Source organism: Pseudomonas sp. AIG (assembly GCF_977020205.1).
Genome location: NZ_CDROCK010000053.1, coordinates 1 through 53,162, shown reverse-complemented (window position 1 = coordinate 53,162; position 53,162 = coordinate 1). Strand labels below are relative to the sequence as shown.

Below are 53,162 nucleotides of genomic sequence, written 5' to 3'. Positions count from 1 at the left end.
ATGTGAGAGTAGGTCATCGTCAAGATTAAATTCCGAAACCCCAATTGCGAAAGCAGTTGGGGTTTTGTTTTGTCCGCAGAAAAGTTTTTTGTTCGCGACAGCGAACACATTCTCCAACGCATTACCTGCCCCAACCGTCGCAAGAGCTGCCATTGGGGAAATTCCTTCTGAAGTGACCCGGCAGTTTTTGGTATGGTGCAGCTCGTTTTTTCAAGGACTGATGTCATGCCCACGGATCGGCACTCATTTATGTCAAAGAGTTGCTGTAGAAATGCCTGAACCCATCCCGATCAAGGACCACGAAAAAGAGACGCGCCTGGTCAACAAGCGGTTGATCGCCTGTGCCTTATTCGTCTTCGCGGTCAGTTGCGCCCTGGTCGTGCGCCTATACATTCTGCAAGTGGTGGAATTCGACTACCACTCGACCATCTCTGAAAATAATCGCGTCCATGTTTTACCGATCCCGCCGACACGCGGCCTGATCTACGACCGTAATGGCGTGTTGCTCGCCGATAACCGCCCCAGTTTCAACCTGACCATCACCCGCGAACGCGCCACCGACGTCAATCAAGAACTGGACGAGGTCATCAATCTCCTGCACCTGCCTGCCGAGGATCGCACTGTCTTCGATAAAGCCATGAAGCAGTCCCGCCACCCGTTTACGCCGGTGACGCTGTTCTATGAGCTGACGGAAGAGCAGATCGCTGTACTGGCCGTCAACGAGTTCCGCCTCCCAGGCCTTGATGTCGAGCCGCAGTTTGTCCGTCATTACCCGCTCGGCGCACATTTCGCCCACTCGATCGGTTACGTCGGTCGGATCAACGAAAAAGAATCCAAAAGCCTCGACTCGGTTGAATACCGTGGCACCCAATCGATTGGCAAAACCGGTATCGAGCGTTTCTACGAAGCGCAGTTGCACGGCCACGTCGGTTATGAAGAGGTGGAAACCAACGCCCAGGGTCGCGTACTCCGAGTGCTCAAACACACCGACCCGGTGCCTGGTCAGAACATTGTCCTGAGCCTCGACGTCAAGCTGCAGGAAGCTGCCGAAGCCGCGCTGGGTGATCGTCGTGGTTCTGTGGTCGCGCTCGATCCGTCGACCGGCGAAGTGTTGGCCATGGTCAGTAATCCCAGCTTCGATCCGAATCTGTTCGTCACCGGCATCAGTTCCAAGGAATACTCGGCACTGCGAGATTCGATCGACCGACCGCTGTTCAACCGCGTGTTGCGCGGGCTCTACGCACCGGGCTCGACGATCAAGCCAGAAGTGGCCATCGCTGGCCTCGACGCCGGCGTGGTGACGCCGCAGACCCGCGTATTCGACCCCGGTTACTACCAGCTCCCGGACTTCGATCACAAATACCGCAACTGGAACCACAGCGGCGATGGCTGGGTGGACATGGATGCGGCGATCATGCGGTCCAACGACACCTATTTCTACGATCTGGCCCACAAGCTAGGCATCGATCGTCTGCACGATTACATGGCGATGTTTGGCCTTGGCGAGAAAGTCTCGCTGGACATGTTTGAAGAGTCGCCCGGGCTGATGCCATCGCAAGCCTGGAAACGCGCGACCCGCCGGCAAGCCTGGTTCCCGGGCGAAACTGTCATTCTCGGCATCGGCCAGGGCTATATGCAGGTCACACCGCTGCAACTGGCTCAAGCCACGGCGTTGATCGCCAATAAAGGCGTGTGGAATCGTCCGCACCTGGCCAAGACCGTCGATGGTGTCGCCCCGGTCGACGAGCATCCGATGCCGAACATCCTGCTCAAGGATCCGCGTGACTGGGAGCAGGTCAACCACGGCATGCAGATGGTGATGCACGATGCCCGAGGCATTGCGCGCGCGGCGGCGGCGGGGGCGCAATACCGCATCGCTGGCAAGAGTGGTACGGCGCAAGTGGTGGCGATCAAGCAAGGCGAACGCTACAACCGCGAAAAAACCCTCGAGCGCCACCGCGATAACGCCTTGTTCGTTGGCTTCGCGCCGGCCGAGCATCCGAAGATTGCGATTTCGGTGATGATCGAAAACGGCGAGGCCGGAGGTCGTGTTGCCGGCCCTGTGGTGCGGCAGATCATGGACGCCTGGTTACTCGATCAGGATGGCCATCTCAAGCCGCAATACGCGGCGCCGACTAAAGCGCCTGGTGACCCTCACGTTTAACGGTTCACAGCCTCGGTTCATGCCAGTTGAGCCGAGGCTGTGAGTTATCCTGCACAGCCTATTTGCAACGATAACCCTCGGGCATCGTCACGGTGTAGTTGCGCTGTACACGATCCTCGAAGTTCAAGTTCTGCAAGCCTTGCTCCACCAGAAAGGCTTCGACCTTGGCTGACTGGCAATCTTCGTTATAGGACGAAGCGCGAAGCAGGTAGACCGGCCGCTTACTGCCTTCATCGCGTGCGGTGGCAATAAAGGTACTGAGCGTGGTGTAACCGGTTCGCTCCGAAGTACCTATCGGGCCATAGGTGGTGTTGGGTGTACTCGTGCAGTTCAGTCGGTCGTCTTTCTTCTTGCTGTTCTTGCACACGGTAGAAGTGCTGGTCGGTACCTGACCATACTCGGTCGCGGTATAACGGTAAGTCACTTGCCGGCTGCCAATCTCGAGGCTGATGGTCATCTTTATCGGCGCATGGTTCTTTGGCAGACTGGCGTCGGTATAGACCTCCTGGTAGCCCCTGTCTTTAAGCGCATTAACCATGTCGCGAAGGTAGTAGCGGGCATTAAGTGCGTTCTCATCACTGCCATTGGCAGACGTCACAAGTACGGTCGCCTTGCGGTCAAAATGATAATCCGGATCAGGTGTGGCATTTAGCGCTACGTCCATTTGCGTGGCGCAGCCGCTGATCAACGCTGTCAGTAAAAACAGCGCGCAGAATAAAAACCGGGTCATGACAAAGCCGCCTTACAAACTAAGGATTGAATAAGAGTTAAACGCTGGGAACTGACGACAATTAACGTGCGCTCGCGCACAAGGCTCAGTCTTTCTGATATTCCAGCAGATCGCCAGGCTGGCAATCGAGTGCTGCGCAGAGCTTGTCCAGAGTGGCCATCTTCACGCCCTTGACCTTGCCATTTTTCAATAACGACAGGTTGGCCTCGGTAATGCCCAGCAGCGCAGCTAACTCTTTCGAGCGAATTTTTTGCGTGGCCATGACGACGTCAAGGCGGACGATAATGGTCATTGTCTTGTTCTATATGTATTGACTTTGCTCATCGCTGAGTACTTTTGCGTCACGCATGATAATTGAAAACAAACAGAGCAAAACCCCTTTGATGATCTCGTAGGCCGACGAGGAAGACAGGCCAATCGAGAACTGAAAAATGCGCTCCCCAGGGGGCAGATCGATAGACAGCGTCAAACCTTGCAAGGTCTCTACCAGCGGGTAGATTGCAGGAGAAATGATGCACAGAATCCCCACTCGCCAAAGAACCCTGATATTGCGCTCGGTCCAGGTTTCACCGCGGGACAAGCGCAGGAAAAACAGGCCTGTCAGCCAGAGCACGTAGGTCGAGAGCAGAACGGGCAGGAAATCCAAAGCGATGATCAGCGCGGTGACCAATGGTGAGAGCCATGTGTCGGGAGCAAGCAGCGCGCCTTCGACAAACGGGTCAAGCAATTGCGGTGAGTTTTCAGCAAAGGCGTAAAGCAGAGCCGCGAGCATTTCATCCGTTTTGAAGAACCAGATCGAAGCGTTGCCACCGACCTCGGTCACCCCTAAAACCCAGACAAGAATCGCTGCCAGTAATCCGACCCAATGCATGCGCTGCAGTGCCAATCCGTTGTTACGAGTACTCATGAAAAATCCTTGCGGTGCCATTGGGAATGACTAATTCTCGATGTTAAATTATCGAATGGCAATAATAAATTGTTCTTGTTTTGTTAAGCGCACAAACGGCATCGAATGCGGGGGTCACAGAGTGAACCTCTGTTCCATCGACCTGGGGGGATTTCAACGTCGATTTGCTCTCGAATTCAAAACAAGTCGAGCGCAGAGGAGGGAAGCGATCCACTCGGTGGCCGCTGGTATCGATGAGGGGGGGCAGGGATTGATTAGAGCGGGCACGCACGCTAGAGGCATGCTTCAGTCGCCCGCTCTTACCGGGGTTACTTGATCTCGGTCACGAAGTTATCCCGCGAGCGGCGAACCTTTTTCAAGTTGACCAACCAGTCTCCTTCACTGGCTCTATGCCCCAGCGGCAGAATCACCACGCTGCGCAAGTTGCGGGCCGCGAGTCCGAGGATTTCATCGATGGCTGCCGGGTCGAAACCTTCCATTGGTGTGGCATCGACTTCTTCAAACGCCGCGGCGATCAAAGCTGAGCCCAAACCGATATAAGCCTGGCGCGCAGCCGCTTGGTAATTGGCCTCTTTGCCACGTCCAGCGACAATGCCCAAGAGCATCTGACGGTAATTTTCCCATCCTTCGTTAACGGTCCCGCGTACTTCATTAGTCAGGTCGAACATCATGTTGACCCGCTCCGCCGTGATGTCGTCCCATGCGGCGAACACCAACAAGTGAGAGCAGTCGGTAACCTGTTCCTGGTTCCAGCTGACGGCTTTGATCTTTTCGCGAACCTCTGCATTGGTCACTACGAGCAGTTCAAAGGGCTGCAGTCCACTTGATGTCGGCGTTAACCGCACCGCTTCCAGAATGCGCTCGATTTTTTCATCGGACACAGTCCGGGAAGGGTCGTACTTTTTCGTTGCGTAGCGCCATTTCAGCAGGTCTGTCAGTGTGCTCATCATCAAATTCCATAAAGGTGAAAGATGTTCAGGCGGGTCAATAACGACTGGCTGTCGTGCTGAACCTGGGCTTATGCTAACGATTAAAGCCAACTTGAAGGTCAAGCAGTTTTTATGAAGATTGGAGAAGTTTCCAAGCGCACCGGTGTTGCCGCTTCGGCCATTCGCTATTACGAGGAGCAAGGTTTGCTGGAGCCTTCTACCCGTGACGCCAACGGGTATCGCCATTACGCCGAGGCAGCTGTTGCGCGATTGATACTGGTGCGCGATGCGCAACGGCTCGGATTTTCTCTCGACACCATTCGCGGACTGTTCTTGCAGGATGGCAGTTGTTCCAAATCCCTGACCATCGAGCAAATCGATATCCGTATGGGCGAGATAGGGCAGATCGAGGCCAATCTGGCGATGCAGCGTGAGGGATTGTTACGGTTGCGGCATGTACTTGAGGAAAGTTTGCGCAGTGGTGCGCCTGTTGTGTGCGCGAGTGCGCACCGGGCCGAGTCCTATCGGCCTGAGCAAAACATGCTCACGCGCAATGCATTGCAGGGGCGTTGACCCACATTTGAAATGCATTCCAATGTGGGAGCGAGCCTGCTCGCGAAAGATCCCTCAAAACCGCCGCAAAAAATCAGGCCCCCGGCACCGGGCAACTCATATCACCTTCCTCACACTTCAAATACTGCTTCAGCGCCTCGACCCGCACCTTGGTCACTCCGGTCAGGCAATTGCTGTAAACCCACGGATAGGCACTCCCGCCCGTCACCCCGGACGACGAGAATTTGCACTCGGCATCCCGAAAGCCGACCCACGCCCGCTGCGCACTGACCAACAGTTTCTTGCCGTCCGGGTTGTCCTTCAATCGCCCAGTGATCTGCTGATACACCGTGTTCAACGCCTTGTCAGCCGCTTTGAAATCCTGCCCCGCACACTGGTTCATCGTCGCCTGATCACTGGCGTTGGCGCAGTCGACGGCGGCGTGGGCGAACGGCATGAACAGCAGGGGCGTCAGGGCCAGGAGCGAACGTGGGGACATGGGGATTCTCGCTGTGTCGAAGTAAGTGCCAAGCAGTGTAGCGAATCAGCTGCGGCTATTCAGGGACACGCATTCTGGAGGCCTCAAGCAGACGATCTGCAGTCGCGGCAATTTCGGCGCCGTCATGCAACCTGTCCAGCCAGTGCCCGGGGATACCACGGACGCCGTAATAAGCACCGGCCAGTTGACCGGTGATCGCGGCGGTGGTGTCGGCGTCATCGCCCAGATTGGCGGCCAGCAGGATTGCGGCGGCGAAACTGTTGGTTTGCTGAAAGCACCACAGCGCCGCTTCCAGTGATTGCACGCTGTAACCACTGCCTTTGATGTCCGCCTCAGCCTTGCCGAGATAATCACCGTGAGCAATGGCCGCGACCTTGGGTTGTGAGAAGTTCGCAGAGGGCAATTGGCGCAATTGCGCCTTGGTTGCGCCTTCAAGCGCTCTGGCGATCAGCCCGGCCAGCAATTGGCAGCACTCGATGGCTTCAGGGGCCGCGTGGGTGGTTCGCGAACTGTCGGCGGCGAACTGGCGGATCTGACGGGCATCGGGAAAGTAGAACAAGACCACCGGCACCAGACGCATCAGCGAACCGTTGCCGGCGCTGTAGGGGTCGGTCGAGCCGGCGAAGGGCTCAGCGGTTTGTTGATATTGTGCGAGCGCCTGACTGACGGTCATGCCGATGTCGAAACACTCACCGGTCGAACTCAGATAACCCCACTGCCACCAGTTGAGGTAACGGCCCATCTGATCGACAGCATTGAAGCCGTTTTTGGTCAGCAGGCTTTCCGCCAGGCACAGCGCCATTGAGGTGTCATCGGTCCATTGCCCTGGCTTGAGGTGGAACGGGCCGCCACCGACCATATCGGTCAACGGTTGGAATGATCCCCGCGGCTTGAACTCTACTGTAGTACCGACCGCGTCACCGCAGGCCAGGCCGAGCAGGGCGCCGCGATAACGTTCGGCGAGGGAGGGCAGCATGGGTCGTCCTTGTCTGGTTCGATTTCGCTGGAAAAGGTAACAGTTTCGCTGCTTGAACGGTGGCTGAATCCGTTCATCCAGCGGCGCGCAAATGCAGCCGGATGTTTCTCTTATGCACCGGTTTGATACAACTTCACATTGGACATGTGGTCATACAGGCCTAGTGTTCAAAACAGGAGGTGACGTATGAAACCAGTACCCAATAGTTTCGAACGCAAGATCACGCTCAAGGCGTCGCGTTCCCATGTCTGGCGTGCATTGGTCGATGCCGAGGCGTTTGGCCAGTGGTTTGGGGTAGCGCTTGAGGGCCGGCGATTTATTGCCGGTGAATGGACGCAGGGGCAGGTCACGTATCCCGGTTATGAACACGTGTTGTGGAATGTGCTGATCGAGCGGGTCGAGCCGCAGCAGTTGTTTTCGTTTCGCTGGCATCCGTATGCGGTGAACCCGAAAATCGACTATTCCCAGGAGCCGACCACGCTGGTCAAGTTCGAGCTGCAGGATTACGAAGGTGGCACGTTGCTCAAGGTTTCCGAGTCGGGTTTTGCGCACATCCCCGATGTTCGTCAGAAAGAGGCTTATTTCATGGACAGCCGTGGCTGGGAGGAGCAGTTGAGCCGCCTCGAACAGTTTCTTGCCGAAAGCGCCAAGGCCCGTGAGCGTGACGGTGGCTGATATTTTCGGAGCCTGGATGAACCGCTGGTCACTGGTCCCGGACGGTGCGCCGATCATCACGCCCGGCAGCCGTTTGTTGCCGGTACGCCTGAACGACACGCCGACCATGCTCAAGGTTGCGCTGGATACCGACGAGAAATATGGCAACCGGTTGATGACCTGGTGGGACGGTGGCGGCGCTGCGCAAGTGTTGGCTCATCACGAGGATGGCCTGCTGATGGAGCGCGCCATGGGCAGGCGCTCGCTGATGCACATGGCGATACATGGCGAAGACGACGAGGCGAGCCGGATTCTGTGTTCGGCGCTGGCGCGACTGCATGTACCGCGCGCAACGCCACCGCCGCCGCTGGTTGAATTGGGGCCATGGTTTGCTCCGCTGCGCATTGCGGCTGCACAACATGGCGGCCTCTACGCCCTGAGCCTGCAAACTGCCGAAGCCTTGCTTGCCGATCCACAAGACGTGGTGGTGCTGCACGGCGATATGCATCACGACAATGTGCTGGATTTCGATTCGCGTGGCTGGTTGGCAATCGATCCGAAGCGGGTCAGGGGCGAACGCGGTTTTGACTATGCCAACCTGATATGCAACCCGGACCTGCCGACGGCTGTTGATCCCCAGCGCTTTCGCCGTCAGCTTGCGGTGATTGTCGAGGCGGCCGGGCTTGATCGCCGCAGGCTGCTGCAATGGGTGCAGGCGTTTGCCGGGTTGTCGGCGGGATGGTTTTTGGAGGGTGACGCGCTGGAGCAGGCCTCGGGGCAGCTGAAAGTCGCACAGATCGCGGCGTCCATGCTCGATGCCCGACAGGGCTAAGGGTTTTCGGAAGGGTTGCTATGGCGAATGTCTTACACGCGCTGGTAGCTTTTACGACTATTGCTGATTGGATCCACTGCGTAATCTACACACATCAACTGAGACACAGGGAGTGTTTCAGGATCATGGATGATCGACCATTTGCAAGGATCGCTGCCGACAGGGAGTCGATAATGGTCTTGGGAAAAACCCGCTTCGGCGGGTTTTTTTTCGCCTGTATGTAGGAGCTGCCGCAGGCTGCGATCTTTTGACTTTGGCTTTAAAAGCAAGATCAAAAGATCGCAGCCTGCGGCAGCTCCTACTTTGGTTTGTGCGTTACGAGGCGATCAACTGGCGCAGGACGTAATGCAAAATCCCGCCCGACTTGAAGTACTCCACCTCATTCAACGTATCGATCCGGCACAACACTTCGATCTTATCCTGACGCCCATCCTCACGAGTGATCACCAGCGGCAGGTTCATCCGCGGTGTCAGTTCGACGCCGGTCAGACCCTGGATTTCGAAGGTTTCCTTGCCAGAGAGGTTGAGGCTCTTGCGGTTCTGATCAAGCTTGAACTGCAGCGGCAATACGCCCATGCCCACCAGGTTGGAACGGTGGATCCGCTCGAAACTCTCGGCGATCACCGCTTTCACGCCCAGCAGATTGGTGCCCTTGGCTGCCCAGTCGCGACTGGAGCCGGTGCCATATTCTTGCCCGGCAATCACCACCAGCGGCGTGCCCGAAGCCTGATATTTCATCGCCGCGTCGTAGATCGCCAGTTTCTCGCCGGTTGGAATGTAGATCGTGTTGCCACCTTCTTCGCCACCGAGCATTTCGTTGCGGATACGGATGTTGGCGAAGGTGCCGCGCATCATCACTTCATGATTGCCACGCCGTGAGCCGTAGGAGTTGAAGTCCCGTGGCTCCACGCCTTTTTCGCGCAGGTAACGTCCGGCCGGGCTGTCGGCCTTGATGTTGCCGGCGGGGGAGATGTGGTCGGTGGTTACCGAGTCGCCGAGCAAGGCCAGCACCCGTGCAGCTTTGACGTCTTTGATTGCCGGCAGCGGCCCGGAAATATCATCAAAAAACGGTGGATGCTGGATGTAAGTCGAATCGTCCTGCCACACGTACGTCGCCGCTTGCGGCACCTCGATCGCCTGCCACTGCTCATCGCCTGCAAACACTTCGGCGTATTCCTTGTGGAACATCGCCGTGTTGACCTGACTCACCGCATCGGCGATCTCTTTACTCGATGGCCAGATATCCCGTAGATACACCGGATTGCCTTGCTGGTCTTCGCCCAGCGGTTCGCTGCTGATGTCGCTGCGCACGCTGCCGGCCAGGGCATAAGCGACGACCAACGGTGGCGAGGCCAGCCAGTTGGTTTTCACCAGTGGATGCACGCGGCCCTCGAAGTTGCGGTTACCGGACAGCACCGATGCCACGGTCAGGTCGGCTTTCTGGATAGCTTTCTCGATCGGCTCCGGCAGTGGTCCGGAGTTGCCGATGCAGGTGGTGCAGCCGTAACCGACCAGCGAAAAGCCGAGCTGATCGAGGTATTGCGTCAGCCCCGCAGCCTTGTAGTAGTCGGTGACCACTTTCGAGCCCGGTGCCAGCGAACTCTTCACCCACGGTTTGCGGTTCAGGCCTTTCTCCACGGCTTTTTTCGCCAGCAGGCCGGCGGCCATCATCACGCTCGGGTTGGAGGTGTTGGTGCAGGAGGTGATCGCGGCGATAACCACGGCGCCGTTTTTCAGGCGATAGGTGTGGCCTTCATATTCATATTCGGTTTCCCCGACCAGATCGGCATTGCCCACCGCGACCCCGCCACCGCCCTCGCTTTCCAGGCGTCCTTCTTCTTTGCTTGTAGGCTTGAATTGCAGGTCGATGAAGTCGCTGAAGGCTTGCGGTACATTCGGCAGCGACACGCGATCCTGCGGGCGTTTTGGTCCGGCCAGACTCGCTTCGACGCTGCCCATGTCCAGCGCCAGGCTGTCGGTGAACACGGGTTCCTGACCCGGCAGACGCCACAGGCCCTGCGCCTTGGTGTACGCCTCGACCAGTTTCACCACTTCCGGTGGCCGCCCGGACAGGCGCAGGTATTCCAGCGTTACGTCGTCAACGGGGAAGAAACCGCACGTCGCGCCATATTCCGGGGCCATGTTAGCGATGGTTGCACGGTCGGCCAGCGGCAGGTCGGCGAGGCCGTCACCGTAGAACTCGACGAACTTGCCCACTACGCCTTTCTTGCGCAGCATCTGCGTCACCGTCAGCACCAGGTCGGTGGCGGTGATGCCTTCCTTGAGTTTGCCGGTCAGTTTGAAACCGATCACTTCGGGAATCAGCATCGACACCGGTTGCCCGAGCATCGCCGCTTCGGCCTCGATCCCGCCGACGCCCCAGCCGAGTACGCCGAGGCCGTTGATCATGGTGGTGTGCGAGTCGGTGCCGACCAGGGTGTCGGGGAACGCATAAGTTCGGCCGTCTTCATCCTTGGTCCACACGGTGCGACCGAGGTATTCAAGGTTGACCTGATGGCAGATGCCGGTGCCCGGCGGCACCACGCTGAAATTGTCGAAAGCACTCTGGCCCCAACGCAGGAAGGCATAACGTTCGCCGTTACGTTGCATCTCGATGTCGACGTTCTGTTCGAACGCGCTCGGCGTGGCGAATTTGTCGACCATCACCGAGTGGTCGATCACCAGATCCACCGGTGACAGTGGATTGATCCGCTGCGGATCGCCGCCGGCCTTGGCCATCGCTGCACGCATTGCGGCGAGGTCAACCACGGCGGGTACGCCGGTAAAGTCTTGCATCAATACCCGCGCCGGGCGGTACTGGATTTCACGGTCGGAGCGACGCTCCTTGAGCCATGCGGCAATCGCCTTGAGGTCGGCGCCGGTGACAGTTTTTTCATCTTCCCAGCGCAACAGGTTTTCCAGCAGGACTTTCAGCGACATCGGCAGCTTGTCGAGGTCGCCCAGGCTTTTGGCGGCATCCGGCAAACTGAAATAGTGGTAGGTCTTGTCGTCGATTTGCAGGGTTTTCAGCGTTTTCAGGCTATCGAGGGACGGCATTACAATCACTCCTTTGAATCCGCACGGCTACGGATCGGGGGACGAATAGAGCTTTAAACCTAGCCCTGTTTTAGGTAGCTGGCTAATAACTGGACTCTATGAGCGGAACCAAGGTTCCGACATCGGCTATCATGCGCCGGTTTTCGTGACAGGCTTTGCTGCAACGCAAGGTCTGGACATCGCGCAGCGGCCGAATGATCGCCCGCTGCCCAGGAGTAAGAATGAACACCCTATTCATGCATTGCCGGCCAGGCTTCGAAGGCGAAGTCTGTTCGGAGATTTCCGACCTCGCCGCCCAGCTCAACGTGGCCGGCTACGCCAAGGCCAAAGCGGCCACCGCGTGCGCCGAGTTTGTCTGCACCGAAGAAGACGGCGCCGAGCGCCTGATGCGCGGTCAGCGTTTCGCCGAGCTGATCTTCCCGCGCCAATGGGCGCGCGGGGTTTTCATTGATCTGCCGGAAACCGATCGCATCAGCGTGATCCTCGCACACATGGCCGAATTCCCGGTGTGCGGCAGTCTCTGGCTGGAAGTCGTCGATACCAATGACGGCAAAGAACTGTCGAACTTCTGCAAGAAATTCGAAGGCCCGCTGCGCAAGGCCCTGACCGGCGCCGGCAAACTGGTGGATGACGCGAACAAGCCGCGTCTGCTGCTGACCTTCAAGAGCGGTCGTGAAGTGTTTCTGGGGATGGCCGATGCCGGTAACTCGGCGATGTGGCCGATGGGTATTCCGCGCCTGAAGTTCCCGCGTGAGGCGCCAAGCCGTTCGACGCTGAAGCTGGAGGAGGCCTGGCACCACTTTATCCCGCGTGACCAGTGGGAAGATCGCCTGCACAGCGACATGACCGGCGTCGATCTCGGCGCTGCGCCGGGCGGCTGGACCTGGCAACTGGTCAATCGCGGCATGCTGGTGACCGCCATCGACAACGGCCCGATGGCCGAAAGCCTGATGGACACCGGTCTGGTCCAGCACTTGATGGCCGACGGTTTTACTTTCAAGCCCAAGCAACCAGTGGACTGGATGGTCTGCGACATCGTCGAGAAACCGGCGCGTAACGCCGCGATGCTCGAAGAGTGGATTGGCGAGGGGCATTGCCGCGAGGCGGTGGTCAACCTGAAGTTGCCGATGAAGCAGCGTTACGCCGAAGTGAAGCGTTTGCTCGAGCGCATTGCCGATGGTTTCAAGGCACGCGGGATCAAGGTCGATATTGGCTGCAAGCAGCTGTATCACGACCGCGAGGAAGTGACCTGCCACCTGCGCCGGCATGACACCAAGAAAGCCAAATCTCGCTGACACACTGCAAAACCTTGTGGGAGCGAGCCTGCTCGCGAAGAGGCCATGTCAGACACCTCTTTGTTGAATAATCCACCGCATTCGCGAGCAGGCTCGCTCCCACAGGGGGGTGTGGCGTAACGCCACAGATGACCGAACACCCGGCAATGCGCGACAATGCCGGCCAGTTTCAGGAGTGAATCATGAGTGAAATGATCGATACCCCGGTCGACGGCACCCTCGACGCCACCGGCCTCAATTGCCCGGAACCGGTGATGATGCTGCACCAGCACATCCGTGACCTGGTGCCCGGCGGCCTGCTCAAGGTGATAGCCACCGATCCCTCGACCCGTCGCGATATTCCGAAGTTCTGTGTGTTTCTCGACCATGAACTGGTGAGCCAGCACGAAGAGGCCGGTACTTACCTGTACTGGATTCGCAAGAAACACGCTTAACAGCAGCTACACATAAAACAACTGTGGGAGCGAGCTTGCTCGCGAAAGCGGAGTGTCAGTCACTGTAAATGTCGACTGAATCACCGCATTCGCGAGCAAGCTCGCTCCCACTTTTTTTGTCCTGTGTTAATGGCTTAGCCTGCGCTACGACTGATCCGAATACGCTTGCGCGCACTACGCGTCAGGCGAATCGACAGCATCAACGCCGCACAACTCAAGCCAACGATCAAACCCTGCCACAAACCGCTCGGACCGCGTGGCTCGCCGAGCCAGTCGGTCAGGCCGAGAGCGTAACCCACCGGCAAACCAATGCCCCAATAGGCGAACAGCGTCAGGATCATCGTCACCCGAGTGTCCTGATAACCACGCAGAGCGCCGGCAGCGGTCACCTGAATAGCATCGGAAAACTGGAACAGCGCCGAGTACACAATCAGCATTGCCGCGATGTGAATCACCGTCGGGTCAGCGGTGTAGATCGCCGCAATCGGCTCGCGCAGCAACAGCATCATGCTTGCCGACAGGCAAGCGTAAGCCAGCGCGGTGCCCATGCCGACGCCGGCGGCAAAACGTGCTTCACGCGGTTCCTCGCGGCCCAATGCCTGGCCGACGCGTACAGTCACCGCCATGCCCAACGAATAGGGAATCATGAACACCAGCGAGCTGACGTTCAGCGCAATCTGGTGCCCGGCCACCACGGTCGCGCCGAGGCTGCCGATCAGCAGGGCGATGACGGCAAAAATGCTCGATTCGGCGAACACCGCGATACCGATCGGCAGACCAATCGCCAGCAGACGCTTGATCACCGCCCATTGCGGCCAGTCGAAACGGCTGAAAATTTCGCTCGAACGATAGGCCGGGGCCCAGCGCTCATACCCGGCCAGCCCCAGCGCCATTACCCACATCACAATCGCTGTGGCCCAGCCGCAACCGACGCCGCCCATCGCCGGTACACCGAAGTGGCCATAGATGAAGATGTAGTTCAGTGGAATGTTCAGTGCCAGACCACACAGGCCCAATACCATTGCCGGACGCGTACGGCCAATGCCGTCACTGGTGCAGCGCAACACGTGATAGAACGCCACCGCCGGTAGACCACTGGCGATGCCGTGCAGGTACTGCATGCACGGGCCGATCAGCTCGGGATCGACTTTCATCAGGTGCAGCACCGGCTCGGCGGCCACCAGCATCGCCGTCGCGATCAGTCCGACCACCAGCGCCAGCCACAGCGCCTGACGCACGAGCGGGCCGATTTCGTTGTGGGTGCCGGCGCCGAAGCGCTGCGCGACTTTCGGCGTGGTTGCCAGCAGGGTGCCGGTCATCAGCAGAAACACCGGCACCCAGATCGAATTGCCCAGCGCTACGGCCGCCAGATCCTTCGGCCCGACGCGGCCGGCCATCACCGCATCGACGAAGCCCATGGCCGTGGTCGCCAGTTGCGCAATGATGATCGGCAGCGCGAGGGCCAGCAGGTTCTTGAACTCCAGGCGGATCCGCGCGGGGCGGGTCAGGGAGACGGCGACAGGTTGGTCAGTTACAGAATTCACAGGCAAAGCGTCCACAAAGGTTGATGCGCAGGGCGCCGCATTCTACGCCGCTGACGTTACAGTCAGGAAAAATCCTCTGTTGCGGATTTGTAAGCGCAAAGCCTGCTGGCCCGGCGACCGATCTGCACCTAAACTGCCGATCCGCCAAAGGAGCCCGCCATGCTGATTGTTGCCGACGAAAATATCCCGCTGCTCGATGCCTTTTTTGCCGGTTTCGGCGAGATCCGCCGGGTGCCGGGCCGTTCCATCGACCGTGCGACGGTCGAGCAGGCTGACGTATTGCTTGTGCGCTCGGTGACCAATGTCAACCGCGCGTTGCTGGAAGGTAGCAAGGTCCGTTTTGTCGGCACTTGCACCATCGGTACGGATCATCTGGATCTCGAATACTTCAACGAGGTCGGCATCACCTGGTCGAGTGCGCCCGGCTGCAACGCTCGCGGCGTGGTCGATTACGTGCTGGGCAGTCTGATGACGCTCGCCGAAATCGAAGGCGTCGATCTCACTCAACGGACTTTCGGTGTCGTGGGTGCCGGTGAGGTAGGAGGGCGCCTGATCAAGGTCCTGAAGGGCCTTGGCTGGAACGTCAAAGTCTGCGACCCGCCGCGTCAGGCTGCCGAGGGCGGCGATTACGTCAGCCTTGAAGCGATCATTGAGCAGTGCGACGTGATCAGTCTGCACACGCCGCTGACTCGCAGTGGCGGCGGCGCGACCTGGCATCTGTTTGATCAGCAACGTTTGCAGCAACTCAAGCCCGGTGCCTGGTTGATCAACGCGGCGCGTGGTCCGGTGGTGGATAACGCCGCACTGCGCAACGTGCTGCTGGATCGTGAAGACCTGCAAGCGGTGCTCGATGTCTGGGAGGCCGAACCCGAGGTTGATGTGGCCTTGGCCGAACTCTGCGTGTTGGCCACCCCGCACATTGCCGGTTACAGCCTCGATGGCAAACAGCGCGGCACGGCGCAGATCTATCAAGCCTATTGCGAGTTCATCGGCCAGCCGGCGAGTATCCAGCTCAGTGACTTGCTGCCGGCACCGTGGTTGTCGCAAGTCACCTTGCATGCTGACAGCGATCCAGCCTGGGCGCTGGCGATGCTCTGCCGTGGCGTGTACGACCCGCGCCGCGATGATGCGGATTTTCGTCGCAGCCTTGTAGGCAATGTCGGCGAGCAGCGTGCGGCGTTCGATGTGTTGCGCAAGCAGTATCCAGTGCGACGCGAGATTGAAGGCCTGAAGGTGCGGATTGAAGGGGATTCGCCGGAGTTGGCGAGGATCGTGGCAGCGCTGGGGGCTGTGGCTGTCTAGATACCGAGTCGGCCCTTTCGCGAGCAGGCTCGCTCCCACATGGATCTGTGATGCACTGAAAATCTGCTGTGGGAGCGAGCCTGCTCGCGAAGGCCGCGCCACAAGTGCCGGACCTGCAGACAGAAAAAACCCGGCCAAAGGGGCCGGGTCAGGAAGACGGTGGCTATATCACTTTTGTTCGGCAGGCTTGACCAATCGCTTCTCCAGTTCGCGGCACGCGTCCTGGATCATGTCTTCAGTGATCGGTACTTCACGCCCGTCCTTATCGATAATCGAGCAACCCAGAGTCTGGCCGGGTTTGGTGCGGATCACTTCAATCTTGTCATCGCTGCTGTGTTGCAAGGACATGGCCTGTCTCCTCATCAGGTTGTGTACCCAGATTAAAACCGCCACGTGACCAGGCTGTGACAGCGCCTTCGATCCGTCATGAGCGGCCATTCCAGTCCAACAGAAATGACCGTTCGTCTCAACCACGACGTTAGACCGATAGCAACTATGGCCTAGTCTTTGGGGGCATATTTAACCTGACTCATTGTGATTTACAGAGTTCCACCCCAAAGAAGGTTTAGGCTAGCCCTTTCACCAATACGGATGTGTAACTGAATGGCCCCGAAGCTTACTTCACGACACCGTCGCGCCTTGCGTCTGACCAGTCGATTTCTGGCTCCTTACCGCTGGCAAGTCATCGGCGCGCTGCTGGCGTTGATCGTCACGGCCGCTGTCACGTTGTCGATGGGGCAGGGGATCAAACTGTTGGTCGACCGCGGCTTCATGACTCAGTCGCCGCATCAGCTCAATCAGAGCATTGGCATCTTCATGTTGATGGTGCTGGGGCTGGCGGTCGGCACGTTCGCGCGGTTCTACTGGGTGTCGTGGATCGGCGAGCGCTGCGTAGCCGACATCCGCCGCGAGGTGTTCAACCATCTGGTCTATCTGCATCCGGGCTTTTACGAGAACAACCGCAGTTCGGAGATCCAGTCGCGGCTGACCGCCGATACAACGCTGCTGCAGTCGGTGATCGGCTCATCGCTGTCGATGTTCCTGCGCAACCTGCTGATGGTCATTGGCGGTGTCATCCTGTTGTTCGTGACCAACGCGAAACTCACCAGCATCGTGGTGATTGCCTTGCCGTTCGTGGTGGCACCGATCCTGATTTTCGGCCGGCGCGTGCGCAATCTGTCGCGGCTGAGCCAGGACCGGGTGGCCGATATCGGCAGCTATGTGTCGGAAACCCTCGGCCAGATCAAAACCGTGCAGGCCTATAATCACCAGGTGCAGGACGAGCGACGTTTTGCGACAACCGTAGAGGACGCCTTCGACACGGCGCGCAAACGCATCTTCCAGCGCTCGTGGATGATCACCATGGTGATCGTGCTGGTGCTCGGCGCGGTGGCGGTGATGTTGTGGGTCGGTGGCATGGACGTGATTGCCGGGCGCATCACCGGTGGCGAACTGGCGGCGTTTGTTTTTTACAGCCTGATCGTCGGCAGTGCGATCGGCACTTTGAGTGAGGTGATCGGCGAACTGCAGCGCGCGGCAGGTGCCGCCGAGCGCATCGCCGAACTGCTGGGTTCGGAAAACATCATCCAGCCGCCTACCACCGGGCTGGTGACCCTGCCAGAGCGCGTGCGGGGTGAACTGCAATTACAGGAAGTACGTTTTTCCTATCCGTCGCGTCCTGAAAGCTACGCGGTCAACGGCTTGAATCTGACCATTCGGGCTGGGGAGACACTGGCGCTGGTGGGGCCGTCCGGTGCCGGTAAGTCCACAGTGTATGACTTGCTGTTGCGATTTTATGACCCGCTGGAAGGGCAGATCCTCATCGATGGCGTGCCGCTGACCAGCCTTGATCCGCTGGACCTGCGTCGGCACTTTGCCTTGGTCTCACAGTCGCCGGCGCTGTTTTTCGGCAGCGTTGAAGAGAACATTCGGTACGGCAATCCGGGGGCGACACTGGAGCAAGTCAAGGAAGCGGCAAGAATTGCTCACGCTCACGACTTCATCGAGAAAATGCCCAACGGTTACCAGACTCATCTCGGCGATGGTGGCCTCGGCCTTTCTGGTGGCCAGCGTCAGCGTCTGGCGATCGCCCGGGCGTTACTGGTCGACGCGCCGATCTTGCTGCTGGACGAAGCCACCAGCGCCCTCGATGCGCAGAGCGAACACCTGATTCAGGAAGCGCTGCCGAGCCTGATGCAGAACCGCACCACGCTGGTGATCGCGCATCGACTGGCCACGGTGAAAAACGCGGACCGGATCGCGGTGATGGATCAGGGCAAACTTGTGGCCATTGGTACTCATCAGGAGCTGATTGCCAGCAATCCGCTGTATGCACGGTTGGCGGCGTTGCAGTTCAATGATGGCAAGAGCGCTTCAACGAATCCTGTCACCGACCCTGCCATTCACTAAGGCCGTGCCCATAAAAAATGCCCGTATCGCGAGATACGGGCATTTTTCGTTATCCGGCACTAAGCGCTGGATCACTGATCATCAAAATACCGCTCATGCCAATCCACCAGCGGCTGCGGCGAGTTGAGCTTCTGGCCGTAGATCACCGAGTACGACAACACGTTCTGCACGTACTGACGGGTTTCATCGAACGGAATGCTTTCCACCCAGACGTCAAAGCTCAGGTGATCGGCGCCGCGCAGCCATTGACGCACACGGCCGGGGCCGGCGTTGTAGGCGGCGGAGGCGAGGACGCGGTTGCCGTTGAACTGGCTGTGCACCTGGCTCAGGTAAGCGGCGCCGAGCTGGATGTTCTTGTCCGGGTCCAGCACCTGCTGCGGTGAAGCCAGCGGGATGCTGAACTTGCGCGCGGTTTCCTTGGCGGTGCCGGGCATCAGTTGCATCAGGCCGCTGGCGCCGACGCCGGAGCGGGCATCGTCCATGAAGGCGCTTTCCTGACGGGTGATGGCAAACACCCAGCTCGAATGCAGGCCACGCACCTTGGCTTCACGCACGAGGGTCTCGCGGTGGGCCATCGGGAAGCGAATATCCAGATCGTCCCAGTACTGCGCCTGGCTGATGGTGCGGATCGCCGGGAAATACCATTTCAGGTCATAAGCGAGTTTTGCCTGGGCAACCATTTCATCGCGGCTGAAATGACGGCTGACGTGATACCACTCGCGGCGACCGTCAACGATCTGCCCGCGAGCATGGAATTCCAGCGCGCGGCGCACGCCCGGGGTGTTGCGCACCTTGTTGATCAGCGCCTGACTGAGCACCAATGGCTTGTTGTTCAGCGAGTACGGCGATTGCGAGCGGTCGGCGGCAAGGAAACCGTAGAAGTCACGTTCCCGCGCGAGGCCTTTGTACAGTGTCTGCGCTTCCGGGTTTTGCGGTTGGGCCAGTTCCAGACTGCGCGCCTGCCAGTAGCGCCAACGGTTGGTGGTGGCCAAATCCTGCGGCAGACGGCGGGTCAACTGATACGCATCGTCCCAACGCGCCAGACGCAGCAGCAGGCGCAAACGCCATTCCGAGACGGTGTTGTCGCGCAACTCCGGATCGTACTTGGTCATCACGTCCAGCGCGCGGCTGTCGAAGCGCCGAGCGAGAGTCAGGCCGATTTCCCGGGCGATCGCGACTTTTTCATCGCGGGAGAAATGCATGCTGCTGGCGTAGCCGTCGAGCAGGGCCATGGCCTTGTCCGGATCCTGACGCGCGAGGCGACGCAGGCCGAGGCTGACCACGTCGGACATCGGCTCGTCGGCCGGGGTGAAACGCGAAGGCTGATTGAGCAGCTCCGGTTTCTGCGCCACATCCACCAGCAAACGACCGCGCGGGGCAAGGGTGGTCAGGCCGTTGACCAGGCTGTTGGCCAGCGGATAGTTGCGGGCCTGAGCGGCGAGTTTGGTGCGCTCCCAGCGTTTCTGCTCGGTGAGCTGGCCGTCAGCGGCCCAGATGCCGAACAGCGCATCACACGCAGCGGGCTGCGATTTACCGGTCAGCCAGAGTTTGTCGGCGTTGGCGTAACCCTCGGCCTTGTGGTTGCTGCTGATCTGGTACTGCGCATTCAGGCAGTCCAGTTCAGTGAAGTTGAGTTTAGGGTCGTAATACTTGACGAAGGTCGCCCAGTCGCCACGGTCGGCGAGCCAGCGCAACCAGCGCAGTTTCATCCAGTTGGCTTGGGGCAGATCGCCGTGTTCGGCGAGGAATTTTTCGATTTCCGCATTGCTCGCGGTTTTCAGGCGCGCGGTCAGTTCGTCGTAGGCCAGATACGGTTCCAGCGGGTAATCGGCCAGCGCCTGGCTGTAACGGAAGTACGGGCCGGTATCGCCCTTGGCCAGCGCGCGCTTGGCTTCATCGTAATACTGGCGTTGGGTGGACAGGTCCACCGCCTGGGCGGATTGAGCGGCAGCGGCGGTAAGTAGCAAACAGGACAAGACACTGAAAAGGCGACTGCGCATGAGACATCCGGGCAGAGAAATCATGACAAGTGCCGACCTCGGTCAGCACTGAATTGTCTGTAGCTTAGCCTTTTGCCAGCAAGCGGCGAAAGCTTTGCGGGCCTCGCAGCACAAGTTCGCAACAAATGTTGTGCAGAGTGCTTCGACAGACAAATTGCCGGCCTGCTGAAGCCCTAACTCAGGTAGAATGCGCGCCCGGTTTTTGGAGAAGCTCATGACCCTGCTCAAATTCAGCGATGTGTCCCTTGCGTTCGGCGCTATGCCGTTGTTGGACAAGGTGTCCTGGCAGATCGCCCGTGGTGAGCGGGTGTGCATCATCGGCCGCAACGGCACTGGCAAGTCCAGCATGATGAAACTGGTCAAGGGCGACCAGAAGCCCGATGAAGGCTCGGTGTGGCGTGCCCCCGGTCTGAAAATCGGCGAATTGCCGCAAGAATTGCCAGTGGCCGACGATCGGACGGTGTTCGACGTGGTCGCTGAAGGCCTGGATGGCGTGGGTGCGTTGCTCGCCGAGTATCATCACCTCGCGCAGAACTGCGTCACTGAGGAAGACCTGAACAAGCTGATGCACGTTCAGCAAGACCTCGAAGCCCGTGATGGCTGGCGTTTGCAGACTCTGGTCGAAAGCACCTTGAGCCGTCTGCAACTGCCGGCCGACAAGACCCTCGCCCAGTTGTCCGGCGGCTGGCGTCGTCGCGTGCTGCTGGCACAGGCGCTGGTGTCCGAGCCGGATCTGCTGCTGCTCGACGAACCGACCAACCACCTGGACATCGGTGCGATTGCCTGGCTCGAAGAAGCGCTGAAAGATTTCCAGGGCGCCGTGCTGTTCATCACGCACGACCGTTCTTTCCTGCAAAACCTTGCCACGCGCATCCTCGAACTGGATCGCGGCGGCCTGATCGACTGGAACGGCGACTACGCCAGTTTCCTCGTACACAAAGAAGCCGCGCTGGCCGCCGAAGAGACCGCCAACGCGCTGTTCGACAAGAAACTGGCCCAGGAAGAAGTCTGGATCCGCCAGGGCATCAAGGCTCGCCGCACCCGTAACGAAGGCCGCGTCCGCGCCCTGAAAGCCCTGCGCGTTGAGCGCAGCGAGCGTCGTGAGCGCACTGGCAAGGCCAACATTCAGTTGGACACTGCCGACAAGTCCGGCAAGCAGGTGATGGTCCTTGAGAACGTGAGTTTCGCGCACCCGGGCGGCCCGTTCCTGATCAAGGACTTCTCGATGGTGCTGACGCGCGGCGACCGTATTGGTCTGCTCGGCGCCAACGGTACTGGCAAGACCACCCTGCTGAAACTGATGCTCAGCGGTCTGCAACCGACCAGCGGCAAAGTGGAAGAGGGCACGCGCATCGACGTGGCGTACTTCGACCAGTTGCGTCATCAGCTGGATCTGGAAAAAACCGTGATCGACAACGTCGCCGAAGGTCGCGACTTCATCGATATCGATGGCCAGAGCCGTCACGTGCTGAGCTACCTCGGCGACTTCCTGTTCAGCCCGCAGCGTGCTCGCACGCCGGTCAAGGCGCTGTCGGGTGGTGAGCGTGCGCGTCTGCTGCTGGCCAAACTGTTCAGTAAACCGGCGAACCTGCTGGTGCTCGACGAACCGACCAACGACCTCGATGTGGAAACCCTCGAGCTGCTCGAAGAAGTGCTGCTGACCTTTAACGGCACCGTGCTGATGGTCAGCCACGACCGGGCATTCCTCGACAACGTGGTCACCAGCACCCTGGTCTTCGAAGGTGAAGGCAAGGTGCGTGAATACGTCGGCGGCTATCAGGACTGGATCCGTCAGGGTGGTTCACCGCGCCTGTTGGGCGTGACTGAAAGCAAGTCGGGTAAGGCTGACTTGAACTCCGCGGTGGTGACCGCTGAGCCTGCTGTGGTCGCAGCGCCTGCGGCAGCTGCTCCGGCGGCGAAGAAGAAGTTGAGCTACAAACTGCAGCGTGAGCTGGAAGCGTTGCCTGGCGATATCGATGCCAAGGAGCAGCAGATTGCTGCTGTCGAGGCTGAGATGGCTGAGGGCGGTTTCTATCAGCGTCCTGCGGCTGAAACTGCCATGGTGATTGCTTCGCTGGAGCAGTTGCAGGCTGAGCTGGATGCGTTGGTTGAGCGTTGGGCCGAGCTGGATGCCTGATTGATCCGGATGTGAAAAAGCCCGGCGTTCAGTGATGAACGCCGGGCTTTTCATATACGGGATGAGACCCAATGTGGGAGCGAGCCTGCTCGCGAATGCGATGTGTCAGGCGGCATTAATGCTGAATGTGCCGAAGCCTTCGCGAGCAGGCTCGCTCCCACAATGATCAGTGTTTCAGCGTTTGACCAGGTGTACCGCCAATACATCGCAGGGCGCGCCGTGCAGCACGTCATTCGCGGTCGAGCCGAGCAACAGCGCCAGACCATGACGGCCATGGCTGCCGACCACGATCAGATCGCACGCTTGTTCTTTGGCGAAATGGTGGATTTCCTGGCGCGGCTGACCATAAGTCAGATGGCAGTTGGCACCTTCAAGCTCAGAGTATTTGGCTTTCAAGCGCTCGAGGCGCTCCTTGGCCTGATCGAACTGCTGCTGTTGCAGTTGTGACAGATCCATCGGCACGTCGCCGCCGAACGCCATGGCCATCGGCTCGACGATATGCACCAGCGACAACTTGGCGCCATTACTCGCCGACAGCTCTCGGGCGCGGTGAATCACAGGGTCGCACTCTTCGGTCAAGTCTACGGCGACCAGGATATGGGTGTAGGGCATGAGGTGCTCCTCGTGAGGTTTCAATATTGTTAAGTATGGCTGGTTTCAAGCGCATTGGTTCCAAAGTGACACAATGCGCTCACCAAGAATTGGGAATAGAGATATGACGGTCTGGTTGGTGGTGTCAATCCTGCTGGTGGTTTTAAGTCCGCTGGCGTGGTTACGCCCATCGCGCGCGCAAAGCGGTCGCATCGCTCTGCGCATGGAAGCTCGACGCATGGGGCTGGCCATGCAGCTGGCGCCTCAGGAGTGGCCGCACTGGCTGGCGCAAGAGCCGCCGAACCCGTGTGCGCAGTATCATCGGCCACGTCGGGGCAAGCAGCCTGTCTGCTGGACTTACTGGCAGAAATCGCCGGGTGTTTGGGTCAATCAATGGCAGGAAATCTGCGAGGATCAAGCGCTGCTCAATCATTTCGAAAAGTTGCCGGGCAATGTTTTCAAAGTCGAGGCAGACAAGCAGATGATCGCTCTGTACTGGGGTGAGAAAGGCGAAGCCACGGTTTTGCAGGATATCGACGCCACTCTGAAAGCGCTGGCGTGATGCACGGACTTTTCCCACTGCAACGGTGTGAAATGTCCGGCAGACGCGCAATAAAAAGCCCGACATAATTCATCGGGCGGGTTGGCCAGGCAGGCCGGAAACCTTTTTTTGATGCAAAGATGTGGCTTGGAGCGCTCAGCGCATTCTCCGGTAGTCCCCAGCGTAGCCCTTTAAACAAGGGCTGCCGTGAATTAGGGCGACTTTTCTAACTATTGATTCTATGAATGGCTTCACATGCAGACGCGTGTTGCGGGTCTTCGTCTTACAGAAATGACCGCAAAGTCGCATTTCAACCCGTATTTTGGGCGATTGACAATTGTCGGAAATTCCGTGAAGGTGATGCACCCAAATCAAACGGGCGTATGAATTGAGCGTTTGTCTTACAGACTGCTCCTACAGAATCCCGACTATCGCGTTGGCGGGTGTGCCGGGTGGATTGGCGTTAGCATCGACGAAAAAGCGTCCTGCCGAGCCATTCGCCTGCGTCCGACGTGTACTGTTCAGCTTCCATATCGTGGAGATCAGTTGATGATTTACGAAGGTAAAGCCATCACGGTTAAAGCTCTTGAAAGTGGCATCGTCGAATTGAAATTCGACCTCAAGGGTGAGTCCGTCAACAAGTTCAACCGTCTAACCCTGAACGAACTGCGTCAGGCCGTAGACACCATCAAGGCAGATGCTTCGATCAAGGGCGTGATCGTCAGCAGTGGCAAGGACGTGTTCATCGTCGGCGCCGACATCACCGAATTTGTCGACAACTTCAAGCTGCCGGATGCCGAGCTGGTTGCTGGCAATCTCGAAGCCAACAAGATCTTCAGCGATTTCGAAGACCTCAACGTCCCAACCGTAGTTGCCATCAATGGCATCGCACTGGGCGGCGGTCTGGAAATGTGCCTGGCGGCTGACTATCGCGTCATGTCGACCAAGGCCAAGATTGGTCTGCCGGAAGTCAAACTGGGCATCTACCCAGGCTTCGGCGGCACCGTGCGTCTGCCGCGTCTGATCGGTGTCGACAACGCCATCGAATGGATTGCCTCCGGTAAGGAAAACCGCCCTGAAGACGCGCTGAAAGTCAGCGCTGTCGACGCCGTGGTTGCTCCGGAGAAGCTGCAGGAAGCTGCCCTTGAACTGATCAAACGCGCCATCTCCGGCGAGTTTGACTTCAAGGCCAAGCGTCAGCCGAAACTTGAAAAACTCAAGCTGAACGCCATTGAACAAATGATGGCTTTCGAAACCGCCAAAGGTTTCGTCGCCGGTCAAGCTGGCCCGAACTATCCGGCGCCGGTTGAAGCGATCAAGACCATCCAGAAAGCCGCGAACTTCGGTCGTGACAAGGCACTGGAAGTCGAAGCTGCAGGTTTCGTCAAACTGGCCAAGACCTCTGCCGCGCAGAGCTTGATCGGTCTGTTCCTGAACGATCAGGAACTGAAGAAAAAGGCCAAGGCCTACGACGAAATCGCCAAAGACGTGAAGCAGGCTGCCGTACTCGGCGCCGGCATCATGGGGGGTGGTATCGCCTATCAGTCGGCTTCCAAAGGTACGCCGATCCTGATGAAGGACATCAACGAACACGGTATCGAGCAGGGGCTGGCCGAAGCCGCCAAACTGCTGGTTGGCCGCGTCGATAAAGGTCGCATGACCGCTGCGAAAATGGCTGAAGTGCTCAACGCCATTCGTCCGACCCTGTCCTACGGCGACTTCGGTCACGTCGATCTGGTGGTCGAAGCTGTTGTCGAGAACCCGAAGGTCAAGCAAGCCGTATTGGCTGAAGTTGAAGGTCAGGTCAAAGAGGACACCATCCTCGCGTCCAACACCTCGACCATTTCCATCAGCCTGCTGGCCAAGGCCCTCAAGCGTCCGGAAAACTTCGTTGGCATGCACTTCTTCAATCCGGTGCACATGATGCCGCTGGTGGAAGTGATCCGTGGCGAAAAGTCGAGTGAGCTGGCGGTTGCCACCACCGTGGCCTACGCCAAGAAAATGGGCAAGAACCCGATCGTCGTCAACGACTGCCCGGGCTTCCTGGTCAACCGCGTCCTGTTCCCGTACTTCGGCGGTTTCGCCAAATTGGTCAGCGCTGGTGTGGACTTCGTCCGTATCGACAAGGTCATGGAAAAATTCGGTTGGCCGATGGGCCCGGCATACCTGATGGACGTGGTCGGTATCGACACCGGTCACCATGGTCGTGACGTAATGGCTGAAGGCTTCCCGGATCGCATGAAGGATGACCGTCGTTCGGCCATCGACGTGCTGTACGAAGCCAAGCGCCTGGGTCAGAAGAACGGCAAGGGCTTCTATGCCTACGAGGCCGACAAGAAAGGCAAGCAGAAGAAAGTCGCCGATCCGTCGGTACTCGAAGTGCTCAAGCCGATCGTTTACGAGCAGCGCGAAGTCACCGACGAAGACATCATCAACTGGATGATGATCCCGCTGTGCCTGGAAACCGTGCGTTGCCTGGAAGACGGCATCGTTGAAACCGCCGCCGAAGCCGACATGGGTCTGGTCTACGGTATCGGTTTCCCTCCATTCCGTGGCGGTGCACTGCGCTACATCGATTCGATCGGTGTTGCCGAGTTCGTTGCCCTGGCTGACCAGTACGCTGATTTGGGCGCGCTGTACCACCCGACCGCGAAACTGCGTGAAATGGCCAAAACCGGCCAACGGTTCTTCGGTTAAGCGTCCCAACTTTTGAGCGAGAGTGAAATTTTATGAGCTTGAATCCAAGAGACGTCGTGATTGTCGACTTCGGTCGTACTCCGATGGGCCGCTCCAAGGGCGGCATGCACCGCAACACCCGCGCCGAAGACATGTCGGCGCACCTGATCAGCAAACTGCTGGAACGCAACGCCAAGGTCGATCCTGCTGAAGTCGAGGACGTGATCTGGGGCTGCGTCAACCAGACCCTGGAGCAGGGCTGGAACATCGCGCGCATGGCGTCGCTGATGACCCAGATCCCGCACACCTCGGCTGGCCAGACCGTCAGCCGTCTGTGTGGCTCGTCGATGAGCGCGCTGCACACCGCTGCGCAAGCGATCATGACCGGCAACGGTGACGTGTTCGTGGTTGGTGGCGTCGAGCATATGGGCCACGTGAGCATGATGCACGGTGTCGATCCGAACCCGCACATGTCTCTGTATGCGGCGAAAGCCTCGGGCATGATGGGCCTGACCGCGGAAATGCTCGGCAAAATGCACGGCATCACTCGCGAACAGCAAGACGCTTTTGGCGTGCGTTCCCACCAGTTGGCCCACAAGGCCACCGTGGAAGGCAAGTTCAAAGACGAAATCATCCCGATGCAGGGCTACGACGAGAACGGTTTCCTGAAACTGTTCGACTACGACGAAACCATTCGTCCGGAAACCACCCTGGAAAGTCTGGCGGCCCTCAAGCCTGCCTTCAATCCAAAGGGCGGCACCGTGACTGCCGGTACTTCGTCGCAGATCACCGATGGTGCTTCGTGCATGATCGTGATGTCGGCACAGCGTGCACAGGACCTGGGTATTCAGCCAATGGCGGTTATCCGTTCGATGGCAGTGGCAGGTGTGGATCCGGCAATCATGGGCTATGGTCCAGTTCCGGCAACACAAAAAGCCCTGAAGCGTGCGGGCCTTGGCATCAACGATATCGACTTTTTCGAACTCAACGAAGCTTTCGCCGCACAGGCCCTGCCAGTGCTGAAAGATCTGAAAGTGCTCGACAAGATGAACGAGAAGGTTAACCTGCACGGCGGCGCGATCGCCCTGGGTCACCCGTTCGGTTGCTCCGGTGCCCGTATTTCCGGCACCTTGCTGAACGTGATGAAGCAGAATAGCGGCACCTTCGGGGTGGCCACTATGTGCATTGGTCTCGGCCAAGGCATCTCCACCGTCTTCGAACGCGTTTAAGCGTCTCGTTGATGGAAGCCGGGGCCAAGTGCCCCGGTTTTTGTTTTTGTGGATTTATTTTGTTTTTATTTTGAAAAAATTTGAGTGAGGGCCAACACATGCCGATACAACCTGGGCTCTACCAACATTACAAAGGTCCGCAGTACCGCGTATTCAGTATTGCGCGGCATTCCGAAACCGAAGAAGAAGTGGTCTTTTACCAAGCCCTGTATGGCGATTACGGCTTTTGGGTGCGCCCTCTGAGCATGTTTCTTGAGTCGGTCGAGGTTGACGGCGAGCAGGTGCCACGCTTTGCTTTGGTGCAAGCCGAACCGAGCCTTTTTTCCAAGGCATAAGGCGAGTGTGCACAGAAGCCTGTGCTTGACCTCACCTTGTATCAACTATATATAGCGGTGCCGCGTCAGGCGCCAACCGCCTTTCACTTCTAGAATTCAGGAATTTTCTGATCCATGGGCAAATCGCTGGTCATTGTGGAATCCCCGGCTAAGGCCAAGACCATCAACAAGTATCTGGGTAACCAATACGTGGTGAAGTCGAGTATCGGCCATATCCGAGACCTGCCCACCAGCGGTTCGGCTAGCGCCAGCAAAGAGCCAGCCGCCAAGCGCGGCAAGGCTGCTGCGGGCGAAGGTCCGGTGCTCTCGCCGAAAGAGAAAGCGCGCAAGCAGCTGGTCTCGCGTATGGGTGTCGATCCCGATCATGGCTGGAAAGCCAAGTACGAGATCCTTCCAGGTAAAGAGAAGGTCATCGAAGAGCTGCGCCGGCTCGCCAAAGATGCTGACACCATCTATCTCGCAACCGACTTGGATCGCGAGGGGGAAGCCATTGCCTGGCACCTGCGCGAAGCCATCGGTGGTGACGACAGCCGCTATAAGCGCGTGGTGTTCAACGAAATCACCAAGAAGGCGATTCAGGAAGCGTTCTCGGAACCGGGCGAGCTGGACATCGATCGTGTCAACGCTCAACAGGCGCGTCGTTTCCTCGACCGCGTCGTGGGCTACATGGTTTCGCCGCTGCTCTGGGCGAAGATCGCTCGTGGCCTGTCTGCCGGTCGTGTGCAGTCGGTTGCCGTGAAGCTGGTGGTCGAGCGTGAGCGCGAAATTCGTGCGTTCAACCCGGAAGAGTACTGGGAAGTGCATGCCGACCTCGGCACCACCAAAGGCTCGACCGTGCGTTTCGAAGTAGCCCGCGAGAAAGGCGAAGCCTTCAAGCCGCTCAACGAAGCTCAGGCCATGGCCGCGCTGGAGAAGCTCAAGTCTTCCAGCTACAGCATCGTCAAGCGCGAAGACAAGCCGACCAGCAGCAAGCCTTCGGCGCCATTCATCACATCGACACTCCAACAGGCTGCGAGCAACCGCTTGGGCTTTGGCGTGAAGAAAACCATGATGATGGCCCAGCGTCTGTACGAAGCCGGCTACATCACTTATATGCGTACCGACTCGACCAACCTCTCGGCTGATGCCGTGGCGATGGCGCGCACTTACATCGAAGACGAATTCGGCAAGAAGTACCTGCCGGAAACGCCAAATGTCTACAGCAGCAAGGAAGGCGCTCAAGAGGCTCACGAAGCAATTCGTCCGTCCGACGCCAACACCATTCCAAGCAAGCTGACGGGGATGGAGCGTGACGCTGAGCGCCTCTATGAGCTGATCTGGCGCCAGTTCCTCGCTTGCCAGATGCTGCCGGCGCAATACCTGTCGACCACCGTCAGCGTAGGTGCTGGTGACTTCGAGCTGCGCGCCAAGGGCCGTATCCTCAAGTTCGACGGTTACACCCGTGTCATGCCACAGATTGCCAAGCCGGGCGATGACGACGTGCTGCCTGATATGGCGCAGGGCGACGTGATGAAGCTGATCAAGCTCGATCCGTCGCAGCACTTCACCAAGCCGCCGGCGCGTTACTCGGAAGCCAGCCTGGTTAAAGAAATGGAAAAACGTGGCATCGGTCGTCCTTCGACTTACGCCGCGATCATTTCGACCATTCAGGATCGCGGCTACGTGACCCTGCACAATCGTCGTTTCTACTCGGAAAAGATGGGCGACATCGTCACCGAGCGTCTGTCGGAAAGCTTCTCGAATCTCATGGACTACGGCTTCACCGCCGGCATGGAAGAGAATCTCGATGATGTGGCGCAGGGCGAACGTGACTGGAAAAGCGTGCTGGACGAGTTCTACGGCGATTTCAAAAAGAAACTCGAAGTAGCCGAAAACCCTGAAAGCGGCATGCGCGCCAACCAGCCGGTCATGACCGACATTCCGTGCACGACCTGCGGTCGTCCGATGCAGATTCGTACTGCGTCGACCGGCGTGTTCCTCGGTTGCTCGGGTTACAGCCTGCCGCCGAAAGAGCGCTGCAAGGCCACCGTTAACCTGGTGCCGGGCGACGAGATTGCTGCGGACGACGAGGGTGAGTCGGAATCGCTGGTTCTGCGCGGCAAGCATCGCTGCCCAATCTGCAGCACGGCGATGGACGCTTATCTGCTCGACGAGAAGCGCAAGCTGCACATCTGCGGTAACAACCCGGATTGTGCTGGCTACGAGATCGAAGAGGGCAGCTATCGCATCAAGGGCTACGAAGGTCCGAGCCTGGAATGCGACAAGTGCGGCAGCGAGATGCAGCTCAAGACTGGCCGTTTCGGCAAGTTCTTCGGTTGCACCAACCCTGAGTGCAAGAACACCCGCAAACTGCTGAAAAGCGGTGATGCAGCGCCGCCGAAGATGGATCCGGTGAAGATGCCTGAGCTGAAATGCGAAAAGGTCAACGACACTTACATCCTGCGTGACGGTGCCTCTGGTCTGTTCCTGGCCGCCAGCCAGTTCCCGAAAAACCGTGAGACCCGTGCTCCGCTGGTGATCGAGATTGTGCCGCACAAGGACGAAATCGATCCGAAGTACCACTTCCTCTGCGACGCGCCGAAGAAGGATCCTGATGGTCTGCCTGCGGTTATCCGCTACAGCCGCAAGACCAAGGAGCAGTACGTGCAGACCGAAGTCGATGGCAAGCCTACCGGTTGGAAGGCGTACTTCGACGGCGGCAAGTGGACGGTTGAAGACAAGCGTACGAAGGCCAAAGCTGAATAAGCATTAGCCTGATACTGAAAGGCCGCATGAGAACCCTCGGGTTTTCATGCGGCCTTTTTGTTTTGTGCTTGCGGTGGGATTGGCGGATCCACGACACTGTCCGGCCTGTGTGAAGCAATTATTTCGTTGTGGAGAGCGCCGTCATGGCTCACGAACTCTATACCCGTACCAATCAGAAGATCTATTTCGCCGGCCTGTCGCTCGAAGCCTTGGCTCGCGCTGAAGAAGGGCGAGCAATGAATTCTCTGGCGCTGATTCAGGCTGGGCGTGAATCGACGCTGTTTCACCTTTACGGCGCCTTGCTGGGTCTTTGTCATGAGATCGCGGGGTTCTATCGTCTGCCGCAGGCCAATGCGCCACGGGCCGAGATGCTGCTGACGCGTGAAGTGCTGGAGTCGATTGCGATTCCCGAACTGGCCGAAATGGTTGAATTGGCCGGCAACTCTGAAACCTGGCTGGCAAAACTGCTGGCTGCGCATTCGGCGCTGTTCCAGCCGCCACGGGTGCCACACAAGCCGAAAGGGGATGTGACTCAACCGTTGATTCAAGCGATTAATCTGGATGAAGAGCAAGTGCCAGAAGAGCTGAGTCGAGAGGAGCTGGAGAGCTGGCGGCAGAACTTGAAAGGTCTGGCGATACGTTTCCGCGAAGGTTTGAACGAGTGCTGAGGGCGATTGACACGGTGGCAATCTGAAACATGCTGCTGGTCAAGATCCCGAGCGAAGCCTGAACGATGTCTATATAATCCCTGCCTTTCGTGGAGAACAGACCTTTATGCCAACGTCCTTTCTAGAAATTGTCGAGTTACCAGACGGCCGAATCGAGCTGCGCAGGGCCGAGGACGAAGGTTCTCTGGTGACGCTGGATTTCTCCGAGGATGCCAAGGCGTTCCTGCAAGGTCAGCATGTGGAAATCGCCAAGGCAATGCTAAGCGTCGGCGTGCAGATGGCCGGACGTATGGTCGAAGGCGAGTTTGATAAGGAAGAGGGGCCGCGGGTTCTTCATTGATCCCCGTCTTTTTCTTTTTTGATATAACCGCTTCAGATCGGCTTCTCTGTCCCTGGAGAAGCCCTGCGCTTCACACAGCGCGTATAACCACCAATCAACCCAAACGAATGTTCAGGCTCTGAGCATCGCCCGTGCGTGCGGCGCTGATCAGTTGTTGCCGTGAATGGGTGTTTAGCGGGTTAAGCCAGGTGACTACGGTGTGACTGCGGCCCAGCTTCAGGGCTTCGCACGCCAGTTGCTGAGCGCTTTGAGCGCCTCTTGGTTGCAGCAGCAGAATACGCTCGCGATTCAAGCCGGCATCCCGCAGCCATGCCTGAGTCAGGCTCGCAGGAGGCGCTATCAGCGTCAGCCAGCGCGCGTCCTGATCTTCACTGAGTTCGCGAAGAATCGGAGCGAGCAGGTTCAGGCAGTTCCCGGCAGCACCACGCAGGGACAGCTCGCTGAATACTTCAGGTTCGGCAGTCCATGGCCGCTCGACAACCTCTTTGAGGATCGGCGCCATCGGTTGTGCCAGAAACGCTTCGAATAAAGGCAGTTGTGTTTGCTGAGATGTGTGTGGGAACTGCATAAAGCCTCCTTTAGCGGCGAATGACGCCGACACTCAAGCCTTCGATCACCAGTTCCTGATCTTTCAGGTCGACTTCGATAGGGGCGAACTCAGGGTTTTCGGCAATCAGCCAGACCTTGCTGCCTTCACGCTTGAAGCGTTTGACCGTCACTTCGTCGCCGATGCGGGCAACGACGACCTGGCCATTACGTGCTTCGCGGGTGGTGTGCACGGCAAGGAGGTCACCGTCGAAAATGCCGATGTCCTTCATGCTCATGCCGTGTACGCGCAACAGATAGTCAGCGCGTGGATGAAAGAAGGCCGGATTGATGTTGCAGGATTCTTCGATGTGCTGCTGGGCGAGGATTGGCGCGCCGGCAGCGACCCGGCCAATGATCGGCAGGGTAGAGTCGTCGGCCTTGGCTTCGAAGCCGGGAATGCGAATACCGCGAGAAGCGCCTGGAGTCATCTCGATGGCGCCTTTACGGGCCAATGCCTTGAGATGTTCTTCTGCCGCGTTCGGCGACTTGAAGCCCAGTTCCTGAGCGATTTCCGCGCGGGTTGGCGGGTAGCCGTTGTCTTCGAGGCAACGTTTGATGAAGGCCAGAATCTCGGCTTGGCGTGGCGTCAGCTTTAGCATATTGATCGCTCTGTCTTTTTATACAGTGACTGGGATTATATACAGTGAAGCGTCCTTGGCAATGCCCGTTTTTTTGCAGGCCGCCGGACGGTCGGCAGCGTTGCTTATTAATGCATCGGTCTTGTGTGGTTAAATAGCTGACCGCCCATTCCCAAAACGAACTGGCAGGCTTGACAAGGCACAGGCTGAAACGTATGTTTCAAACAAGTGTTTGTCAGGCGGAGTAGCCATGGCCCAGTCGGAAACCGTTGAACGCATTCTTGATGCTGCCGAGCAGTTGTTCGCGGAGAAAGGTTTCGCTGAAACCTCATTGCGTTTGATCACCAGCAAGGCTGGCGTCAATCTGGCAGCGGTGAACTATCACTTCGGCTCGAAAAAAGCCCTGATCCAGGCGGTGTTTTCGCGCTTCCTCGGGCCGTTCTGCATCAGTCTCGATAAAGAGCTGGAGCGCCGTCAGGCCAAGCCTGAAAACAAGCCGACGCTTGAAGAACTGTTGGAGATCCTCGTCGAGCAAGCCCTCGTGGTTCAGCCACGCAGCGGCAACGACTTGTCGATCTTCATGCGCCTGCTCGGCCTCGCGTTCAGCCAGAGCCAAGGTCACTTGCGTCGTTATCTGGAAGACATGTACGGCAAGGTTTTCCGTCGCTACATGTTGCTGGTCAACGAAGCCGCGCCGCGTATTCCACCGATCGAGCTGTTCTGGCGCGTGCACTTCATGCTCGGCGCTGCGGCGTTCAGCATGTCCGGCATCAAGGCGTTGCGCGCGATCGCCGAGACCGATTTCGGCGTCAACACCTCCATCGAGCAAGTGATGCGCCTGATGGTGCCGTTCCTCGCTGCGGGCATGCGTGCCGAAACCGGCGTCACCGACGCGGCGATGGCCACCGCGCAATTGCGTCCACGCAGCAAATCAGCGCCGGTCGCCGCCAAGGTTTAACCGCGCACGGGTGGGCGCGGCAGCTTGTATCCGCTAAGCTAGCCGCCCATGCCGACTCTCGTTTTGAACCCGATCCGCATAGAAATTGCTGATCTGCCGAGCATTGCTCACGGTAGCGATTTCCTGCGGATCGGGTTTTTCGTTTTCAAGGAATCTCTATGACTGCTGGCCTGCAAGGCTCGTTGATGGTGGACGTCGCCGGTACCTGGCTGACGGCCGAGGATCGCCAATTATTGCGTCAGCCCGAAGTGGGCGGCCTGATCATTTTCGCGCGCAACATCGAGCATCCGCGTCAGGTACGTGAACTCAGCGCGGCGATTCGGGCGATTCGTCCGGATCTGTTGCTGGCGGTGGATCAAGAGGGTGGCCGCGTACAGCGTCTACGCCAAGGCTTCGTGCGTCTGCCGGCCATGCGCGCCATCGCCGACAACCCGAATGCCGAATACCTGGCCGAGCAGTGTGGCTGGATCATGGCCACCGAAGTACTCGCGGTCGGGCTCGACCTGAGCTTCGCCCCGGTGCTTGATCTCGATTACCAGCGCAGCGCCGTGGTTGGCACCCGTTCATTCGAGGGCGATCCCGAGCGTGCCGCACTGCTCGCCGGCGCATTCATTCGCGGCATGAACAGCGCTGGCATGGCTGCTACCGGCAAGCACTTCCCCGGCCATGGTTGGGCCGAAGCCGATTCCCACGTGGCGATCCCGAACGACGAGCGCAGCCTCGACGAGATCCGCGCCAACGACCTCGTGCCCTTCGCCAAACTCAGCAAACAACTGGCCGCGATCATGCCGGCCCACGTCATCTATCCGCAGGTGGATTCACACCCGGCCGGCTTCTCCCGCCGCTGGTTGCAGGACATCCTGCGCGGCGAATTGCAGTTCGACGGCGTGATCTTCAGCGACGACCTGTCGATGGCCGGTGCCCACGTGGTCGGCGACGCTGCCAGTCGCATCGAAGCCGCACTGACTGCCGGTTGCGACATGGGCCTGGTGTGCAACGACCGCGCCGCTGCCGAACTGGCCCTGAGCGCCGCACAACGCATGAAGGTCAAGCCATCGGCCCGAATCGCCCGCATGCGCGGTCAGGCCATTGCCAACACCGAATATCGCCAGGATCCGCGCTGGCTCACCGCCATCGGCGCGCTCAAAGACGCTCAACTGATCGATTAAGGATTTTTCGCTATGACGGTTTACGCAATCATCGGCGGCACCGGCCTGACCCAACTCGAAGGCCTGACCATTCGCCAATCGCTGGCAGTGGACACGCCCTACGGCGCGCCATCGGCCGACGTGCAGATTGGCGAATACGCCGGCAAGGAAGTGTTGTTTCTCGCCCGTCACGGCCACCCGCATCGCTTCCCGCCGCACAAGGTCAACTACCGCGCCAACCTGTGGGCGTTGAAGCAGGCCGGTGCCGAAGCGATCATTGCCGTTAACGCGGTGGGCGGTATTCATCCAGCGATGGGCACCGGGCATTTCTGCGTGCCGCACCAGATCGTCGACTACACCAGCGGGCGCGAGCACACCTTTTTCGCCGATGATCTGGAGCACGTCACCCACATCGACTTCAGCTTTCCCTACAGCGAACCGCTGCGTCAGCAATTGATCGCCGCTGTGGCTGCCGAAGGTTGTGAGTACAGCGATCAAGGCGTGTATGCCTGCACTCAGGGCCCGCGTCTGGAAACGGTCGCCGAGATCGTGCGTCTGGAACGTGATGGCTGCGACATCGTCGGCATGACCGGCATGCCGGAAGCGGCACTGGCCCGCGAGCTGGATCTGGATTACGCCTGTCTGGCGCTGGTGGTGAACCCGGCGGCGGGCAAAACCACCGAAGTGATCACCATGGCCGAGATCGAGCAGGCCTTGCACGATGGCATGGGCAAGGTGAAGTCGGCGTTGGCACGGGTGCTGGCTGGCTAAGGACTGCCCATGAGCACTCTCATCGAACAGATTAAGTCATTGGCCTGGCCCCGGGCATTCACTAACAACGCGCTGGCCAAGGCCCGGGCTTATGCCGCCGATGATCGGGTAGAGATCATCGAGATCGATGACAGGAAGATCGAGGCGTTCTGCGTCGGTTCGGAAAATCAGGCGTATGAACAAACCATTTACCTGTCCGAAGATCGGTTGGGTTCGGTCAACTTGCGTTGCCTGTGCACCTGTCCTGTCTCAATCGACTGCAAACACTGCGCTGCGGTGCTCTATCACCTGCAGGGCAGTAATCATGAAGCGTCTGAAAGTGACGCACAGATCCCTTTGGGGCGGGCGCTGGAGCATTGGCTTTCGACCATTCCCGTGCCGGCCAAGCCCGCCGAAGAAGGCGCGCAAACCGCAGGCACGCGCCTGTTTTACAAGCTCAAGCCAACGTCAGTGAGCGGCAAGTGGCTGCTCGATATTTTCAAGGTTTCCCAGCTCAAGAGCGGCGAGTTACGCGAAGTCAAACCGATGTATTCGCTGGCGGAAATGCTCATGCGTCAGCCCGGCTACCTGTCCGAGCTGGATCTGCGCGTTGCCAGGCTGCTGGTTGCCATGCACTCCCACCACGCCTATTACAGCGGCTATCCGCTGGAAGGCAGCAGCGGCGCCGAACTGCTGGAAATGCTCCTGCGCACCTCGCGGCTGTTCCTCGATTTCGAGGATCTGCGACCGTTGTTGCCGGGCGCGAAGCGCATCGGCCAGTTCGCCTGGGCCGAGCAGGCCGATGGCGGTTTCCGTGCACAGTGGAGCAGTGCCGAGGCTGCGCAGGAAACCGTGCTGGCGCTGGAGCCGCTTTATTACCTGGATCGTGAACAGCGGCAGATTGGCCCTCTGTTCAATGAACTGGAAGAAAAACTGGCCAGCCATTTGACGCTGGCGCCGGACATTCCGGCGCGTCAGGCCATGCAGTTCAGCCATCGCATGAGCGCCGCGACGAGAATCCCGCCGCCCCACCAACTGACCGAACGAGTCATCGACGACGTACTTCCGCAGCCACAACTGACCCTCGTCAGTGGTCGGGAGCGCTCGCGCTGGGAATACATTCTTGAGCACCGCGCCGCACTGGTGTTTACCTACAACGGCCAGCCGACGGTGGATCGCAACCCGGAAGTAATGATCCTCAACGGTACCGAAACCCAGCGCATTCAACGCCAGCCTGCGCTGGAAAAGAAACTGCGCCAGATCCTGCAAAAGCTCGGCTTCAAAAAAGCCACGCGCAAGAGCTCGCTGGATCGTCCCGGCGAGATGTTCACGTTGCCGGATGATTCCGCCTGGCTCGGGTTTATGCACGAAGGGCTTGCCACGTTGCGCGCCTCGAACTGGGAAGTGGAGATGAGTCCCGGCTTTCATTTCAATGTGCAACCGGTTGAGCAGTGGTACGCCGAGGTCGAAGAAGAGGCTGGGCATCAGTGGTTTGATTTGCAGTTGGGTATCGTCGTCAATGGCCAGCGCTACAGCTTGCTGCCGATCCTTCTGCACTTGTTGCGCACGCAGCCGCGCTTGCTTGACCCGGTCGATCTGGCACAACGCGGCGATGACGAAAAACTCCTGATCGAACTCAAGCCCAGCGGTTTTGGCGACCCTTCAGGCGCCAAGGTTGCGCTGCCGCTGAGTCGGGTCAAACCGCTGATGGCCACGCTGGGCGAGTTGTACCTGGGCGGTCATCAGGGCGATGCACTGCGCTTGAGTGTCCCGGACGCCGCGCGCTTGAGTATGCTCGATGGCGTGCCGCTGGATTGGCAGGGGGGAGAGCGGCTACGCACCTTCGCCAAGCGCTTGCAGAATTCCATTCACACCCACGTCGCTGCGCCGGCCGGCCTTAACGCGCAACTGCGCCCCTATCAGCTCGAAGGCCTGAACTGGATGCAGACCCTGCGCGAGCTTGAGGTCGGCGGCATTCTGGGCGATGACATGGGGCTGGGCAAAACGCTGCAAACCCTGGCGCATCTGCTTACGGAAAAACACGCCGGTCGCCTCGATTGCCCGGCACTGGCGGTGATGCCGACCAGCCTGATTCCAAACTGGCTCGACGAGGTCGAGCGTTTCACCCCGCAGTTGAAAGTATTGGCGCTGCACGGCACGGGCCGGCAAAAGGATTTCGCTAATCTGGCTGAGTACGATCTGGTGCTGACCACTTACGCGTTGCTGCCAAGGGATCTTGAGGTTCTGCAGCCGCAGCTGTGGAGCGTACTAATTCTCGACGAAGCGCAGAACATCAAAAACCCGATCAGCAAAGCGGCGCAAGCGGCCCGTGACCTGCAGGCCCGCCAGCGCTTGTGCCTGAGCGGCACGCCATTGGAAAACCACTTGGGCGAGCTTTGGTCGCAGTTTCATTTCCTCATGCCCGGTTGGCTTGGCGACAGCAAGTCCTTCAATCGCGATTACCGCACGCCAATCGAAAAGCACGGCAATGTTCAGCGTATGCAGCATCTGACGGCACGGATCAAGCCGTTTTTGTTGCGTCGTAAAAAGGATCAGGTGGCCACCGAACTGCCGCCGAAAACCGAAATTGTCCATTGGGTTGATCTCAGCGACGGTCAGCGTGATGTCTATGAAACGGTGCGCGTGGCGATGGACAAAAAAGTCCGCGACGAAATTGCCCGCAGTGGCGTGGCGCGCAGTCAGATCATCATTCTCGATGCCTTGCTCAAGCTGCGGCAGGTCTGTTGCGATTTGCGTCTGATCAAGATGCCGCTGACGGCGAAGGCGTTGCGCTCCGGCAGTGGCAAGCTGGTCAGCTTGATGGAGATGCTTGAAGAGCTGCTCGGCGAAGGGCGCAGGATCCTGTTGTTCTCGCAATTCACTTCGATGCTCGCCTTGATCGAGGAAGAATTGCAGCAACGTGACATTGCTTATTCGCTGCTGACCGGTGACACCACGGATCGACGCACGCCGGTGAAGGACTTTCAGGGCGGCAAGGTGCCGTTGTTTCTGATCAGTCTGAAGGCCGGGGGTACCGGTTTGAACCTGACTGCTGCGGACACGGTGATCCACTTCGACCCTTGGTGGAACCCGGCGGTGGAAAATCAGGCCACCGATCGCGCGTATCGAATCGGGCAAAACAACCCGGTGTTCGTTTACAAACTGATCGCTCGCGGTACGGTGGAGGAAAAAATACAGGCGTTGCAGCAGGAGAAAGCAGCGTTGGCCGGGGCGGTGCTTGAAGGCGGGACGACGGGTGGCTGGAAGCTGGAGCAGAGTGACATTGAGGCACTGTTTGCACCGTTGCCGGTTTCCAAGGATTGAGCTTGGGTTTTAACCGTTAGACCGAGGTGAGCCATTCGCGAGCAGGCTCGCTCCCACATTAGATTTGTGGGATTCACAAGATCCCTGTGAACACTGGATTGGTGAATGCCACAGATCCAGTGTGGGAGCGAGCCTGCTCGCGAAAGCTATTTAACAGGCGACAAATATCTCAACGCTTGTCGAGCTTGTCCGGCAACGGCGCAAACAACGCTTCAATATCATCGCTCTGCAACTTCCAGTCCCCGGCCTTGCGCCCATCCAGCACGCCGGCCGCCAAGTCGGACTTTTCCTTCTGCAGGTGCTGAATCTTCTCTTCCACCGTGCCCCGGGCAATCATCTTGTAGACGAACACCGGTTTTTCCTGGCCGATTCGGTACGCCCGATCCGTCGCCTGATTCTCGGTTGCCGGGTTCCACCACGGATCGTAGTGAATCACCGTATCCGCCTCAGTCAGGTTCAAACCGACACCACCAGCCTTCAGGCTGATGAGAAAGATCTGACGCTTGCCGCTCTGGAATTCCTTCACCGGCGTGCGCCGATCACGGGTCTGACCGGTCAGTAGCGCGTAGGACACGTTACGTTTTTTCAGCTCTTCCTCGATCAACGACAGCATCGAGGTGAATTGCGAGAACAGCAGAATCCGCCGTCCTTCTTCGAACAACTCTTCAAGCATTTCCATCAGGCTGTCGAGCTTGCCTGAGGTGCTGCCGCGAGCGGGCAGGGTGGCGTCGTTGACCAGGCGCAGATCACAGCAGACCTGACGCAGTTTGAGCAGCGCTTCAAGAATGATGATCTGACTGCGCGCCACGCCTTTGCGGGTGATCTCGTCGCGGACTTTCTTGTCCATCGCCAGGCGCATGGTTTCGTACACGTCGCGCTGCGCTTCGTTGAGATCGACCCAGTGGATGATCTCGGTTTTTGGTGGCAGTTCGGTGGCGACCTGTTCCTTGGTGCGACGCAGCAAGAATGGTTTTATCCGACCGTTCAGGTGTTGAAGTCTGACTTCACTGCCGCGCTTTTCAATCGGTACACGGTAATCGGCGTTGAAGCTTTTTACGTCGCCGAGCCAGCCGGGCAGCAGGAAGTGGAACAGTGACCACAACTCGCCCAGATGGTTTTCAAGCGGCGTACCGCTCAGGCACAACCGTTGACGTGCATTGAGCTCGCGCGCGGCTTGAGCAGCTTTGCTGTTCGGATTCTTGATGTACTGCGCTTCATCCAGCACCAACACATGCAGCGGCTGTTTAGCCAGACGTTCGACGTCTTTGGGCAGCAGTGCGTAGGTGGTGAGGATCAGGTCGAAGTCGCCCAGATTGTCGAAATGCTTCTTGCGCGCCGCGCCGTACAGCGCGACCACTTTCAGTTGTGGCGTAAAGTGCGCCGCCTCATCCAGCCAGTTGGGGATCAGGCTGGTCGGCATCACCACCATGCACGGGCGGTCCAGGCGTCCGGCGTTTTTCTCGCTGAGAATATGCGCCAGGGTCTGTAGGGTTTTACCCAGGCCCATGTCGTCCGCAAGAATCCCGCCGACCTCCAGTTGCCGCAGCGATTGCATCCAGCTCAAGCCTTCAAGCTGATACGGGCGCAGCGTAGCATTCAAGCCTTGCGGCGCTTCAACGCTGAAATCACGAATGTCGCGCAGGCGTTGGGCGAACGTACGGATCTGTTCGCCGCCCTCCCACAGCAGCGGCAGGCCTTCCAGCGAGTTGAGTCGTGTTGCGTCGGCCTTGCTCAGGCGCAGGGTGGTTTCGCCCGGCTCCTGCAAATAGAACTCGCCGAGCGTCATCAGCACCGGTTTCAACCGGCCCAGCGGTAGAGCAACCTGCAACGGCCCATGCTCAATGTTTCGTTGCGGCACGTTGACCAGAATCAGCTCGTCATCGCGACGGCGCGCAAGACGTTCCGGATTGAGGATTTCTGCGTGCGAGCGCATCAGGTTGAGCAGGATCGGCAGCAGGCTCAGGCGCTCGCCGTTGACGATGATCCCCAACTCCAGATCAAACCAGTCGCGCTCCGGCACCTGTTCGACGGTGGCGTACCAGTCATCCACGGCGGTCAGATCGAAGCCGAATTCCTCATCGATCTGCAGCTCCCAGCCTTGGCTGCGCAGTTTTGGCAGATCGTTGAGGGTGAAGGTCAGCCAGGCGCTGTCATTGACCATCTCATAGAGTTCGCCCGCGCTCTCCGGCAACGCCTTGCTCTGCCGCGTGGCAATGCGGAAGCCGAGGATTCTTAACTGTTCACGGTAGGACTGTTCGATTTCCGGATGGCGTTTTATTCGCAGCGTCTGGGTTTCCTGACGGATCAGGATGTCGCTGTGCTTCTGCCCGCTGACGTACTCATCCAGATAACTGAACGACAACGCCGCGCGGTGCTGAATATAGCGCTGCATTTTGCCGTTACGCGGTTCGAAAGCGCTGAACTCGACGCTGGCCAGCCACAGGCGCGGCATCGGCTGAACATTGTCGACCAACACTTGCGGCGGCGCTTTCGGGCTGCGGTTTTCCAGCACGGCCTGGAGTTTTTCCAGTAGTTCGGCGTCTTTGGCGGCGGCAGGGTAGTCGAGGGTTTCCTGGACTTTCAGCAGTACCGCAGCGCAGTGTTTGCAGTTGCTGCGAACCGGGCATGTGCAGGCCGCATCGACCAGCAGCAGAGTGCCTTTGGCTGACTCGCGCAGATGAATCGTCTGACGGTAAACGTTACCGCCAGAGCCTTCGCAACTGGCGGTAATCGTTGCATCGCCGACTTGCGCGATACGTACCCGGTTTTCCACGGCGTAGCGGCGGCCACGCTCCAGGCTCTGTTCCTTGAATCGGCTGACCCAGGAGGGCGCCAACGGTTTACTCAGCGGCGGGTTCATAAGGACTTCGATCAGTCCGGAATCGCTTCAGGCGCTTCCCGTGGCGCAGGCGCGGTCAGGGAAGTGATCTTGATCAGCAGGGCCAGATGGCCGTTGTCGAGATAGTTGAGCTGGCCATTCTTGGTGTGACTGTCCTGTTTCAGGCGCTCACTGGCGGTGACCAGGCCATTGGCGTCGATCTGATTGACCCAGAAATCGGCGTTCACGTCGGTGAAGCGCCCGAGCTTCATCTCCAGCGTGCCCTCGATCGGGAATTGTCCGAACTGCTCCTGACCATCGCTGACCGCGACTTTCGCCGGTGCTTCGCCGAGGGTTTGCTGCCAGGCCTTGTGCATCAGCACGCTGTAATCGCCGCTGGCGGTGAGTTTCGTCACCACGTCATTCAACGCAGGCGTGCGCTTGCTGTCATCGCCCAGGCGCTGAGCGCCAGCGGCCCAGTCTTCCGGCGCGGCACGGCTGACGATGGCCGGTACGGCGTTCTGCCGGACCAGAATCATTTCGACCTGATACAGGTCATCGGCAAACGCCATCGGAGCTACGAAGGTGAGTAGCAAAGTCAGTGAGCGAAATAGGCGCATGCGGCGTCCTTCAAACAGATTTCGGGAGGAGGCGCTCAAACAGCGCCTCTACAGTATTAAAGCGCTCTTCCGGGCGTTCCATCGGCACCTGGAATTTGAACATCGTCGCGCCTTCGAATTTGTAGCGTTTTGGCTGGCTCTGGATCAGCTTGATCAGCGTCATCGGATCGACCGGCGTTTGCGCTTCGAATTCGATGCGTCCACCTTGCGGGCCGCCATCGACTTTCTTGATGCCCAACTGCTCAGCCTGCAGCTTCAATGCCGTGATGCGCACCAGATTCTTTGTCGGTTCCGGCAGCAAGCCAAAGCGGTCGATCATCTCGACTTGCAGATCTTTCAGGCCTTCCTCGTCGGTGGCCGAAGCGATGCGTTTGTACAGAATCAGGCGTGCGTGAACATCCGGCAAATAGTCTTCCGGAATCAGCGCCGGCACGCGCAAGTTGACTTCCGGGCCACCGCCCAGCGGTTGATCAAGGTTCGGTTGCTCGCCCTTGCGGATCGATTTCACCGCGCGCTCGAGCATCTCCATGTACAGCGTGAAGCCGACGGCCTGAATCTGCCCGCTCTGGCCATCGCCGAGCAATTCGCCGGCGCCACGGATTTCCAGGTCGTTGGTGGCCAGTACGAAACCGGCGCCGAGATCCTGCGTATTGGCGATCGCTTCCAGACGCTTTTCCGCATCGGAAGTGATTTGCTGGCGCGGCGGCGTCAGCAGGTAAGCGTAAGCCTGGTGGTGACTACGGCCGACGCGACCACGCAACTGGTGCAGTTGTGCCAGACCGAACTTGTCAGCGCGCTCGATGATGATGGTGTTGGCGCTCGGCACATCGATACCGGTCTCGATAATGGTCGAGGCGATCAGCACGTTGAAGCGCTTGTGATAAAAGTCGCTCATCACCTGTTCGAGATCGCGCTCACGCATCTGTCCGTGACCGATACCGATACGGGCTTCCGGCACCAGTTCGGCGAGGTCGGCGGCGCATTTCTCGATGGTTTTCACATCGTTGTGCAGGTAATAAACCTGACCGCCGCGCAGCAGTTCGCGGAGCAGGGCCTCTTTGACCGTGCTCTTGTTCTGTTCCATGACGAAGGTGCGAACCGACAAGCGTCGTGCTGGCGGCGTGGCGATGATCGACAGGTCGCGCATGCCCGACACCGCCATGTTCAGCGTGCGCGGAATCGGCGTGGCGGTCAGAGTGAGGATGTCGACTTCGCTGCGCAGGGCCTTGAGCTGTTCTTTCTGACGCACACCGAAGCGGTGTTCTTCGTCGATGATCACCAGCCCGAGGTTTTTGATTTTCACGTCGTCGGACAGCAGTTTGTGCGTGCCGATGACGATGTCGATCTTGCCTTCGGCCAGATCGGCAATCGCCGCATTCACTTCCTTGGCCGATTTGAAGCGGCTCATCACTTCCACGGTCACCGGCCAATCGGCGAAGCGGTCGCGGAAGCTGTTGTAGTGCTGTTGGGCGAGCAGGGTGGTCGGCACCAGAATCGCCACCTGACGACCGCCGTGCACAGCGATGAACGCCGCGCGCATGGCCACTTCGGTCTTGCCGAAACCGACGTCGCCACAGACCAGTCGATCCATCGGTTTCGGCGCGAGCATGTCTTCGCGCACGGCTTCGATGGTCGATTGCTGATCCGGGGTTTCTTCGAACGGGAAACCGGCGCTGAACGTAGCGTAATCGGCTTTCGGGTCGGCAAATGCGTAGCCTTCGCGAGCGGCGCGGCGGGCATAGATGTCGAGCAATTCAGCGGCAACATCGCGCACCTGTTCGGCAGCTTTGCGTTTGGCTTTCTGCCAAACCTCGGAGCCGAGGCGGTGCAGCGGGGCCAGCGCATCGTCGCTGCCGGTGTAGCGCGCAATCAAATGCAGGTTGGCCACCGGCACGTAAAGCTTGGCGTTCTCGGCGTATTCGAGGGTGAGGAATTCGGCAGCCTGATTGTCGATTTCCAGAATGGTCAGGCCCAGATAACGGCCGACACCATGATCGATGTGCACCACCGGCGCGCCTTCACGCAGCTCGGTGAGGTTTTTGATCACCGCGTCATTGCTGACGTCGCTGCGCTTCTCGCGGCGACGACGTTGCATCACGCGTTGGCCGAACAGCGGACTTTCCGCGACCAGCGCCAGCGCCGGGTCATCGAGCATCAGGCCTTCGTCGAGCGGGGCAATGGTGATCGCCAGACGATCCTTGCTCGCGACGAAGTCTGGCCAGCTGTCGACGGTTTTCGGCCGCAGCTTCAGGCGCTCAAGCAACTCCAGCAGCACTTCGCGACGGCCCGCGGATTCGGCGGTGAACAGCACGCGTCCGGGGAATTCATCGAGAAATGCCGACAGCGCCGCCAGCGGTTGCGTGGCTTTGGCTTCGATCGCCAGATTCGGCAGAGCCTGCGCGGGGAAGCGCTCGCGGCCGACGCCGGTTTCCACGTCCTGTTGACTGGCAACCACACGTGGCCAGCTCTTCAAGCGAGCGAAACAATCTTCCACCGGCAGGAACAGTTCCGCTGGTGGCAATAAAGGACGTGAAGGATCGACGCGACGTTCTTCGTAACGATTGCGCACGTCGTTCCAGAAATTCTCCGCCGCTTGCTCGATACCCGGCAGCGAGAACACTTGCGTGTCTTGCGGCAGGTAATCGAACAGGGTCGAGGTTTCGTCGAAAAACAGTGGCAGGTAATACTCGATCCCGGCAGGGGTGATGCCGCTGCTCAGATCCTGAAAAATCGGGCAGCGTCGGAAATCGACGTCGAAACGCTCGCGAAAACGCGCCTTGAAGCGGGTGACCGCGTCTTTTTGCAGCGGGAATTCACGGGCCGGCAGCAGCTTGACTGAATCGACCTTGTCGATGGAGCGCTGGTTTTCCGGATCGAAGGTGCGCAGGGTTTCGATTTCGTCGTCGAACAGGTCGATCCGATACGGCAACTTGCTGCCCATCGGGAACAGGTCGATCAGCGCACCGCGTACGGTGAACTCGCCGTGCTCATAAACCGTGTCGACGTAGCGATAGCCACTGGCTTCGAGGCGCGCACGCATCTGTTCGACATCCAGCTTCTGGCCGACATCCAGCACCAGACTGCTGCCGAGCAGGAACTTGGTCGGCGCCAAGCGGTGCAATGCCGTGGTGATCGGCACCACCAGCACGCCATGCGCCAGCTCCGGCAGCCTGTATAGGCTGGCGATGCGCTGGGAAATGATGTCCTGGTGCGGCGAGAACAGGTCGTAGGGCAGGGTTTCCCAGTCGGGGAAATGCAGCACGGGCAAATCCGGGGCGAAGAAACTCAGCTCCTGTTCCAGTCGTTCAGCACTCTGGCTGTCGGCGGTCAGTAGCAGGGTGAAGCGCTTGGCCGCGCTGGCAGCCTCGGCAATCGCCAGGCTGAGGGCAGCACCGGGCAAATTGCCCCAATGCTGTTTACCTGCCTCGGCAGGGAGTAGCGGTAGACGCAGAACGGGCACGGAAGGTTGAGCTCCAGGCTTTGCGACAAAGTCGGTAATTGTAGCGGCGTCCGGTGCCGCCTGTCAGTTGCAGACTGTGTCTATCTTCGCTGTTTTGGCGAAATGTAGTGGTAACCATAAAAAGCAGGCGTTTTTTAGCGATTATGTAGTGCCGAAATTGGCTCGTGTTACGGAGGGTTACAGACATCGTCTAACAGTTGACGAAAAATTGACAGCGCTGGAAGCCGCGTATTTACTGGGCTGGCGCGAGGTGTGATTTTTTTGAAAGGGATTTTGTTACCGATTTCGCGACAAGCGCGCATTGCTGAATGAGGTTGTGGGCGGCATAATGTAGCCCCTTTTTTCTGCCCCTACATGTGGAAGGTTACCGTGACTCAGAAGCCCGACCAGTGTCTTGGTGAATGGATCGACCGTGAAGCACTCGCAGAAGCGATGATTCCGCTTATCGGTCAGCTCTACCGCAATAACAACGTGGTGAGCTCGATCTATGGCCGCAGCCTGATCAACCAGTCTGTCATCGCGATTCTCAAAGCTCACCGCTTTGCGCGCCACCGTTCTTCCGACGACAGCGAACTCTCCGTCCACGAAACATTCCCACTGCTCAAAGCCATGAGCGAGCTCAAGCTCGGCGCGGCTTCGGTAGACCTGGGCAAGTTGGCGTTCAAATTCCGTAACGAAGGCAACGGCCGCAGCGCCGAGCAGTTCGTTCGTGAAGAGATGGCTGATGTGGTTGGCCAGCAAAACGCTTCCGCACGTAAAGGCACCGACGTTGTGCTGTACGGCTTCGGTCGTATCGGCCGTCTGCTGGCGCGCATCCTGATCGAAAAAACCGGTGGTGGCGACGGCCTGCGTCTGCGCGCCATCGTCGTGCGCAAAGGCGCCGACAACGACCTGACCAAACGCGCCAGCCTGCTGCGTCGCGATTCGGTACATGGTTCGTTCAACGGCACCATTACCATCGACGAAGAAAACAACACCATCACCGCCAACGGTAACCTGATCCAGGTGATCTACGCGAAGAACCCGACAGAAGTGGATTACACCCAGTACGGCATCAAAGACGCGCTGCTGGTGGACAACACCGGTGTATGGCGTGACGCTGATGGCCTGGGCCAGCACTTGCAGTGCCCGGGTATCGACCGTGTTGTTCTGACCGCGCCTGGCAAAGGCAAGCTGAAGAACATCGTTCACGGCATCAACCACGGTGAAATCACCGCTGATGACAAGATCGTCTCCGCCGCTTCCTGCACCACCAACGCCATCGTGCCGGTGCTGAAAGCAGTCAACGACAAGTTCGGCATCATCAACGGTCACGTCGAAACCGTTCACTCGTACACCAACGACCAGAACCTGATCGACAACTTCCACAAGGGCGATCGCCGTGGCCGTAGCGCCGCGCTGAACATGGTGATCACCGAGACCGGTGCTGCCACCGCTGCTGCCAAGGCCTTGCCTGAGCTGGCCGGCAAGCTGACCGGTAACGCGATCCGTGTTCCTACGCCTAACGTGTCGATGGCCATTCTCAACCTCAACCTTGAGAAAGCCGCCACCCGTGAAGAAATGAACGAGTACCTGCGCTACATGGCGCTGCACTCCGATCTGCACAAACAAATCGACTTCGTTAACTCGCAGGAAGTGGTTTCGACTGACTTCGTTGGCTCGCGCCACGCCGGTGTGGTCGACGCTGAAGCGACCATCGTTCAGGACAACCGCGTTGTTCTGTACGTCTGGTACGACAACGAGTTCGGTTACAGCTGCCAGGTTATCCGCGTGATGGAAGACATGGCTGATGTAAATCCGCCAGCGTTCCCGCGCTAAGCACTCGTTGCAAATGAAAACGCCCCGACTTAGATCGGGGCGTTTTTGTTTGTGTGCCTTTTAGAGTTGTGTTGTCAGTACCGGCCTGCTCGCGAAAGCGTTCTATCGAGCGCCGTCGGGTATGGCCGCTTGCGCCGTGCGCAGTTCATGTTTATTGCCACGGAACAGCACCAGCGTCGCAATCAACCCCAGCACCGCTGCGCCACTGAGCCAGATCCCCGGCGCAGCCTTGTTATCCAACACATGAATCAGGTACGTACAGGCCGCCGGGGTAAACCCGCCGAACGTCGCTGTCGCCAGGCTATAAGCCAGCGAGAACCCGGTCGTACGCACTTCCACCGGCATGATCTCGGTCAGCGCCACCACCATCGCGCCGTTGTACGAGCCGTACAGGAACGACAACCACAACTCGACGATCAGCAAATGGCTGAAGCTCGGATTCGCCACCAGCCACGACAGGGCAGGGTAGGCCGTCAGGATCGCCAGAATCGTCGCCGCCAGCAGTAGGGGCTTACGACCGATCTTGTCAGACACCGAACCCATCACCGGCAACCAGAAGAAGTTCGACAGGCCGATGCACACCGTCACCAGCAACGCATCAAAGTCCGACAAGTGCAGCTCAGCCTTGCCGAAGGTCGGGGTGTAGGCGGTGATCAGGTAAAAAGAAACCGTGGTCATCACTACCAGCGCCATGCCAGCGATGACAATGCCAAAGTTCTGACCGATCGAGCGGACAATTTCCCGCAAGGTAGGGCGATGTTTCCGCGCCTGGAATTCCGGAGTTTCTTCCAGCGAACGACGAATGACGAAGATCACCGGCACAATCATGCAGCCGATCAGGAACGGCACGCGCCAGCCCCAGTCACCCATTTGCTCGGGGCTCAGCCAGTGGTTGAGGCCGACACCGAGCAAACCGGCGAATACCACCGCCGCTTGCTGGCTGGCGGACTGCCAACTGACAAAGAAGCCCTTGCGGCCCGGTGTGGCAATTTCCGCTAGATAGACAGATACGCCACCCAGTTCCACGCCGGCTGAGAAACCTTGCAACAAACGGCCAAACAACACGATCAGCGGCGCAGCGACGCCGAGGGTGGCGTAGCCCGGTACGCAGGCAATCAGCACCGTACCGGCAGCCATCAGCGCCAATGTGATGATCAGGCCCTGACGACGGCCATGACGGTCGATGTAGGCACCGAGGAAGATTGCCCCGAGTGGTCGCATCAGGAAGCCCGCACCAAAGGTCGCCAGCGACAGCATCAACGAGGCGAAGGCGCTGTCGGTGGGGAAGAAGGTCTTGGCGATGGCTGTGGCGTAGAAGCCATAGACCATGAAGTCGAACATTTCGAGAAAGTTGCCGCTGACAACGCGAAAGATCGCTTTGCCTTTGCCCGTGGTGGTGGACATGTTCAGGTACTCACTATTGGATTTTGTATAAAGATGTTGCAGATCCTTTAATTCATAATGGCCGCCGTGGTTTTACGGAGAGATGAATAATTGTTCACTGGACGGTTGCTTGGGCTTGTGATTCTGGCTGGCTTGTTGGCTGGCTGCGGCAATGGCGATTCCATGGAAAGCTTTGGCGGGCCAACCATGGGCAGCACGTATTCGATCAAGTATGTGCGCCACGCCGGCATGCCTGAATCAACGCAGGTTCGCAGCGAAGTGGAGGGCATCCTCGCCGAAGTCGATCGTCAACTGTCCACTTACCGTAATGATTCGGACATCCAGCGCTTCAACGCTTTGCCCGCGAACAGCTGTCAGAAAGTGCCTGCATCGGTCCTTGAATTGGTCCGCGTTGGCGAACAGCTGTCAGTGCAAAGCGAAGGCTCCTACGACGTCACCGTCGAACCGCTGATGAATCTCTGGGGCTTCGGCCCGCAGGGGCGAGAAGAGAAAGTCCCTGGCGCCGCCGCACTCGCCGAGGTGATGTCACGCGTCGGTTATCAGCACTTGCGCATCAATGGCGATCAGTTGTGTAAAGACGCCGCCGTCGAAGTCGATTTCAACAGCATCGCTGCCGGTTATGCCGTCGACACTATCGCGGCGAGGCTCGACGCCATGGGCATTCAAGACTACTTGGCCGAAGCCACGGGTGAATTAAAGGCCAAAGGCAGAAAACTCGACGGCTCACCCTGGCGCATCGCTTTGGAAGAACCTCGTGATGATCAACAGGTCGCCGAGCGCATCATCAATGTCGACGGCTACGGCGTGTCCACCTCCGGCGACTACCGCAACTATTTCCTGCAGGACGGTCGGCGTTATTCCCACACCTTCGATGCGCGCACCGGTGCACCGGTCCTACACGACCTGGCGTCAGTCACGGTGATTCATCCTTCAGCGCTGATGGCCGATGGACTATCGACGCTGTTGCTGATTCTCGGCCCGGAAAGGGCGTGGGACTATGCCGAAAAACATGACATTGGTGCATTCTTTGTGATTCGTGCCGATACAGGTTTTGTCATCCGCACCAGCCGCGCTTTCGATCGCCTCAGTGGCAAGAAAACTGACTGAGAACAATACGAAAGCTGGCGTTGTAGTGCAGGCAAAAGTAGCCTACGACGCGACCAAGGGTTAATGTGCGCGGCGTTGACGCTTCTATAGACTGTGTCCGGGTTCTTGATTGACCCCCAATTGTTCCTTCGCGCCGCCGTTCGGCGTGATTTAGCCGCCGGTGCTGCTGGCACCGCGGCCTGTTCTGAGGAGTACGCATGGCTGTCTACAACTACGACGTGGTGGTGCTGGGTTCCGGCCCGGCGGGAGAAGGCGCGGCAATGAACGCCGCCAAAGCAGGGCGCAAGGTCGCCATGGTCGACAGCCGTCGCCAGGTCGGCGGCAACTGCACCCACCTCGGCACCATCCCGTCCAAGGCACTGCGTCACTCGGTGCGGCAGATCATGCAGTTCAACACCAATCCAATGTTCCGGGCGATCGGTGAACCACGCTGGTTCTCCTTCCCGGACGTGTTGAAAAGCGCCGAGAAAGTCATTTCCAAACAAGTCGCTTCGCGCACTGGCTACTACGCCCGTAACCGCGTCGACGTGTTCTTCGGCACCGGCAGCTTCGCCGACGAGCAAACCATCGAAGTGGTCTGCGCCAACGGTGTGGTCGAAAAACTGGTGGCCAAGCACATCATCATCGCCACCGGCTCGCGCCCGTATCGCCCGGCGGACATCGATTTTCACCACCCGCGTATCTACGATAGCGACACTATCCTCAGCCTTGGCCACACCCCGCGTAAACTGATCGTTTACGGCGCCGGCGTGATCGGTTGCGAATACGCGTCGATTTTCAGCGGTCTGGGTGTACTGGTTGAATTGGTCGATAACCGTGGTCAGTTGCTGAGCTTCCTCGACTCGGAAATCTCCCAGGCGTTGAGCTACCACTTCAGCAACAACAATATCACCGTGCGCCACAACGAAGATTACGATCGCGTTGAAGGCGTCGACAACGGCGTGATCCTGCACCTCAAGTCCGGCAAGAAGATCAAGGCGGATGCCTTGCTCTGGTGCAATGGCCGTACCGGTAACACTGACCAGTTGGGTCTGGAAAACATTGGCGTCAAGGTTAATAGCCGTGGCCAGATCGAAGTCGACGAGGCTTACCGCACCTGCGTGCCAAACATCTACGGTGCCGGCGACGTGATCGGCTGGCCGAGCCTGGCCAGTGCCGCCCACGACCAGGGTCGTTCGGCTGCCGGCAGCATCGTTGATAACGGTAGCTGGCGCTTTGTGAATGACGTGCCGACCGGCATCTACACCATTCCGGAGATCAGCTCGATCGGCAAGAACGAGCAGGAACTGACCCAGGCCAAGGTGCCGTACGAAGTCGGCAAGGCGTTCTTCAAGAGCATGGCGCGTGCGCAGATCGCCGGCGAGCCGCAAGGCATGCTGAAGATCCTGTTCCACCGTGAAACCCTGGAAGTGCTGGGCGTTCACTGCTTCGGTTATCAGGCGTCGGAGATCGTCCACATCGGTCAGGCGATCATGAGCCAGCCGGGCGAGTTGAACACCCTGAAGTATTTCGTCAACACCACGTTCAACTACCCGACCATGGCCGAAGCCTATCGGGTAGCGGCGTACGACGGCCTCAACCGGCTTTTTTGACGGGCTCCGGCCGGTGGCCTGAGCCGGCCGGGGAGACCGATTTCAGCAATTCTCGAGGGTGGCAGTGGCCAAACCGGGAAAGTCTGTAATCAGGCTGTCAACGCCGAAGTCGGCGAGTCTGCGCATCAGCGCAGGCTCGTTGACGGTCCACACCGACACATGCAGCCCCTGACGCTGCGCCTTCTGCAGGCGTTCCGGCGTACACAGCGTCCAGTTCAGCGCAAGAATTTCACAGCCATAGCTGGCCGCGACCTTCAACGGGTCGAGCCAGGCGTATTCGGCGACCAGTCCGCGCGACACGTCCGGCACCAGATCCAGCGCCGCTTTCAGCACTTCCCGCGAACTCGAGGTGATTGTCACCTTGTCGAGCAGGCCATGCCGTTGGGCCATTTCACGAATCGCCAGCACCGTGGTTGCCGCGCGAGTGCGTGAAGCGCTTTTCACTTCTAGCTGCCAGTGCTCGAAATCGCACTTCTCGAACAATTCTTCCAGGGTCGGAATCGGGCAGGGTTTGATCCAGCCCGGGCCGCCCTTGCGCGCGTCGTAAGTCACCAGTTCGGCTGCGCTGTGCTCGACAACCTTGCCACGCCGTTCCGTGGTGCGTTTGAGGGTCGGGTCGTGAATGACCATCAACTCGCCGTCCTTGGACAGGTGCAGATCGAGTTCGCAGCGGCGCACGCCGTGCTTGAGACATTCCTGAAAACTGCTCAGGGTGTTTTCCGGTGCTTCGCCCTTGGCGCCGCGGTGGCCGTAGATGAGGGTCACGGTTCTTCCTTAAATTAAATGCCTGATTCGTTTTGTTCGCGGGCCAGACGTCGTTCCTGGGCCTGCTTCTGCAAGATATAGCGGGCCAGCAACTGGCGCTGCGCGTCAGTCAAGTGTTCGAACTCGGTGCCGACGTCATAACCCTCACCCTTGCGGTCGCAATGGGTGACGCGGGCGCGCAGCAGCAGGCCCAGCGCTTGCGGCATCAGCACCAGTTTCACCGACAGGTGTGCGCCGGTGGTGATCGGCGTCGGGTGCTGAAAGTCGATCCCGCCTTCGGAGATGATCACCGGTTGCGGCTCGCCGATCTGGCCCAGCACGGTCAGGGCGACCACTTGGCTGAGCAGGTCGATGCGTTTGTTCTGGGATTTCAGGAACGCGGCAATGGCCCGGTCGCGCTCGCTGATCTGGCGCAACAAGTGTTGCGACTCGAATTCGCTCAGGTGCAGTTCACTGAGCAGGTTGAAGAGCGGGGAAGCATCCTGCAACACTTCCTGGCCTGCGGCTTCGGGAGCAGACAGGGGCCGAATTTCCAGTGCGATCGTGTCCTCGATACGGTAGTATTCGCGGCGATCTTCTTCATCTAATGTCGACATGGCGAACCCATGGTAGCGGCGGTGGGCTGTGTGTAAAACCGGGTTTCGACCCCCCCCCCAAAGAAGTTCCCTTTTCCTTCCCAAAAACCC

General features: G+C 58.8%; 42 protein-coding genes. 23 read left to right on the top strand and 19 right to left on the bottom strand.

The features are described 5' to 3' along the window. Window positions 1–271 precede the first annotated feature (271 nt). Window positions 272–2,164, top strand: coding sequence for a penicillin-binding protein 2 (gene mrdA, locus ACWR1S_RS25105; RefSeq protein WP_454565370.1), 1,893 nt, complete (start codon window positions 272–274; stop codon window positions 2,162–2,164). A 58-nt stretch (window positions 2,165–2,222) separates the two neighbouring features. On the opposite strand, the gene ACWR1S_RS25100 is transcribed toward mrdA, so the two are convergent. The 4 genes from ACWR1S_RS25100 to ACWR1S_RS25085 form a co-directional block, all read right to left on the bottom strand. Next, window positions 2,223–2,894 carry a hypothetical protein gene (locus tag ACWR1S_RS25100; RefSeq protein ID WP_454565369.1) on the bottom strand — a complete coding sequence of 224 codons (672 nt, stop codon included), beginning with the start codon at window positions 2,892–2,894 and terminating at the stop codon, window positions 2,223–2,225. Between the two features lie 85 nt (window positions 2,895–2,979). After that, window positions 2,980–3,186: a helix-turn-helix domain-containing protein gene (locus ACWR1S_RS25095; RefSeq protein WP_003226632.1), complete on the bottom strand. Its 207-nt coding sequence runs from the start codon at window positions 3,184–3,186 to the stop codon at window positions 2,980–2,982. A gap of 9 nt (window positions 3,187–3,195) precedes the next feature. Next, the gene (locus ACWR1S_RS25090) at window positions 3,196–3,801 is read right to left on the bottom strand and encodes a hypothetical protein (protein ID WP_454565368.1); all 606 of its coding nucleotides are present in this window, start codon (window positions 3,799–3,801) and stop codon (window positions 3,196–3,198) included. A gap of 308 nt (window positions 3,802–4,109) precedes the next feature. After that, the gene (locus ACWR1S_RS25085) at window positions 4,110–4,748 is read right to left on the bottom strand and encodes an NAD(P)H-dependent oxidoreductase (RefSeq protein ID WP_454565367.1); all 639 of its coding nucleotides are present in this window, start codon (window positions 4,746–4,748) and stop codon (window positions 4,110–4,112) included. Window positions 4,749–4,862: 114 nt separating this feature from the next. Here ACWR1S_RS25085 and ACWR1S_RS25080 point away from each other — a divergent pair, with 114 nt between their 5' ends. After that, complete coding sequence (locus tag ACWR1S_RS25080) at window positions 4,863–5,303, top strand: MerR family transcriptional regulator (protein WP_454565366.1); 441 nt, start codon at window positions 4,863–4,865, stop codon at window positions 5,301–5,303. A 73-nt stretch (window positions 5,304–5,376) separates the two neighbouring features. Here ACWR1S_RS25080 and ACWR1S_RS25075 read toward each other — a convergent pair whose 3' ends face one another. Continuing rightward, window positions 5,377–5,781, bottom strand: coding sequence for a lysozyme inhibitor LprI family protein (locus ACWR1S_RS25075; RefSeq protein WP_454565365.1), 405 nt, complete (start codon window positions 5,779–5,781; stop codon window positions 5,377–5,379). A gap of 55 nt (window positions 5,782–5,836) precedes the next feature. Further along, the gene (locus ACWR1S_RS25070; protein ID WP_454565364.1) at window positions 5,837–6,757 is read right to left on the bottom strand and encodes an ADP-ribosylglycohydrolase family protein; all 921 of its coding nucleotides are present in this window, start codon (window positions 6,755–6,757) and stop codon (window positions 5,837–5,839) included. A 186-nt stretch (window positions 6,758–6,943) separates the two neighbouring features. Between ACWR1S_RS25070 and ACWR1S_RS25065 the strand changes: the two genes are divergently transcribed. Together ACWR1S_RS25065 and ACWR1S_RS25060 are read left to right on the top strand one after the other, a co-directional pair. Beyond that, window positions 6,944–7,432, top strand: coding sequence for an SRPBCC family protein (locus ACWR1S_RS25065; protein WP_454565363.1), 489 nt, complete (start codon window positions 6,944–6,946; stop codon window positions 7,430–7,432). 16 nt (window positions 7,433–7,448) lie between these two features. Further along, window positions 7,449–8,243 (top strand): aminoglycoside phosphotransferase family protein, encoded by a 795-nt coding sequence (locus tag ACWR1S_RS25060; protein ID WP_454565362.1) that lies wholly within the window; start codon window positions 7,449–7,451, stop codon window positions 8,241–8,243. Window positions 8,244–8,558: 315 nt separating this feature from the next. On the opposite strand, the gene acnA is transcribed toward ACWR1S_RS25060, so the two are convergent. Next, window positions 8,559–11,300 (bottom strand): aconitate hydratase AcnA, encoded by a 2,742-nt coding sequence (gene acnA, locus ACWR1S_RS25055; protein ID WP_454565361.1) that lies wholly within the window; start codon window positions 11,298–11,300, stop codon window positions 8,559–8,561. A gap of 221 nt (window positions 11,301–11,521) precedes the next feature. Here acnA and rlmM point away from each other — a divergent pair, with 221 nt between their 5' ends. Beyond that, on the top strand, window positions 11,522–12,595 hold the full coding sequence (gene rlmM, locus ACWR1S_RS25050; protein ID WP_102902009.1) for a 23S rRNA (cytidine(2498)-2'-O)-methyltransferase RlmM: 1,074 nt from the start codon (window positions 11,522–11,524) through the stop codon (window positions 12,593–12,595). A gap of 182 nt (window positions 12,596–12,777) precedes the next feature. Next, entirely contained in the window at window positions 12,778–13,029 is a 252-nt protein-coding gene (tusA, locus tag ACWR1S_RS25045; protein ID WP_277758632.1) for a sulfurtransferase TusA, read from the top strand. A gap of 134 nt (window positions 13,030–13,163) precedes the next feature. Here the strand turns inward: tusA and ACWR1S_RS25040 are convergent, their stop codons facing one another. Continuing rightward, a complete protein-coding gene (locus ACWR1S_RS25040; protein WP_454565360.1) occupies window positions 13,164–14,573 on the bottom strand; it encodes an MATE family efflux transporter in 1,410 nt (469 codons plus the stop codon). Between the two features lie 159 nt (window positions 14,574–14,732). Between ACWR1S_RS25040 and pdxB the strand changes: the two genes are divergently transcribed. Continuing rightward, window positions 14,733–15,875 (top strand): 4-phosphoerythronate dehydrogenase PdxB, encoded by a 1,143-nt coding sequence (pdxB, locus tag ACWR1S_RS25035; RefSeq protein WP_454565359.1) that lies wholly within the window; start codon window positions 14,733–14,735, stop codon window positions 15,873–15,875. A gap of 168 nt (window positions 15,876–16,043) precedes the next feature. Here the strand turns inward: pdxB and ACWR1S_RS25030 are convergent, their stop codons facing one another. Beyond that, the gene (locus ACWR1S_RS25030; protein WP_422609835.1) at window positions 16,044–16,223 is read right to left on the bottom strand and encodes a PA1571 family protein; all 180 of its coding nucleotides are present in this window, start codon (window positions 16,221–16,223) and stop codon (window positions 16,044–16,046) included. Window positions 16,224–16,478: 255 nt separating this feature from the next. Between ACWR1S_RS25030 and ACWR1S_RS25025 the strand changes: the two genes are divergently transcribed. Next, window positions 16,479–18,284, top strand: coding sequence for an ABC transporter transmembrane domain-containing protein (locus ACWR1S_RS25025; protein ID WP_454565358.1), 1,806 nt, complete (start codon window positions 16,479–16,481; stop codon window positions 18,282–18,284). A 71-nt stretch (window positions 18,285–18,355) separates the two neighbouring features. On the opposite strand, the gene ACWR1S_RS25020 is transcribed toward ACWR1S_RS25025, so the two are convergent. After that, window positions 18,356–20,284, bottom strand: a complete 1,929-nt coding sequence (locus ACWR1S_RS25020; protein ID WP_454565357.1) for a transglycosylase SLT domain-containing protein — start codon at window positions 20,282–20,284, stop codon at window positions 18,356–18,358. 214 nt (window positions 20,285–20,498) lie between these two features. Between ACWR1S_RS25020 and ACWR1S_RS25015 the strand changes: the two genes are divergently transcribed. Then, window positions 20,499–22,421 carry an ATP-binding cassette domain-containing protein gene (locus tag ACWR1S_RS25015; protein WP_454565356.1) on the top strand — a complete coding sequence of 641 codons (1,923 nt, stop codon included), beginning with the start codon at window positions 20,499–20,501 and terminating at the stop codon, window positions 22,419–22,421. A 174-nt stretch (window positions 22,422–22,595) separates the two neighbouring features. On the opposite strand, the gene ACWR1S_RS25010 is transcribed toward ACWR1S_RS25015, so the two are convergent. Then, window positions 22,596–23,033, bottom strand: coding sequence for a universal stress protein (locus ACWR1S_RS25010; RefSeq protein WP_454565355.1), 438 nt, complete (start codon window positions 23,031–23,033; stop codon window positions 22,596–22,598). 103 nt (window positions 23,034–23,136) lie between these two features. Here ACWR1S_RS25010 and ACWR1S_RS25005 point away from each other — a divergent pair, with 103 nt between their 5' ends. The 7 genes from ACWR1S_RS25005 (at window position 23,137) to ACWR1S_RS24975 (ending at window position 31,546) form a co-directional block, all read left to right on the top strand. Beyond that, window positions 23,137–23,574 (top strand): hypothetical protein, encoded by a 438-nt coding sequence (locus ACWR1S_RS25005; RefSeq protein WP_454565354.1) that lies wholly within the window; start codon window positions 23,137–23,139, stop codon window positions 23,572–23,574. Between the two features lie 528 nt (window positions 23,575–24,102). Next, window positions 24,103–26,250 carry a fatty acid oxidation complex subunit alpha FadB gene (fadB, locus tag ACWR1S_RS25000; protein WP_034156439.1) on the top strand — a complete coding sequence of 716 codons (2,148 nt, stop codon included), beginning with the start codon at window positions 24,103–24,105 and terminating at the stop codon, window positions 26,248–26,250. Between the two features lie 32 nt (window positions 26,251–26,282). Next, the gene (gene fadA, locus ACWR1S_RS24995) at window positions 26,283–27,458 is read left to right on the top strand and encodes an acetyl-CoA C-acyltransferase FadA (RefSeq protein ID WP_007910465.1); all 1,176 of its coding nucleotides are present in this window, start codon (window positions 26,283–26,285) and stop codon (window positions 27,456–27,458) included. Window positions 27,459–27,556: 98 nt separating this feature from the next. Beyond that, window positions 27,557–27,793 carry a DUF1653 domain-containing protein gene (locus ACWR1S_RS24990; RefSeq protein WP_017337558.1) on the top strand — a complete coding sequence of 79 codons (237 nt, stop codon included), beginning with the start codon at window positions 27,557–27,559 and terminating at the stop codon, window positions 27,791–27,793. A gap of 114 nt (window positions 27,794–27,907) precedes the next feature. After that, window positions 27,908–30,538, top strand: coding sequence for a type I DNA topoisomerase (topA, locus tag ACWR1S_RS24985; protein WP_454565353.1), 2,631 nt, complete (start codon window positions 27,908–27,910; stop codon window positions 30,536–30,538). Window positions 30,539–30,681: 143 nt separating this feature from the next. Beyond that, on the top strand, window positions 30,682–31,206 hold the full coding sequence (locus ACWR1S_RS24980; RefSeq protein WP_454565352.1) for a DUF6586 family protein: 525 nt from the start codon (window positions 30,682–30,684) through the stop codon (window positions 31,204–31,206). Window positions 31,207–31,312: 106 nt separating this feature from the next. Then, window positions 31,313–31,546, top strand: coding sequence for a hypothetical protein (locus ACWR1S_RS24975; RefSeq protein ID WP_003226592.1), 234 nt, complete (start codon window positions 31,313–31,315; stop codon window positions 31,544–31,546). A gap of 94 nt (window positions 31,547–31,640) precedes the next feature. Here ACWR1S_RS24975 and sulA read toward each other — a convergent pair whose 3' ends face one another. Both sulA and lexA read right to left on the bottom strand, forming a co-directional pair. Continuing rightward, the gene (sulA, locus tag ACWR1S_RS24970; RefSeq protein WP_454565351.1) at window positions 31,641–32,114 is read right to left on the bottom strand and encodes an SOS-induced cell division inhibitor SulA; all 474 of its coding nucleotides are present in this window, start codon (window positions 32,112–32,114) and stop codon (window positions 31,641–31,643) included. 10 nt (window positions 32,115–32,124) lie between these two features. After that, window positions 32,125–32,733, bottom strand: a complete 609-nt coding sequence (lexA, locus tag ACWR1S_RS24965) for a transcriptional repressor LexA (protein WP_003226590.1) — start codon at window positions 32,731–32,733, stop codon at window positions 32,125–32,127. Between the two features lie 229 nt (window positions 32,734–32,962). Here lexA and ACWR1S_RS24960 point away from each other — a divergent pair, with 229 nt between their 5' ends. The 4 genes from ACWR1S_RS24960 to ACWR1S_RS24945 all read left to right on the top strand — a co-directional run bounded on the left by ACWR1S_RS24960 (window position 32,963) and on the right by ACWR1S_RS24945 (window position 38,892). Continuing rightward, window positions 32,963–33,670 carry a TetR family transcriptional regulator gene (locus ACWR1S_RS24960; RefSeq protein ID WP_454565350.1) on the top strand — a complete coding sequence of 236 codons (708 nt, stop codon included), beginning with the start codon at window positions 32,963–32,965 and terminating at the stop codon, window positions 33,668–33,670. Window positions 33,671–33,828: 158 nt separating this feature from the next. Beyond that, complete coding sequence (gene nagZ / locus ACWR1S_RS24955; RefSeq protein WP_454565349.1) at window positions 33,829–34,839, top strand: beta-N-acetylhexosaminidase; 1,011 nt, start codon at window positions 33,829–33,831, stop codon at window positions 34,837–34,839. A gap of 12 nt (window positions 34,840–34,851) precedes the next feature. Then, entirely contained in the window at window positions 34,852–35,589 is a 738-nt protein-coding gene (locus ACWR1S_RS24950) for an S-methyl-5'-thioinosine phosphorylase (RefSeq protein WP_016986745.1), read from the top strand. 9 nt (window positions 35,590–35,598) lie between these two features. Then, window positions 35,599–38,892 carry a DEAD/DEAH box helicase gene (locus ACWR1S_RS24945; protein ID WP_454565348.1) on the top strand — a complete coding sequence of 1,098 codons (3,294 nt, stop codon included), beginning with the start codon at window positions 35,599–35,601 and terminating at the stop codon, window positions 38,890–38,892. A gap of 169 nt (window positions 38,893–39,061) precedes the next feature. Here ACWR1S_RS24945 and ACWR1S_RS24940 read toward each other — a convergent pair whose 3' ends face one another. Genes ACWR1S_RS24940 through mfd form a run of 3 tightly spaced genes read right to left on the bottom strand, consistent with a single transcriptional unit; the run spans window position 39,062 to window position 45,790 of the window. Further along, complete coding sequence (locus ACWR1S_RS24940) at window positions 39,062–41,752, bottom strand: DEAD/DEAH box helicase (protein ID WP_454565347.1); 2,691 nt, start codon at window positions 41,750–41,752, stop codon at window positions 39,062–39,064. 11 nt (window positions 41,753–41,763) lie between these two features. Next, on the bottom strand, window positions 41,764–42,330 hold the full coding sequence (locus tag ACWR1S_RS24935) for a CsiV family protein (RefSeq protein WP_454565346.1): 567 nt from the start codon (window positions 42,328–42,330) through the stop codon (window positions 41,764–41,766). 10 nt (window positions 42,331–42,340) lie between these two features. Beyond that, on the bottom strand, window positions 42,341–45,790 hold the full coding sequence (gene mfd / locus ACWR1S_RS24930; RefSeq protein WP_454565345.1) for a transcription-repair coupling factor: 3,450 nt from the start codon (window positions 45,788–45,790) through the stop codon (window positions 42,341–42,343). Between the two features lie 354 nt (window positions 45,791–46,144). Here mfd and ACWR1S_RS24925 point away from each other — a divergent pair, with 354 nt between their 5' ends. Continuing rightward, on the top strand, window positions 46,145–47,608 hold the full coding sequence (locus ACWR1S_RS24925; protein WP_008082184.1) for a glyceraldehyde-3-phosphate dehydrogenase: 1,464 nt from the start codon (window positions 46,145–46,147) through the stop codon (window positions 47,606–47,608). Between the two features lie 102 nt (window positions 47,609–47,710). Here the strand turns inward: ACWR1S_RS24925 and tcuC are convergent, their stop codons facing one another. Beyond that, on the bottom strand, window positions 47,711–49,012 hold the full coding sequence (tcuC, locus tag ACWR1S_RS24920; RefSeq protein ID WP_454565344.1) for a tricarballylate/proton symporter TcuC: 1,302 nt from the start codon (window positions 49,010–49,012) through the stop codon (window positions 47,711–47,713). 162 nt (window positions 49,013–49,174) lie between these two features. On the opposite strand from tcuC, the gene ACWR1S_RS24915 reads away from it, so the two are divergent. Together ACWR1S_RS24915 and sthA are read left to right on the top strand one after the other, a co-directional pair. Next, a complete protein-coding gene (locus ACWR1S_RS24915) occupies window positions 49,175–50,119 on the top strand; it encodes an FAD:protein FMN transferase (protein WP_454565343.1) in 945 nt (314 codons plus the stop codon). Window positions 50,120–50,316: 197 nt separating this feature from the next. Beyond that, entirely contained in the window at window positions 50,317–51,711 is a 1,395-nt protein-coding gene (gene sthA / locus ACWR1S_RS24910; protein ID WP_064117858.1) for a Si-specific NAD(P)(+) transhydrogenase, read from the top strand. Window positions 51,712–51,753: 42 nt separating this feature from the next. Here the strand turns inward: sthA and ACWR1S_RS24905 are convergent, their stop codons facing one another. After that, window positions 51,754–52,476 (bottom strand): glycerophosphodiester phosphodiesterase, encoded by a 723-nt coding sequence (locus tag ACWR1S_RS24905; RefSeq protein ID WP_016986737.1) that lies wholly within the window; start codon window positions 52,474–52,476, stop codon window positions 51,754–51,756. 14 nt (window positions 52,477–52,490) lie between these two features. Beyond that, window positions 52,491–53,072 (bottom strand): PilZ domain-containing protein, encoded by a 582-nt coding sequence (locus ACWR1S_RS24900; protein WP_454565342.1) that lies wholly within the window; start codon window positions 53,070–53,072, stop codon window positions 52,491–52,493. Window positions 53,073–53,162 lie beyond the last annotated feature (90 nt).

Excerpts from the sequence above, each read along its gene's own strand:
- mrdA (WP_454565370.1), top strand. The coding sequence starts at position 272 with ATGCCTGAACCCATCCCGATCAAGGACCACGAAAAAGAGACGCGCCTG.
- ACWR1S_RS25100 (WP_454565369.1), bottom strand. The coding sequence starts at position 2,894 with ATGACCCGGTTTTTATTCTGCGCGCTGTTTTTACTGACAGCGTTGATC.
- ACWR1S_RS25095 (WP_003226632.1), bottom strand. The coding sequence starts at position 3,186 with ATGACCATTATCGTCCGCCTTGACGTCGTCATGGCCACGCAAAAAATT.
- ACWR1S_RS25090 (WP_454565368.1), bottom strand. The coding sequence starts at position 3,801 with ATGAGTACTCGTAACAACGGATTGGCACTGCAGCGCATGCATTGGGTC.
- ACWR1S_RS25085 (WP_454565367.1), bottom strand. The coding sequence starts at position 4,748 with ATGAGCACACTGACAGACCTGCTGAAATGGCGCTACGCAACGAAAAAG.
- ACWR1S_RS25080 (WP_454565366.1), top strand. The coding sequence starts at position 4,863 with ATGAAGATTGGAGAAGTTTCCAAGCGCACCGGTGTTGCCGCTTCGGCC.
- ACWR1S_RS25075 (WP_454565365.1), bottom strand. The coding sequence starts at position 5,781 with ATGTCCCCACGTTCGCTCCTGGCCCTGACGCCCCTGCTGTTCATGCCG.
- ACWR1S_RS25070 (WP_454565364.1), bottom strand. The coding sequence starts at position 6,757 with ATGCTGCCCTCCCTCGCCGAACGTTATCGCGGCGCCCTGCTCGGCCTG.
- ACWR1S_RS25065 (WP_454565363.1), top strand. The coding sequence starts at position 6,944 with ATGAAACCAGTACCCAATAGTTTCGAACGCAAGATCACGCTCAAGGCG.
- ACWR1S_RS25060 (WP_454565362.1), top strand. The coding sequence starts at position 7,449 with ATGAACCGCTGGTCACTGGTCCCGGACGGTGCGCCGATCATCACGCCC.
- acnA (WP_454565361.1), bottom strand. The coding sequence starts at position 11,300 with ATGCCGTCCCTCGATAGCCTGAAAACGCTGAAAACCCTGCAAATCGAC.
- rlmM (WP_102902009.1), top strand. The coding sequence starts at position 11,522 with ATGAACACCCTATTCATGCATTGCCGGCCAGGCTTCGAAGGCGAAGTC.
- tusA (WP_277758632.1), top strand. The coding sequence starts at position 12,778 with ATGAGTGAAATGATCGATACCCCGGTCGACGGCACCCTCGACGCCACC.
- pdxB (WP_454565359.1), top strand. The coding sequence starts at position 14,733 with ATGCTGATTGTTGCCGACGAAAATATCCCGCTGCTCGATGCCTTTTTT.
- ACWR1S_RS25030 (WP_422609835.1), bottom strand. The coding sequence starts at position 16,223 with ATGTCCTTGCAACACAGCAGCGATGACAAGATTGAAGTGATCCGCACC.
- ACWR1S_RS25025 (WP_454565358.1), top strand. The coding sequence starts at position 16,479 with ATGGCCCCGAAGCTTACTTCACGACACCGTCGCGCCTTGCGTCTGACC.
- ACWR1S_RS25020 (WP_454565357.1), bottom strand. The coding sequence starts at position 20,284 with ATGCGCAGTCGCCTTTTCAGTGTCTTGTCCTGTTTGCTACTTACCGCC.
- ACWR1S_RS25015 (WP_454565356.1), top strand. The coding sequence starts at position 20,499 with ATGACCCTGCTCAAATTCAGCGATGTGTCCCTTGCGTTCGGCGCTATG.
- ACWR1S_RS25010 (WP_454565355.1), bottom strand. The coding sequence starts at position 23,033 with ATGCCCTACACCCATATCCTGGTCGCCGTAGACTTGACCGAAGAGTGC.
- ACWR1S_RS25005 (WP_454565354.1), top strand. The coding sequence starts at position 23,137 with ATGACGGTCTGGTTGGTGGTGTCAATCCTGCTGGTGGTTTTAAGTCCG.
- fadB (WP_034156439.1), top strand. The coding sequence starts at position 24,103 with ATGATTTACGAAGGTAAAGCCATCACGGTTAAAGCTCTTGAAAGTGGC.
- fadA (WP_007910465.1), top strand. The coding sequence starts at position 26,283 with ATGAGCTTGAATCCAAGAGACGTCGTGATTGTCGACTTCGGTCGTACT.
- ACWR1S_RS24990 (WP_017337558.1), top strand. The coding sequence starts at position 27,557 with ATGCCGATACAACCTGGGCTCTACCAACATTACAAAGGTCCGCAGTAC.
- topA (WP_454565353.1), top strand. The coding sequence starts at position 27,908 with ATGGGCAAATCGCTGGTCATTGTGGAATCCCCGGCTAAGGCCAAGACC.
- ACWR1S_RS24980 (WP_454565352.1), top strand. The coding sequence starts at position 30,682 with ATGGCTCACGAACTCTATACCCGTACCAATCAGAAGATCTATTTCGCC.
- ACWR1S_RS24975 (WP_003226592.1), top strand. The coding sequence starts at position 31,313 with ATGCCAACGTCCTTTCTAGAAATTGTCGAGTTACCAGACGGCCGAATC.
- sulA (WP_454565351.1), bottom strand. The coding sequence starts at position 32,114 with ATGCAGTTCCCACACACATCTCAGCAAACACAACTGCCTTTATTCGAA.
- lexA (WP_003226590.1), bottom strand. The coding sequence starts at position 32,733 with ATGCTAAAGCTGACGCCACGCCAAGCCGAGATTCTGGCCTTCATCAAA.
- ACWR1S_RS24960 (WP_454565350.1), top strand. The coding sequence starts at position 32,963 with ATGGCCCAGTCGGAAACCGTTGAACGCATTCTTGATGCTGCCGAGCAG.
- nagZ (WP_454565349.1), top strand. The coding sequence starts at position 33,829 with ATGACTGCTGGCCTGCAAGGCTCGTTGATGGTGGACGTCGCCGGTACC.
- ACWR1S_RS24950 (WP_016986745.1), top strand. The coding sequence starts at position 34,852 with ATGACGGTTTACGCAATCATCGGCGGCACCGGCCTGACCCAACTCGAA.
- ACWR1S_RS24945 (WP_454565348.1), top strand. The coding sequence starts at position 35,599 with ATGAGCACTCTCATCGAACAGATTAAGTCATTGGCCTGGCCCCGGGCA.
- ACWR1S_RS24940 (WP_454565347.1), bottom strand. The coding sequence starts at position 41,752 with ATGAACCCGCCGCTGAGTAAACCGTTGGCGCCCTCCTGGGTCAGCCGA.
- ACWR1S_RS24935 (WP_454565346.1), bottom strand. The coding sequence starts at position 42,330 with ATGCGCCTATTTCGCTCACTGACTTTGCTACTCACCTTCGTAGCTCCG.
- ACWR1S_RS24925 (WP_008082184.1), top strand. The coding sequence starts at position 46,145 with ATGTGGAAGGTTACCGTGACTCAGAAGCCCGACCAGTGTCTTGGTGAA.
- tcuC (WP_454565344.1), bottom strand. The coding sequence starts at position 49,012 with ATGTCCACCACCACGGGCAAAGGCAAAGCGATCTTTCGCGTTGTCAGC.
- ACWR1S_RS24915 (WP_454565343.1), top strand. The coding sequence starts at position 49,175 with ATGGAAAGCTTTGGCGGGCCAACCATGGGCAGCACGTATTCGATCAAG.
- sthA (WP_064117858.1), top strand. The coding sequence starts at position 50,317 with ATGGCTGTCTACAACTACGACGTGGTGGTGCTGGGTTCCGGCCCGGCG.
- ACWR1S_RS24900 (WP_454565342.1), bottom strand. The coding sequence starts at position 53,072 with ATGTCGACATTAGATGAAGAAGATCGCCGCGAATACTACCGTATCGAG.